This is a genomic window from Chryseobacterium indologenes (genome assembly GCF_018362995.1).
In the GTDB taxonomy this organism is placed as follows: domain Bacteria; phylum Bacteroidota; class Bacteroidia; order Flavobacteriales; family Weeksellaceae; genus Chryseobacterium; species Chryseobacterium indologenes_G.
Genome location: NZ_CP074372.1, coordinates 576,716 through 634,386 on the forward strand (window position 1 = coordinate 576,716; position 57,671 = coordinate 634,386).

Consider the following 57,671-nt stretch of genomic DNA (forward strand, 5'->3'; position numbering starts at 1 on the left):
ATTTATTGCTGAAAACGAAGAAAATATTCAGTGTGTGGTGTCTAAAGAGGAGTTGGGGTTGAATGTTATTCCGTTTGGAGAAGCACAAAATCCGGGGCTTGATACCTATGCAGATAATGTAGATACAATGAAATTTTTAGAACTGGTCTGATTTTCGTATCTTCCATAACTTATTTCACCAGATAACAAAATGAATACTATGAAAAAATTATTGCTGGGAATTGCTCTCGTGGGTGCACAGTTGATGTTTGCTCAGAAAGTAGCAGGTGTAAAGGTTGAGGGTAACCAGAAAAAAGAGCAGCTGGCTGCTATAAGTAAGGAGAAAGTAAGTCTGTATAATGATAACTTTCTTAAGTTTGTTGAGGCTTTACAGGCTTCTGACCGTAAGACAATTGACGGATTGCTTTCTGAAAAAGTAAAGGAAATTGTAACGGATAACGTTCTTAAAAAGGTTAAAGACGGCATTGATCCCAATAAAAAGCTTGAAATCTTAAAGGCAGGATATTATAAAACAATGGATGGAAACAATCATCCAAGCATTAAATATAAGTATGCAGGAGAATCTTCGTCCAAAGAAGCTATTACCGCTGTATTTGAGGATGACGGAAAAATTCTTGGCGTATTGCCTGCGAAATAAGATTAAAAATTTAATTTCGATTAAAAAAAATATTAACTATGATGACAGATGTTTTAGTCGCACATTCTTCGGACGTGGAGAAGGCGAGTTTTTACAAGAAGACGTATTTGCATGTTGCTTTATCTATTCTTGCATTTATTGGAGTTGAAACGATATTATTGAAAACTGTTCCGAAAGAAATTATTTTCATGATGTTTGCCCAGAAATATATCTGGCTGTTGATTATCGGAGTTTTCTGGTTAGCTTCTGTTTTGGCTTCTAAATGGTCACTTTCCCAAAGTAAATCTACTCAGTATCTGGGATTAGGATTTTACATTCTTTTGGAAGCGATTATCTTTATGCCTCTGCTTTTTATTGCAACCAATATGACGGGTGGTGCCAATGTAATCTTCCAGGCTGCTACTTTAACAGTGGCGATGTTTGCGGGTATTTCTGCAGTAGCGTTTACTTCTAAAAGAGATTTTTCTTTCCTGAGAAATATCATTGTAATCGGTGGGTTTATCTCCATCGGACTGATTGCAGGAGGAATGATCTTTGGCTTTAACCTTGGATTATGGTTTTCGGTAGGAATGGTAATTTTGGCTTCAGCTACTATTTTATATCAGACGAGTAAATTAAAAGACTCTTATGGAACGAACCAGTATGTAGGAGCGGCATTACAGCTTTTTGCTTCTATCATGCTTTTATTCTGGTATATTCTGAGTATTTTGATGAGCAGAAGAAACTAATGTTAAGCTGATCTTATCTTTTAAAATAATAGTCCCGGTGATATTTCATCGGGATTTCTTTTTAAACACAAATAGCACTAATGGTTTCACGAATAACACTAAATTTAATGGGTGTATTTTATCTTAGATCATTATGGTTGATTCAATAGGGGCGGGCTTTAGCCCGTTTGACTTTAAATGAATATTTTTCAATGGTTTTAGCCGAAACTTATAATGATTTTAAAGCAGTATTTTTTAACCACAGATTTCACAGATTGGCACAGATCATTGCGTATATTTTGATGAATAAATTTCTCATTCTTCTATTTGTGAAATTTGTGAAAAATATTTGTACTATTAGTGTTTTAAACCATAAACCCAAAAAATCCAGATGAAACTTCACCGGATTTTATTGGATATTCTTTAAAAGTTTTCATGCAACTAGCAGCTTCATGAGACTGGTTAAAGTCCTTGGAAGTAAGTTTTACTGTTGATGCAAAAAGATTCTTAAAGAATAGAAAAAGTATAGTAATGAGGAAAACCTCAGGTATTGTATTTTGTGTTTTTACAATCTTTTAATTAAAGATAATCAAAAAGATGTTATTTGTCGATTGATCCTAAAACCTTCTGAGCAAAAGAGTTTAAAGCATCTTTTTCGCTCATTCCGTTCTGTACGTTGGCGTGAACTTCCAGAGCTCCACAAATATTGGTGATCAATTCTCCTGCAACATTTAAGTCTTCTTCGCTTGTTCCTCTGAATTCGCAGAAACTTTCCAGTACTTCTAATGTTTTCTCAAGGTTTTCAGGAGTCTGATTCTGATAAAACTGTCTGATTACGGGTAATTTCATTATGCTAATTCGTTAAAAAGATTAATTAAACTTTCTGTCTGGTTAGATTGAACCTGATTGACCAATTCTCCGTTTTTAAAGATGGCGAAAGTAGGTAGGTTGTCCACTTTTGCTAATTTTCTGCTTTCAGGAAGCTTTTCAGCATCTACATATAAAAATGGAATAGAATCATTTTCAGATGCTAGTTTTTTGAATTTCGGCTTCATGATTCTGCAGTTTCCGCACCATGTTGCGCCGTATTGAACAACTACTTTTTCGTTGTCGTTAACTATATTTTGTAATGTATCTTCGGTTAATTCTGTGTACATGATTGTAATTTGAAAATTTATTAATTTGAAAATGTGTTAATGCTTTGTAAAGAAGAAAATGAGATAATTTTTAATTATCCTGCGATTAATTTTTAAATTATCTCATTTTCAAATTAACACATTATATTAGTTCTTAGCTAAGTATTCTGCAGTAGAAGTTCTGTCAGCTTTCATTGCATCTTTTCCTTCTTCCCAGTTTGCAGGACATACTTCACCATGTTTTTGAACGTGTGTGTAAGCGTCGATTAATCTTAAGAATTCTTTTACGTTTCTTCCCAGAGGCATATCGTTTACCGCTTCGTGGAAGATTTTTCCAGTTTCGTCGATAAGGTAAGTTGCTCTGTAAGTTACGTTAGAACCTGTGAAAACTTCGTTTCCATCTTCATCATATTCGAAATCCTGGTCAACAATACCCAAAGTGTTTGCCAATTGTCTGTGTGTATCCGCTAAAAGTGGGTAAGTTACTCCTTCAATACCTCCGTTATCTTTTGGTGTGTTCAACCATGCGAAGTGTACTTCGTTAGTATCACAAGATGCACCGATTACTTTAGTATTTCTTTTTTCGAACTCTCCTAAAGCCTCCTGGAAAGCGTGAAGCTCAGTTGGGCATACGAAAGTGAAATCTTTAGGGTACCAGAATAAAAGAACTTTTTGCTGGTTGTTTACTGCTTCATCAAGGATGTTGATTCTTAGATCGTCACCCATTTCCGACATTGCGTCAATTGTTAAATTTGGGAATTTTTTTCCTACTAAAGACATAATTTTCTGTTTTTATATTTAAATTTCTATGGCAAAGATATGAAAGATTCATCTATCGAACAAACAAATATTGATAAATAAAATCTATAATTGTTTTTGACGTGTTGTTAAATAAAAAAGCCCTGACAACAGGGCTTTTTGTTTATTTTAGTAACCAAATACTTCGGTTAAATTAAGTTTTTTTACCTCACCTAATTTCTGCATATCGGCTTCATTTACTTTATCTTGAGAAGCAACAAGGCAGTATGTGTAGTTCTTGTTCTTCATTTCCTTATCGTGGAAAGTATTGATATCTGTGAAAGACAGTTTTGGTGCTTGTTCATAGACATTCTTTCTCATGTCAAAGTTGTTTCCAAGTCTTTGAGATTTCAGATAAGAGAAGATGATTCCGTCCTGGGTGATTCTTTCAGAAGCAATTGATTTTTTCAATCCGCTTTTTGCAGTTTCAAATAACTGCTCAGATTTTGGAAGGGTAGTTAAAAGCTCATTCATTGCCGTCGTAGACTCATTGAATTTATCAGCCTGTGTTCCTACATATGCCATAATCATATCCTTGTCTGTTTTCTTGCTTGGAAGTGCAAAATAAGAATAGGTAGAATAGGCAAGAGCCTTAGATTCTCTGATCGTCTGGAAAACAATAGATCCCATTCCGCCTCCGAAATAGTTGTTGAATAAACTTACTGTTGGAGTAGTAGATGGATTGTACTGGTCAGAGTTTCTTACCCAGAAAACTTCTGCCTGCACCATATCATAATGAGCAAACAATACTTTGTTTTTGTCAGTCGGGATCTGAGCGAAAGTTTTAGACTTAGGAAGGTCTTTTAAGGTTGCAGGAAGTTTGTGAACAGGTTTAAGAGATGCTACCACCTCGTTTCCTGATTTCGGACCGTAATACAATACTTTATGCTTGAAATTAAACAAATCATGAAGTACATTAATCAGATCTTCTGCCTTTAATGCATCAAGTTCAGCATCGCTCAGTACATTATTGAAAGGATTTTGTGCGCCATATTGTGCATAACTTCTCAGTCCGGCCATGATGGTTCCTTTATTTTGTTTTGCATTCGCTCTGGCTTTTTTCAATCTTGTTTTATAAGCATCAAGAGCTGCCTGATCTGCCTGGCAGTTTTTAATCAGATCTTCAAATAAAGCAATCGTTTTATCGAAGTTTTCATTTAAACCTTCAAGAGATACATACGTTTCTTCATTTCCGGCACCTACATTGAAGCTTGAAGCAAGTTTATAGAATTCTTTGCTGATAACTTCAGAAGATTTGTCCTTAGTTCCTAAATACTGAAGATATTCTGCAGCTATAGGAAGAATTTTGTTGTTCCATTTTCCGGAATCAAAGTGATAATACATTCTGAACAGCGCATTGTCTGTATTTTTTACAGAAAGTACGTCTACGTCGGCTAATTTGTTTTTAGCGATGTCTTTATCATAATTTAACCATACCGGAGCGATAGGGTTTTCAGGCATTTCATCAATCTTCTTAAGGAAAGGAGACTGATCTTCTCTGTTAACAGAAACCGGAGTAATTGTTGGTTTGTCAACTTTCACAATGCTCTTATCTTCACCTTTTCTTTTATAAACCGCAACGTAGTTGTTGTTCTGAAGATATTTGGATACGAAATCCATGATATCTTTTTTCGTCAGTTTTGAAATCTCGTCAACATATTCAAGTGATGCTTTGTGATCAACGTCTGAAGTAAATTCATCCATAAGGATGCTTGCTCTTGATGAATATTTTTCATCCTTCTGAATAATACCTTTCTTTTCGTTGTTCACGATAGACTGAATAAGATCATCAGAAAATTCACCTTTTCTTAATTTATCAATTTCCTGAAGAAGAAGATTCTTTACTTCATCCAGAGATTGTCCTTCAGTAGGTTTGCCTTGTAAAAGTAATACGGAATAATCTTTTAAGGCATAAGAACCTGCATAGGCTCCCAGTAACTTTTGTTTTTTTACCAGATCAAGGTCAATTAATCCTGCCTGCCCGTTGGTAAGCATGTTTCCAACAAGGTTCAGCATTCTTGCATCTTTCGTGGAAGCACCGGGAAATCTGAAACCAAGCATTACATTTTCAGGATTAGGCCCTACAACTTCTTTTACAATTGGAGCTGTAATTGCTTTTTCCTGACCAACTTTATATTCAGGAATAGGTTTAGGCTTCATGTATGAGAAAGCCTTGTCGATTTTTGCAATCACTTCATCCGGGTTAAAATCTCCGGACATGATGATTCCCATATTGTTGGGAACGTAATAATTATTGTAATATTCTCTGATAGCGTGTAGAGAAGGGTTTTTTAAATGTTCAATCGTTCCGATGGTTGTCTGCTTTCCATAATTGTTGTTAGGGAAAAGGTTGGCAAACATCGTATCGAAAACTTTATCTCCGTCATCATCAAGAGATCTGTTTTTTTCTTCATATACCGCTTCAAGCTCTGTGTGGAAGAGTCTCAAAACAGGCTCTCTGAATCTTTCAGCCTGTACAGCAAGAAATTTGTCAAGAACATTGGCTGGTACATCTTCTGTGTATACCGTTTGTTCAAAGGAAGTGAAGGCATTGGTTCCGTCAGCTCCCATACCCGCCATCATTTTGTCATATTCATTCGCAATTGCATATTTTGCAGCCTCTCCGGAAACCTTGTCAATCTCTTTGTAGATTTCTTTTCTTTTAGCTTCATCCTTAGTTTGGTTGTACTTTTCATAAAGCGCATCAATCTGGTCTAAAAGAGGTTTTTCTTTCGCCCAGTCTTTAGACCCGAACTGATTGGTTCCTTTGAAAAGCATATGCTCCAGATAGTGGGCCAGACCCGTGTGATCTGCAGGGTCGGTTTTGCTTCCTGCCTTTGTGGCGATATACGTTTGAATTCTCGGGTCCTTGTTTGTTGGACTCAAAATAACTGTTAATCCGTTTTTTAAGGTATAATACCTTGCGGAAGTAGGGTCGTTGGTAACGTATTTATACTTATAGCCATTAGAATTTCCTTCTTTCCACTGGAAATCCTGGCCAAAAGCATGTCCTGCAAAACTTGCAGCGGCAATACTCGTTGCGATGGTTAGTTTTTTTAACAGATTCATTGCTGTTGTTCTTTATTTTTGGTTATTAATTTTATTAGTTGAATTGTTCCAATAAATTTTTGATTCGCTTCATAGCTTCTCTCAAATCTTCCTCAGATGCAGCATAAGAGAATCTGATGCATTCCGGGCTTCCGAAAGAGAATCCGCCGACACATCCTACATGAGCATTTTCCAGAAGGAACATGGCAAAGTCATCAGAGTTCTTAATTTCAGTTCCGTTCAGGGTTTTTCCGATATAGTGCGAAATATCCGGGAAGAAATAGAATGCTGCTTTAGGAAGCAATACTTTGAATCCTGGGATTTCTTGGATCAGTTCATACACCAGATCTCTTCTTTCTTTGAAGGCATCAATCATGTATCTGTATTCAGAAGGGTCTGTTTTCAATGCAGTGATGGATGCTCTCTGTGCCATGGTATTGGCTCCGCTGGTCATCTGCCCCTGTACTTTTTCACAAGCCTTTGCCAGCCATTCCGGACATGCAGAATACCCGATTCTCCATCCTGTCATTGCAAATGCTTTTGACATTCCGTTGATTACCGCGGTCTGTTCATATACTTCTGGAAACTGTGCAATAGAAGTTGTTTTTGTTTCGTAATTGATATACTCGTAAATCTCGTCAGAAATTATCGTTACCTGAGGATATTTAGCGATAACTTTTGCGATGGATTTTAATTCATCATATGTGTAATAGCCACCTGATGGGTTACATGGAGAACTGAAAAGTACCGCCTTGGTTTTATCTGTAATAGCTTCTTCAAGCTGTTCTGCCGTTACTTTAAAGTCTGTTAAATAAGAGGTGGGAAGCATTACGGAATTTCCACCCATCATTTTTACCATTTCATCATAGCTTACCCAATATGGAGCGGGAAGAAGAACTTCATCACCATCATTGATAATAGAGGCAAGAACATTCAGAATAGCTTGTTTAGCCCCATTTGAAACACAGATCTGGGTAGGTTTGTATTCCAGATTATTATCTCTTTTTAATTTATAGGCAATAGCCTCACGTAGCTCCAGAAATCCCGGAACAGGAGAGTAGTGGCTGTAGTTTTGGTTGATGGCATCGAAAGCGGCCTGTTTGATATTGTCCGGAACATCGAAATCCGGCTCGCCAAGAGTTAAGCTGATTACATCTATTCCGTTGGCTTTCATTTCTCTGGCTTTGTTTGACATTACAAATGTCTGGGAGTATCCTAATCTTTTTACTCTATCTGAAAGTTTATCCATTGTATTTCTTGAATTTTAACAAATATATAATAAAAACGTCTTCTGGGGGCAATAAAAGTAGGGGAGCTTAAAAGATTTTTGTCAGGTTTTGAACAGATTTTTCCTGTTTGGAATCATTATGTTACTTGGACAGGGATAAACACTTGACTCGTGTTTTGGTTAAATGACAATCAATAATATGAGGATAAGTGAAAATTTAGGTTAAATAAAAATTACTTCCGAAGTTCAGGGTTTCGTATCTTTAAACAATCAAGATCATTATTCTATGAAATATTCCGTTTTTTTATTGCTGATTTCCTGCACTGTCTTTTCTCAGAAACATTCAAAAGATGATGAAGTGAAGAAATATGTCTCGCAGGTGAGTGAAGATTCATTGAAGTCTTATATCGGTAAACTGGTGGGTTTTGAAACCAGACATACCTTAAGTACGGTAGATGATCCAAAGCACGGAATAGGGGCTGCACGGAATTGGATAATTAAAAAATTCAATGATTATGCTAAAAATTCCGGTGGCAGAATGGAAGTCTACCTTCAGCAGGAAGATGTTCAGCCGGATGGAAAACGAATTGATAAAGCAGTCAGTCTTGGAAATGCCGTTGCCTTTCTGAAAGGTACAGATCCTGATGACAAAAGAATCTTCCTGATCGGTGGACATCTTGACTCAAGGGTTACGGACGTGATGAACCGAACTTCAAAAGCACCAGGAGCCAATGACGACGGCAGTGGAGTAAGCGCTGTTATTGAATCTGCAAGAATATTAAGCAGGTCTTCATTTCCGGCTTCCATTATCTTTGTGGCTTTTTCCGGAGAAGAACAATCACTGTTGGGATCTAAACAATTGGCAGAAAAAATTAAGAGAGAAGGGTTGCAGTTGGAAGCCGTCCTGAACAATGATATGATTGGCAATCCTAAAGCAGGAGAAACAGGAGAAGTCAATACCCGTACCCTCCGTGTATTTAGTGAAGGTCTGCCGTATAAAGATCTCGATAAAAAAGCAATGGCAATCAGAAATCTGGGTTTTGAAAATGACAGCGAATCCAGACAGCTGGCAAGATATATCAAAGAAATTACAGAACAATACATCAAAGGACTTGAAATTAAGCTTATCTACAGAAATGACAGGTTTTTGCGTGGAGGAGATCATACCAGCTTTGTCAATAACGGATTTCCTTCTGTCAGATTAACCGAGTATTATGAAAATTATGATCATCAGCATCAGGATATAAGAATAGAAAACAATAAGCAATATGGTGATCTTCCGGAATTTATAGATTTTAAATACCTGAAGAAGAATGTAGCTGTCAATATCGCGGTACTTGTCAGTCTTGCAAAATCCACTTCAAAGCCTGAAAAAGTAGAAATGGACGTTAAAGAATTGACGAATTCTACCACTCTTCACTGGGAGAAGCCAAAATCAGGAACTCCGGCAGGTTATTATGTGCTGGCAAGGGAAACAGACAGCCCGGTATGGCAGAAAAAAATATTTACAACAGGACTTTCCATTAAAGTTCCGCTTTCCAAAGACAATTATATTTTTGCCGTACAGACCATCAGCCAGTCCGGAAACCTGAATGTACCTGTAATTCCGGGTATTGCGAAGTAATGGTCTCTGTTGAAAACAGGGGATCAGGGGCTGCCGGGAAAAGTAGATTTGAATACAAGAGAAATAAAACTTATTTTTGTGGTTTATAATAATTCACATGTCTGCATCGTTACTATTAAAATATTTCCCGGATCTTACTGAAAAACAGAAAGAACAGTTTTCACAATTGGAAAATCTGTATAATGAATGGAATGAAAAAATCAATGTAATTTCCAGAAAAGATATGGAGTCGCTGTATGAAAAGCATATTCTCCACTCTTTGGGAATTGCGAAAGTGATGGAATTTGCGCCGGGAACAAAAGTTTTGGATATCGGAACCGGAGGTGGTTTTCCGGGAATTCCCCTGGCGATCCTGTTTCCTGAGACACAATTTACTCTGATTGATTCTATCGGTAAGAAAATCAGTGTAGTACAGGCAGTGGCAGAAGGAGTAGGATTGACGAATGTAACAGCTATCCACGGAAGAGCAGAAAAGCTTAAAGAAAAATTCCACTTTGTGGTCAGCAGAGCAGTAACCCAGATGCCTGAATTTTTAAGATGGCTGAAAGGAAAATTTGAAAAAGAACAGTTTAACACTAAACATAACGGAATTTTATATTTAAAAGGTGGTGATCTTGCAGAAGAACTGGCCGGACTTAAATGTGAAATATTCAATCTTAAACACTATTTTGATGAAGAATTTTTTGATACTAAGAAAGTAGTTTATGTATCAAAAGGTAATTTTAATTCCTGATTTTTATGTAAATAAGGAATAATTTTTGCTAATATTTGTTAATAATCAGAAAAGTAAAGGTTATGAAAAAACTTTTAAATATTGGATTTTCAGTATTGCTGTTTGGCGGGCTTCTGGTTTCGTGTAATGATGACGATTACCATACAATCGAATCTATCGATAAGATCAAAATAGACAGTGTAAAAATTGTCAATGATACCATGGATGTTTTCGCGATACAGAGCATAAAAACTTATTCCACCTATCCGTCTCATTGTGAAGGCTTTTATGGCTATGATTATGTTTATAATAATGATCTTGATAGAACGGTTACTTCCTACAAATATATCACAAACGGACCTTGTGCGCAGGGAAATTATGTAGGGGGCAATCAAATCAACTTCAGTCCGCAGAGAAAAGGAACCTATACTTTTAAATTCTGGAATGGAGGAAATAACTGGATTACGAAAACAATTGTGGTAGAATAATGAGATTGACTTTTGTTTTGTGCTTATTGGCAGCTGAGTGGGTATTCGGACAAAAAATTACCTGGGAGGAAGGCAGAAAGCTGACCTGGGACAATTTTAAAAGCCCGGTCAACAGGAAAAAAAATCCTGATGTAGCAGCGTATACCCATTGTGGCTGGGAATTTTCTTCTATAAAATCTTCCAATCCAAAAGCACCGGTTACGATTACCATCAAAACCATATTTAACGAAGAAAAATCCTGGAAGGACGTGAAAAAGATGGATGATTACATTCTTCTTCATGAGCAGAAGCATTTTGATATTGCAGAATTATTTGTAAGAAAATTCAGAAAGGCAGTTGCTGAAAAAATCAGGACTTCCGGTGATTATAACAAGTATTTCAAAGCCATTTATGACGGAATATCCACTGATTATCAAGACTTCCAGATGGCCTATGACAGAGAAACCCGTCACGGGATCAATAAAGAAAAACAGGCAGAATATAATAATACGATTTCTGAACAACTAGACAACCTAAAAAGCTATCAAGCCCCTTGAAATTCCTCAATAAGATCATTCACGAACTGCTGGCGCAAAACCCGGATCTTTCTGCGTTTAATATCATTCTGCCCGGAAAACGTCCCATTGTGTTTATCAGACAGATTCTGGAGGAAAACAATTACTCAGGGCTTCTTCCCAATTTTTTTACCATAGAAGAACTTATCAATGAAATTTCTGATCAGCAGCCGATACAGGGAATTCCATTGTGGCTTTTCTCATTCGATGTGTACAGAAGTCTGAATCTTATTCCCAGGGATGATTTTTCGGACTTTTTGAAGTGGTTCCCTACATTGCAGAAGGACTGGGATGATATTCTCAAATTTTCAGACAGTGATCAGGCAGTTCTGCAGTATATGTTTGATGAAGAAAGGATCAAAGAATGGGCTCAAAACCTTGGAGATGATGAGGATGTCCCAAGAAAGAAATTTCTTAATTTCTGGCAGAATATGAACGTTTTTCTCCCTGTTTTAAAAGAGAGACTGCGGGAAAAGAACTGGGCGACTTCAGGAATGATTCATGAGGCGGCTAAAGCTAAGATTGCTGATTTTGCTAAAGATACCAAAGAAGAATTTGTCTTTTGTGGATTCAATGCCTTTACTCCGGTAGAGGAAAAGCTGGTAAGAAATCTTTTGAAATGGAATAAAGCCCAATGTTTTTTTCAGGCAGACCGTTATTATTTCAATGACGAAAGACAGGAAGCAGGAAAGTTTCTGAGAAATCATAAAACCTGGAAAGAATTTGATGATAACAGGACTTTTCAATGGATAGAAGACGATTTTAGTCAACCAAAAAAAATTAAGGTATACGAAGTGTCTGGAAATGTAACTCAGACAAAGGTACTGCCGGAAATTTTTAAGGAAATCAATAATAAAACCTATTCAAATACAGCAGTGGTATTGCTGGATGAAAACCTTCTTCCCGCAAGTCTGGATGTAATGCATGGTGTGGATAATCTGAATATTACAATGGGATTCCCATTGAAGAACCTATCTTTCTCCAATGCTGTGAAACGTCTGTTCTATTTGCAGAAACAACTTGAAAAAAATAAATCCTCCTATTACTACAGAGACGTTTTTCCGATTCTGGAAGAACTGCCCAAATCTGATGAAGACGAGCTTCTTATCAACGATTTTAAAGCCAAAGTAGAGGAGCGGAATATTGTTTATATTTCTAATAAACTTCTGCATGAACTTCTGAGTGGGTTGTCGTATTTTAACCTTCTTCAGAAAGCCCAGGGGACAAATGTTTATCTGGATATGCTTATTACGTTTTGTCAGCAGGTAAAATGGCTTGAAATAGACGATATCCAGTATGAGAATGTTTCTCACTTTGAAAATGCATTCAGGATCATCAAAAATCAGCTGACTCCTTACAATATTGAGATCAAAATGGAAACGCTGGAAATTCTGATCAATCAGCATATTAATTCTGAAAGTATCGATTTTCAGGGAGAACCGTTGAGAGGCCTGCAGATCATGGGATTGCTGGAAACCCGTCTCCTGAATTTTGAAAACGTTATCCTGCTTTCTGTCAACGAAGGAAAACTTCCTCTCGGAAACTCTCAGAATACTTATATTCCTTTTGATATCCGAAGGTTTTTTGATCTTCATACTTTTCTGGAAAATGACAGCATCTATGCCTATCACTTTTACAGGCTGATCCAGGATGCGAAGAATGTACACTTGTTATATAATGCTCTAAGTTCCGGAGTGAACACAGGGGAGAAGAGCCGTTTCATTACACAGATTGAAATGGAGAGCTCACATGAGATCGAACATCTGATTATTGAAAATTCTTCTGAGCCTATTACCACCAAACCTATAGAAATTTCCAAGACACAGATTGTACAGGACCGCCTTCAGAAATGGAAGGAAAAAGTATCTGCCTCCCACCTTACAAGTTACCTCTATAATCCGATTGATTTCTACCTTTCCAAGATTTTGAATACCTCGGAAACAGATGAGATTGAAGAAGAACTGTCTGTAAAGAATTACGGAAATCTGGTCCATTATTCACTTCAAGAAGTGTATGAGGTTTTGAAGGGTAAGATTTTAAAAGAAAGCGATTTAAAGGATTCAGTTAAAGCAATAGATCACTATATAAATATTGCCATTGAAAAGCTGAAACACCAACCGGAATTCTATGAGAAGGGAATGAATTATATTCATAAAGCAATTGCTAAAAAAGTGATTGAAAATGTTCTTACCCATGATCTTGAATTGATAAAACAGGGAAACAAACTGGAGATTGTTGATATAGAAAGAAGGTTTGAAAACATTGATTTTCCTTTGGATGGGAATGATAAAATTTCTTTTTTCGGATTCATTGACCGGATTGATAAACTGAACGGCACTTTAAGAATCATCGATTATAAAACAGCCAAGATCAAAAATCTCAGCGTTAAAATTGATGGAGATAACGTAGATGAATATTTCCACAACAGTGAAAGAAAACAGGCGCTTCAGCTTTGTATTTATCATTATGTGGTGCAGCATCTTCCTGAGTTTTGGGGATACCCGATTGAAACTGGAATCTGGAGCTTTGCAGATGCTAAAAAAGGAATGGTTTCCCTGCAGTTTGACAAAGGAAATATTGATGATGCCATGAAATCAGTCAAAAGTCTGATCCTTGAAATTCTGAACCCGGATGTTAATTTTGTGGAAACAATAAAAACCTATTAAAATTATTTAATATTGATGAAGTGATGTGTTTTGCTTGAAAATCAATACGTTAAATATTTAAATCGACAGGCTGAAATACATTGATTTACTTCGTAAAACAGCCATAAAGCAGGTAACTTTTTTGTGTATCTTTACTACTTATTAAAAGCTTTCAAAGTTTAAATCAGATACATTAAGTACCACCAATGAAAAAGATCCTGATATTTTTTGCCATCGTTTTCTCTCTTATTATCAAATCTCAGCAAAAGAATGATTCTCTGAATATTGCTCTTCAGAATGTGACCAAAGACACTAAATTTGGCCTTGCTCTCAGTGGCGGCGGTGCAAAGGGGTTCGCACACATTGGGATTCTTAAGATGATTGATTCATTGGGGATCAAGGTAGATTATATCACAGGAACCAGTATGGGTGGGATTCTGGGCGGTTTGTATGCGATGGGGTACAATGCAGACCAGCTGAAGCATACGATCTATAAAATGGACTGGAACAGAATCCTGAGTAATAAAATTCCTTACAGCAAAGTCAATATCAGTGAAAAAGACGAATATGACAAATATATTCTTGAATTTCCCGTAGTTAAAGGATTTCCGACTCTCCCAAGCTCGTATATTGAAGGGCAGTATATGGGAGAAGTTCTTAATACACTTACTTTCAATGCAAAACATATCAATGATTTCAGCAAATTGAGAATTCCTGTTCAGCTTACTTCTTCCGATATCGAAAACGGAGGGCTGGTGATGCAAAAGCAAGGTTCTTTACCGCTGGCTATTCGTGCTACATTGGCAATTCCTGCAGCTTTTGCGCCTGTTTATATTGATGGAAAGCTTTTGGTAGATGGTGGATTGGATCGTAATTATCCAGCCAATGAAGTTCGGGAGATGGGAGCCGATTTTGTGATCGGAGGATATACGGGCTTCAGACTTTTTACCAAAAAAGAAATTGAAAATCCGATGAAGATGATTTATCAGACTCATGCGATCCGTTCGGTAGAGGATTTTAAACATCAGAAGGAGCTGTCTAACGTATTGGTAGACTTTGTAGATCCGTTGGGTGAGATTACAACGAAGGATTTTGCCAAATTCAGGAGGATCATCAAAATTGGAGAGGTGGAAGCCAGAAAACACCTTCCTGAGTTTGTAGCCCTGGCAGAAGCTCAGCGAAAGGCCGGAATCCAATATGAACATCAGATGATTGAAGAAGTGAAACTTCCTACTACGAAATTCACGTTTAATGAAGAAGATGGAACTCCTATTAGCGATGCAGCAGAAATTGAGGTGCTTAAAAAGCAAATGGGACTGACTGAAGGGAAGTATTACGATGCAAAAACAGTAAACGAAGCAATAGACAGGGTATTCGGAATGCGCCAGTATGTAAAGGTATATTACACGTACACCAATGAAAATGATGGTCTTGTGATGAATGTTTTTGTGAAAAGAGCAAAAAAAGGGGCTTTTAAACTGGCTCTGCACTACGATACAGAACAGTCGGTTGGGATTATTGTTAATTATACCTACAGGAATATTCTCCTGAACAGGTCCAGATTTTTAGCAACCGTGGATATTTCAGAACGTTTTAAAGCTAAACTGGCTTATCAGCAGTTTCTGGACAGCGGAGAGCGTTTGTGGCTGGATCTGGAAGCCAAGATGATTAATCTTAAAAGTAATGACCTGAACTTCAGGTTGTATGATGTAAATGATGATGGCAGTGACCGTTTTCCAAACCATATGTACCGTAATATAACAGGAAAGATTGCGCTGAACTATAATATTAATCCTAATGCTTATCTGTCATTGGGAACAGAATTCAGTACGGAAAGAATGTATAGTTTACTGGATAAAGTGGATCAGTCAAAAGTGGATAATTACAGTAAAAAATTATATAACCACAGTAATTTCAACACATTCCTGAAGTTTGAACAGAACAGTCTCAACAAAAGATACTTTACCACAAAAGGGAATCATCTTCAGGTGAGTACAAGATTTTATTACGGAGATCAGTATGAACTTTACGATCTGAATACCGTGCAGCCTCTTCTGTATCTGATACTAAATCCTAAAGATTCCTATTATTACGAACCTAAAAACCTTATTTCATTTACTTTGAATGAGAATTTTTTCTATCCGATTACAAGAAGACTCACAGTTAAAGCGAATGTGTTTTTGGGCGCAAGTTTTGGATCAAAGAGGGACGATCAGGTTCCTTATCTATTCCTGAATCAGAAATATAACCTGGGAGGAAGTGAATATAATTATGACCTCTTGAGTCCTGAATTCAATGGTCTTCGTCAGAAAGAACTTCCTATGACTTCTGTTGCCAAAACAGCAATATCACTTCAGTACAGGATTATGAAAAAGCTCTATCTTACTCCTTCGTTCAGCTATGGAAAAGTGAGTGAAGAACTTTCTCCGTTTAATGAAAGTTTTGATATGTTCGGGTATGGAGTAAACCTTGGATATGAATCTCTCATCGGCCCTATAAGTATCAATGTTTCCAGAAACAGTCAACTTGATTTTTCAAGAATCTATTTCAGCGTTGGTTTTAAGTTTTAAGTATCAGCAGAATTTTATACTTGAATTATTAATGTAGATAGTATTGTTTATTGTTCATTATATCAATGATTTTACTATAAAAAAGCACCTCATTGCTGAAGTGCCAAAAATTAACTTGAAATGAGATATATAAGAGTGATTGATTCTAAAGTTTTACTTTTTTATTAATGACTTTACCATTAGAAAGCGTAACCTGTACCAGATAAATTCCAGGTTCTAAGTTTCGGGATTCAAACTGTGGTCTGTTAACTTCCTGCTGAACGATCAGAGCACCGGAAATACTGTAAATACTGATGTTTTTGATATCATTGCCGGCTTTTGCAATAATTTGCTGCTTTTGAGTGAAAATATCGGCATTGTTTTCAGAAGAAAGTGTACCTCCAATTGCTTTACTGAACTGAAGATTGTAATATGGAGTTACCACTTCAAACGTATAGTTTTTATTTTCCAGATCCTGTACATTGATTCCTCCATTTTCACGGTATTGTTTCTGAGAAATACTTTTGATCAGTGTTTTATTTTCATCAAAAACGTTTACTGCAGTAAGTTCATCCTGATTAACTTTTAATTGCAAAACCGAAGAGTTGGCAGACTGTATGATTTCGTTTTCAGGAACTTCTTTAGGTGTGTTTTTGATGTATGGAATTATTTTATTTTCATTGTTTTCCGATACTTTTAATAAATAAACTCCGTCTTTTAAAGTGGATAAATTTTGTTCACTGGCTGTTCTGCTCTGAGCTTTTTCCTTATTAAAATCTGTTATTTCAACCAACTGCATATTGCCCAGATCCGGTTTTATTTGTGAGGATAGAAGAACCGGTTTTTCAGATGTTTTTTCAGCTGACTGTTTGCCAAAAATAGATCCTGCAATTGCCCATTCATTAAGAAGACCGCCGCTTCTCAACGTATTGAATTTAGCATTTGAAGCCAAAGTGAAAGGAAGAATTCCCCCTACATGCCCAAGCGGTCCCCAGTAAAATGAATCTAATTTATACTTATTTAAATCCCACCATGCATAATAACCACGTTGAACATCAATAGTTTTAGAAGTATTTTCAGGTGGAATAGCCAAATCAACCGTAGAATGACCTAATGTCATTGGTGTTTTGTTGTACCAGTCGTACACATCCTTTGGTTTCATGCACTGTCTGAGCTTGTTATTGGGATTGTTGGTAACATCATTCACGAAGTTGGCTGTAAAGAGTTTTCTCCATATCACCGGACCCCATAAAAGTCCGCCATTATCCTGAACAACGTGATAGTTATATTTATCAAGATATTCTGCAGAAATGACTTCCGAAATGTTGTTATTATATGTTTTGTATCCCGTATTGTTGCAGGTATGAAGAACATTGGCCAGAAATGAGGTAAACGGATAAATATCTTTTTCAAGAACACCTTTATTTAAAGTCACTCCCGAGAAATCATAAGGTCCGTCGCCCATATAAGCATATTTGAATTTGATATTATTGGGATTCGATATGCTTAATCTTTTTAGAGTAGACATCGCGGCATGGGCTCCCTGGGAATATCCGGCTAAAAAGTATTCGTCATACCGTTTAATACCCTGTTGTGAGAGGACTTTATTGGCAGCAGTAATAAAATCGATGGTAGCTCCGGCTTCGGTAGCGTAATCAACATAAGGATGAACCCCGTCTCCGGTTCCCATTCCTACATAATCAGGAGCCATCAAAATATAGCCATTCAGTACGTAAGATAATTCAACAACAAATCCTGCTGTTAATGCTCCCTTGAAATTAGACGGAACGTTATTCCTGCTATCTGTTGTTCCGTGGTCAGAAACTACTGTTGAAAGCTTAAAAGGTACGTTAGGATACATGAGTAATCCGGTAGCTTTTACAAGAACGTTGTTTTCATTTTTGGTGTAATAAGTGATCTTGTAGCCTTTTAGACCCACATTAAAGCTGTTCAGGTAGTTGGCAAATTCCGGAGCATCCTGATCGCCAAGATTATTGGAGATAAAATTGATGACTCCCTGTGGCGTTAAATCCAGTTTCTGTTCTGCGCTTACGACATCTCCAGCCTGCTGTGCAAAGTAGAATGGAGCGGTAAGACCTAGTAAAAAAGTTGTGATTTTTCTCATATTGATGTATTTTATATGGTATTAAGGTAATAACTTTAATAAATCCTTGGAAATATTACGACATCAATAATTATTCATTGAATATCAATTCTCTGGAATGTGAGTAAAATAAAAGAGTCTGACCTTTTGGTCAGACTCTTTTCATCTATTTTGACTTTTTTAGAAAGCGTTGATTCCTGTAATGTCTAATCCGGTGATCAGCAAGTGAACATCATGTGTTCCTTCGTACGTGATCACAGATTCCAGGTTAGCAGCATGTCTCATCATTGGGAATTCACCCATGATTCCCATACCACCAAGGATCTGTCTGGATTCTCTGGCAATTTCAATAGCCATATTGACGTTATTACGCTTAGCCATAGAAATCTGAGCAGGAGTTGCTTTGTGAGCATTTTTAAGATTTCCTAACTGAAGACATAATAACTGAGCTTTTGTAATTTCAGTTAAGAATTCAGCCAGTTTTTTCTGCTGAAGCTGGTAAGAACCGATTGGTTTTCCAAACTGTTTTCTTTCCTTAGCATACTGAACAGCAGTACAGTGGCAGTCAATAGCAGCACCGATTACGCCCCATGAAATTCCATATCGTGCAGAGTTCAGACAAGATAAAGGTCCTTTCAGTCCTGTTACTCCCGGAAGAAGGTTTTCTTTTGGTACTTTTACGTCATTGAATACCAATTCTCCGGTTTTTGAAGCTCTTAAGCTCCATTTATTGTGAGTTTCAGGAGTAGTGAAACCTTCCATTCCTCTTTCAACGATGAGTCCCTGTACTTTTCCTTCTTCATTTTTTGCCCATACCACAGCGATATCGCATAGAGGAGAGTTGGTGATCCACATTTTAGCCCCATTCAAAAGATAATGATCTCCCATATCTTTAAAATACGTTTCCATAGAACCCGGGTCTGAACCATGATTAGGCTCTGTCAATCCAAAAGATCCGATCATTTCTCCGGCAGCAAGCTTAGGAAGATATTTCATTTTCTGTTCCTCAGAACCGAATTCATTGATAGGAAACATCACCAAAGAGCTCTGAACCGAAGCTGCAGAACGTACTGCAGAATCTCCTCTTTCCAACTCCTGCATAATCAGACCATAAGAAATCTGGTCTAATCCTGAACCGCCATACTCAACCGGGATATAAGGTCCCAATGCCCCGATTTTCCCTAATTCTCTCATAAGATTAGGTATATCAGTATGATTTTGAGCGGCCTGATCTATCTGCGGCATTACAAAACTTTCAACCCAGTCTCTTACAGATTGGCGGATTAGTTTGTGTTCTTCAGTAAGTAAAGCATCAATTCCATAATAATCAGGGATGCTTGTAAGAGGATAATATGACATGATTTTTTGATTTGGTTAAAAGTAACATTTTTCGTGGTGTCTTGAAAATTTTTTTGAAAACTTATCTTTCGGTTGGTTTTCAGACAGATAATGCTCTTTTTATTTGTTTATAAGATAAATTCAGTGTTTTAAGCCTCCTCATCATTGGATATAGGATACTGATTGGTAGAATTGTGGACCTTGCTTTTAAATTTATACAGATAAGGTGCTTTGTTAGCCGAGCCATCATATAATTTTTCCAGCCTGTCAAGAATATTTAAACTCAAAATTTTACGCTGGAAGTTATTTCTTCTGAATTTTTGTCCCAAAATGGTTTCATAAAGAGACTGAAGATCTTTCATCGTGAACTTTTCAGGAAGAAGATTGCTGGCTGCTACTTCTGTATTGATATTCATCCGCAGGTATTCCAGTCCTGTTTCTATGATTCTGTCGTGATCAAAAGCCATTTTTGGAAGATTGTTTACCTCAAACCATTCACAGCTTTCATTGAAAGCATCAGGGAAAGTGTTGGCCATTGAAAAATCAATAAGGCTGCAATATCCTACTGTAATGAATCTTTGAAAAATCCAGTGATCTTCTGGTACCTCAATTCCTTTATTGTTAAGAAGAATCTGATGAACATTATTTTCTGTACGGTCTATTCTTCCAAATGTATGAAATTGTTTCAGAAATATATCTTTAAGGTGTGTTCTTTCGAATAAAACTCTTGCTGCAGCTTCTCTTAAATCTTCATCATTGAAAACAAAACCACCCGGAAGTGACCATAAATCCAGATCGTGATACTTTAAAAGAAGAACTTTCAAAATGTTATTATGAAAGCCGAATATAGTACAGTCCACAGAGATATGGGCAACAAAATCTTTGGTATCGATAAGTTCCCGAAGTGTTTCTTTACTTTTTGTGTCTTTGATTTTCATGGCAGTAAAAATAAAACTATTTTCTTTTTGTAACGTTAAAAAATACTAAACTGGTAACAAAAAGAATAATAACGAAAAATAATATATATAATGGATAAAAGTTTAACAGTTGTTTTTCAAATAAAACAGCCATAATAATTGAGCTTACAGAGCTGCCCAGAGAAGAAAAAATAACAATAAGAGAGGTGAATAAGTTTACCTTTTCTTTATCCATCTGTGCAATCATTTTTGAATTGATGACAGGGTAGAGCGGCGACAAAAATAACCCTATCACAGGAAATAAGAAGAGAATTACCCTTGAATCTGCTGAATCAAAATACTGTACACCTACAATAATGACCAATAAAGAAATAATGAAAGCCATACATGAAAGATAGTAGTCTGGCAATGAAAATCTTCGGATAATATTGGCTGTTATTGTTCTTCCTACATAAGAAAATACTGCCAGAAAAGAGGTAGCCTGAAGAGCAAAAAATGAATTGACTTTCAGATGATTCTTATAAAAAGACGGAAGCCAGGAGTTGAATCCCTGTTCTATAAAAACGATAAAAAATATAACCCCAAGGAATAGCATTATAGAAGGAGTTACAAACCCCGAAAGCTCGGAGAATACACTTTTGTTTTCCAAAGGTTTGGCTTCAGAAATTGTAATTTTTGATAACAGGAATATCGTTAATGCAGATAAGAAAGCGATCAATAAAAAACAAAATTTCCAATATTCGGAGTATTCACTGGATACCACCCATCCAAAGCAGGTATTCACGACAAAGATTCCGATCATAAAAGAAGCTTCTACGCTGTTCATTGTCTTTGCCAGTGATTTTTCATCCGAAATATTATTTCTGATAATTCCAAAGACGCAGATTTTACCAATTGCAAAACACGCTCCAATGATGGCAAACCATAATTTGAAGAACCAAAAAACCTCAATAAATGGCAGCAGACAAGAACAGAAACCAACAATTACCAAAGCTGAAATCAATGCTTTTTTTGTTCCCGTTTTGTTGATAAAGCTTACCGCAAAAAGGGAGATAAAGGCAATAGGTAAGTCTTTAAAAGATTCTAATAAACCTAATTCTCCGTAGGTGATTTTCTCTTCAGATAACTGCAGAATGATCAATCCCATACAGTTCAAAACCATTGAAAAAATAAGAAAGGTAAGTTTTAACGGAAGAGAAATTTTAGAAAGCTTGATGATCATTTTGGGGGACTTCTTTTTTGTTTTTTTGTGAAATTTTATGAAATATTGATGCGAAGATAGGGCTTCTAACCCTGAAAAATAAAAGAAAAATTAAAATATTTATGAATAGAATGTTAATTAATTGAAAAAAAATATATTTTTATTGTCTCAATTTGAGAATTAAACAATAACTGTATATGAATGTAAGAATATCAAGAAGCGTAGGAGTGGTTGCCGTCCTCTATTTTACGGCTAACTTCAGTGCCCAGACCACCAAGTCGAAGGACACAATTGCTAAAGAAAACAAAATAGACGAAGTTGTAGTGATTGGTTATGGTACTCAGAAGAAGAGTAATGTGACAGGAGCTATAGCGAGTATTAAAGCCAGCGATATTGAAAATGCTCCCACAGCAGGAAGACCAGAGCAAGTACTTCAGGGAAGAGCAGCAGGAATATCTGTTGTATCAAATTCGGGACAACCGGGAACCGCTGCAACAGTTCGTGTTCGTGGTATTACCAGTTTTGGAGCTGGAAGTAATGATCCTTTATGGGTGGTTGATGGAATTGTAGTTGATAATATAGGTTGGCTGAATCAGTCAGATATTGAAGGAATTGAAGTCCTTAAAGATGGGGCATCTGCTGCTATTTATGGAGTGTCTGCAGCCAAAGGAGTTATTCTGATCACTACAAAGAAAGGAACCAGAGGAAAATTAGGTCTTTCCTATAATGGGTTTTTTGGTGTCGGAACTGTTTCTAAAAAGCTGGACTTATTAAACGGATCACAATATGCAACCATTATGAATGAGGCGTATCTCAATGATGGTTTGAAACCGGTGCTTGGAGATCCTTCATCTTATGGCACAGGTACAGATTGGCAAAAACAAATATTTAACAGTGCGCAACGCCAGTCTCATGAATTCAGCATTAATGGAGGAAATGATAAATCTACTTTTTATTCATCTTTTGGATATTACGATCAGCAAGGTATTGTATTAAGAGATATCTCAAACTATAAAAGAGTAAATGCCAGATTAAACTCTACCCATAAAGTATTCGATTTTCTAACCATAGGTCAGACATTTGCCTATACTCACACAAGATCTCAGGGAGTTACTGACAATGGAGAGTTTGGAGGTCCGTTAAGTTCCGCAATAAATCTTGACCCTTTAACACCGGTAGTTGTAACCAACGGAATTAATAATCAGCCGAACTTTAGTGATTATATTAATAATCCAAACTATGTGAGAGATCCTAATGGGAATCCTTACGGACTTTCACAATTCGTAAGTAAAGAAATGTCCAATCCGCTGGCTTTCAGACAAACTAAGTTAGGAGGATATAAATGGTCTGACGATATTATTGCCAATGTATTTGCAGAACTGAAGCTAAATAAACATGTCACTTTTAAGTCAAGTATGAACGGGAAACTGTCGTATTGGGGGGAGCAGGTTTTCACTCCGACTAATTACCTGAGTACCGCTAATAAAAATGATATCAATAACTTATTCAGGCAAACTGATAAAAAGTTTGAGTGGAGTACTGAAAATACACTGACCTATCAAAATAAGTTTGGATTACATAGCTTAAATGTATTATTAGGACAAGGGTATTACGAATATAACATCTCTTCAGGGCAAAATATAAGATTTACCAATCTCCCTGTAAATAACTGGGAAGATGCATCTTTCAATTTTGATATCGCTCAGGAAAATAAAACAGGTAATGCCTGGGATGGAAAACAAACACATAAAGCTTCCTATTTTGCCAGAGTCGTTTATGATTATGACAACAAATACCTTTTTACAGGAACAATTCGTAGAGATGGGTCTTCAAAATTTGGAAGTAACAACCACTGGGGAAACTTCCCGGCAATGTCCTTAGGATGGAATGTGTCTAACGAAAACTTCTGGCCGGAAAATAAAGTGATTACCACATTTAAACTTAGAGGTGGATATGGAGTGCTGGGTAATGATGCAATTGATGATTTCCAGTTTGCTAATTTCTTAGTAGCCGGAAGTAACTATACATTTGGAGACAATATTATCCGTGTAGGTTATGCTCCAAGTACTCTTGAAAACCCAAATTTAAAATGGGAAAGAACATCACAATTCAATATTGCGGCAGATCTTAAAATTTTCAGAAACTTTGATCTTAGTGTAGATGTTTACAGGAAAAAAAGTACAGACATCTTGAGAAAAGTTGAGCTCCCTGGCTATTTGGGTTTAATTAATAATCCATTTAGAAATATTGGGGATATGAACAATGATGGGGTTGAAGTAAGCTTGGGATATAAAAAGAATTGGGGTGATTTTGGCTTTTCTGCGAATGGTAATTTTGCCTATTTAAAAAATGAAATTACAAGACTTGAAGATAACAGGCCTTATGTAAACTTTGCTTCTTTCCAAACACTGGGAACAGTTTCCAGATTACAGGTTGGTGAATCATATGGCTCTTTCTACGGATATCAAAACATGGGTATTTTTCAAAATCAGGCTGAAATTGATGCCTATAAAAATGCTAATGGAGGGTTGATTCAGCCTAATGCAAAGCCTGGAGATTTCAAGAGACTTGACGCAAATGGGGATGGAGTAATAGATGAGAAAGATTATGTAAATTTGGGTAATTCTGTTCCAAAATATACATTTGGTTTAACCATCAATATGAATTATAAAAATTTCGATTTGATGGTTTTTGCTCAGGGGCAGGCCGGGAATAAAATTTTCCAGGGGCTCAGAAGACTAGATATTCAGGAAGCTAATTATCAAACCGCTATTTTGGACCGTTGGACAGGTGAAGGAACATCTAATACTATAGCAAGAGTTACAAGAAATGATGATAATCAGAACTATACCAGAATGTCTGACTATTATCTTCAAAAAGGAGATTACTTACGTCTTAAACTTGTTCAGTTAGGATATACTCTGTCTAAAGATGCTGCAAAAACTATTGGTGCTTCAAAAATCAGATTCTATGTAACTGCAGAAAATCTTGCAACTTTTACAAAATATACAGGTTATGATCCTGAAATTGCAGGTACCGATACCTATGGAATAGATAGAGCCTTCTACCCACAGGCAAGAACTTTCCTTTTCGGAGCTAATGTCCAATTTTAATGACAAAAAAATGAAAAATAAAAGATTTATATATAAAAGCGTATCTGTTTTACTATTAACAGGTATAAGTTTTGGAGCCATATCTTGTGACAGAGGAAATTTAGAAGATGTAAAAAATACAGGAACTTTTGATTCTGGCAACTATTTTAAAAATGAAGAACAGGCATTCAGCGGTCTCGTAGCTACTTATGACATGCTGAGAAAATATTCCGGTGGATTTGAAAATATGGTGACTTTCTTTAATGGAGCATCCGATGATTTCTATTCTGGAGGAGGAAATTCTTCAGATGGTGCAGGAATTCAGGGGTTTTCCAATTATTCAATTAACCCTATTATTATGCCAGCCAGCTATTGGAAAGATTATTATCAGGGAATTGCAAAGGCAAATCTACTGTTAGATAGAATTCCGGCTGCTAGTATGAATGATCAGACCAGAAAAAGATTTATTGCAGAAGCTAAAGTATTGAGGTCATTGTATTATTTTGAATTATTGAGAATGTTTAAAAATATTCCTCTCATTTTGAAACCTGTTTTGGCAACTGATGATTTCTATAATATTCCTCAGGAAGATCCTGCAAAAGTATACGCTCAAATAGAGTCCGATATTGTTTCGGCTTTGCCCGATCTTATGCTGATGCCGTCTGGTGCAAGTGAAAAAGGCAGAATTACTCAAGGAACAGCGCATGCTATTTTAGGTAAAATTTATTTATATGATAAAAAGAATGCTGAAGCAGCTGCCCAGTTTGAAATGGTAAATGGTACACCAGGACAGACCAGTCAATATGGATATAAATTAGTCAGCAATTTTGCGGATTTGTGGAAGGTAGATAATAAGTTTACAACCGAGTCTGTTCTTGAAGTAATGCATACTAACGTAAGTAATGCAGACTGGCCGTTTTGGGGTTCTGGAAAAGATGAAGGGAACTCAATCAATGTAATGCTGGGGATAAAATCTTACGGACGCGTTGCCAATGTACCAAATAATGATGCTCCGGATCTTTATGCAAGTTGGGGATTTAATCCTGTTACAGATGATCTGTTCAATTTTATGCAGGGAGACCCTCGTTTGAATGCAACGATTTTTAATGGTAAAAAATTCAAAGAAGAGGGCAAAATTACCTATTCACCAGGATATAAGGATACAGGATATTTCTTAAATAAATATTTACCAAGAAATGCAGATAAATCTAACCTTCCAGGACCTACAGAACTAAATTTCCGTCAGAATTATATTGCAATAAGATTAGCTGATACTTATCTGATGGAAGCTGAAGCTTTAGGAGGAGTAGGAGGAAGAGCTCAGGCTTTATTGGATGCGGTAAGAGCAAGAGTAGGCTTAGCATCAGTTCCGGTATCTTTACAGGCTATAAAAGATGAGAGAAGAAGAGAACTTGCCGGAGAAGGGCATAGGTGGTTTGACCTGGTTAGATGGGAAGATGCAACAGCAAAATTGGGAGCAAGAGGATTTAAGGCAGGGAAAAATGAAATACTGCCTATACCTTTTAATGAACTGGCAAATACTGCCTTAAAACAAAATCCTGGATACTAAACATGAAGTTTCACAACTTATATAGTTTCTTTAGAGGTGCCGCACTACTTAGTGGTGTGGCCCTTTTTTCTTTGTCATGTACATCAGTTGCTTCCAATAAAGGAAATGAAGTTCAGTACTGGCTTACAAAAGGTGATGGTAGTATAAAATTACAACAGCAGACTTCTGTTAAATTTGTAAATAGCACCAACAGCTTTCAGAATATTGAAATTGACGATTCTCAAAAGTTTCAATATATTGATGGTTTTGGATATACATTAACAGGAGGAAGTGTTGAGGTAATCAACAGATTGTCACCTTCCAAAAGAAAAGCACTGCTTAATGAGCTTTTTGGAAATGGCAAAAACTCAATTTCCATCAGTTATTTAAGATTGAGTATAGGTGCTTCCGATCTTGATGGTGAAATATTTTCTTACGATGATTTGCAGGAAGGACAAACTGATCCTTCTCTTTCAAAATTCAGCCTGGCAAAAGATAAAAATCTGATTGCTATGTTAAAAGAAATTTTAGCAATCAATCCTTCTGTTAAAATCATTGCAGCGCCGTGGTCTCCTCCGGTTTGGATGAAAGACAATGGAAAATCAAAAGGAGGAAGCTTGAAACCTGAATTCTATAAAACATATGCTCAATATTTTGTAAAATATATTCAGGGAATGAAAAAAGAAGGGATTCCCATTGATGCTGTAACTCCTCAGAATGAACCTCTGCATCCGGGAAATACCCCGAGCCTGTATATGCCTTCTGAGCAGCAGGGGAATTTTATTAAAAATCATTTAGGTCCGGTTTTTAAAGCCAATGGAGTTACCACTAAAATTGTGGTTTATGATCATAATTGCAACAAACCTGAATATGCCATTGATATTTTAAAAGATTCCGAAGCTAATCAATATATTGATGGATCTGCTTTTCACTTATATGAAGGAGATATTTCAGCTTTAAGCACGGTATATGATGCTTTCCCTAATAAGAATTTATACTTTACCGAACAATGGACCGGATCCAAAGGAACTTTTGCTGAAGATCTGAACTGGCATACAAAAAATGTCATCATCGGGTCTATGAGAAACTGGAGTAAAATTGCGCTGGAATGGAACCTTGCCAATGATCCGAAATATGCGCCGCATACAGATGGAGGATGTACAGAATGTAAAGGAGCGGTTACTGTGTCTGACAGTGAGAATTTCACAAGAAATGTTTCCTATTATATCATTGCACATGCTTCGAAATTTGTTCCGGCAGGTGCTCAGCGTATCGCTTCAACACAGACTGATAAACTTTCCACTGCAGCCTTTAAGACTCAATTTGGGAAAATAGTTTTAATTGTGCAGAACGATAACCCTTCAGATGAGAATTTTAATATTAAATTTGCCGGAAAAACCGCTGCTGTAACAATTTCAGGACGTTCTACAGCAACCTATATTTTTTAATTTGATACTATGAAAAGAGTTTATTTCTTACTGGCATTTTCCGCATTGGGATTGAATGCTTACGGACAGAAAACAATTGATCAGAAAGTAACAGAGTTGCTGTCTAAAATGACCCTTGAAGAAAAAGTTGGGCAGATGGTACAATATAGCGGTTTTGAATACGCTACAGGACCACAGCAATCCAATTCTGCTGCTGTTTTAGAAGAAATTAAAAAAGGTAAAGTAGGTTCTATGCTGAATGTGGCAGGATCAGAAGAAACCAGATCGTTTCAGAAACTGGCGATGCAGTCAAGACTGAAAATTCCTTTGCTGTTCGGTCAGGACGTTATCCATGGATACCGTACCACATTTCCTGTAAATCTGGGACAGGCAGCAAGCTGGGATCTTGGAATGATAGAAAAATCAGAAAGAATCGCTGCAACAGAAGCCGCTGCTTATGGTATTCACTGGACGTTTGCTCCAATGGTGGATATTGCCAGAGATCCCAGATGGGGAAGAGTGATGGAGGGTTCCGGGGAAGATACTTACCTGGGAACAAAAATAGGATTGGCAAGGATTAAAGGATTTCAAGGCAGAGGTTTGGGAAGTCTTGATGCGGTGATGGCCTGTGCAAAACATTTCGCAGCATATGGAGCAGCAGTAGGTGGAAGAGATTACAATTCTGTAGATATGAGCCTCAGACAACTCAATGAAACATACCTTCCTCCGTTCAAAGCTGCTGCTGAAGCAGGAGTAGCCACTTTTATGAACTCTTTCAATGACATCAACGGAATTCCTGCAACGGCCAACAAATATATTCAGAGAGATCTGTTAAAAGGAAAATGGAACTATAAAGGTTTTGTGGTTTCAGACTGGGGAAGCATCGGGGAAATGGTTCCTCATGGCTATGCCAAAGATGCTAATGAAGCGGCAGAAAGAGCAATACAGGGCGGAAGCGATATGGATATGGAAAGCCGTGTCTACATGGCAGAACTTCCAAAATTAGTCAAGGAAGGAAAGATAGATCCGAAACTGGTGGATGATGCAGCGGGAAGAATTTTAACCAAGAAATTCGAGATGGGTCTTTTTGATGATCCTTATAGGTTCAGTAACGAAAAGAGACAAAAAGAACAGACCGATAATCAGGAAAACAGAAAATTCGGAAGAGAGTTTGGGTCAAAAAGTATTGTCCTTCTTAAAAACCAGGGAAATATTCTTCCCCTTTCAAAAACGACAAAAACAGTTGCACTGATAGGACCTTTCGGTAAAGAAACAGTAGCCAATCACGGGTTCTGGTCCGTAGCGTTCAAAGATGACAACCAAAGAATCGTTTCACAGTTTGACGGCATTAAAAATCAATTGGATAAAAACTCCACTTTATTATATGCAAAAGGCTGCAATGTAGATGATCAGGATAAAACCCAGTTTGCAGAAGCCATAGAAACGGCTAAAAAAGCAGATGTAGTGATTATGACATTGGGAGAAGGCCATGCGATGAGCGGAGAAGCAAAAAGCCGAAGTGCTATCGGATTTACAGGAGTTCAGGAAGATTTACTGAAAGAAATTGCGAAAACGGGAAAGCCAATCATTCTGATGATTAATGCAGGAAGACCTCTTATTTTCAACTGGGCATCAGATAATATTCCAACAATTGTATACACATGGTGGTTGGGGACTGAAGCAGGAAACTCTATTGCGGATGTTCTGTTTGGCACCGTGAATCCCGGAGGAAAACTTCCGATGAGTTTCCCGAGAACAGAGGGCCAGATTCCTGTATATTACAATCACTATAATACGGGAAGACCCGCAAAAAATAATACGGACAGAAACTATGTTTCAGCTTATATAGATCTTGATAATGATCCGAAATATCCGTTTGGATATGGTTTAAGCTATACCGATTTCAAATACTCTGATATGGTATTAAGTGCAACAAGTCTTACAGGAAATCAGACTCTGAATATCAGTGTTACCGTTTCCAATACAGGGAAATACGATGGCGAAGAGGTTGTTCAGCTTTATATCAGGGATCTTTTCGGAAAAGTAGTAAGACCTGTAAAAGAGTTGAAAGGCTTCCAGAAAGTATTCATTAAAAAAGGAGAAAGTAAAAAGATCGATTTTAAACTTACTCCCGAAGATTTGAAATTCTTTGATGATGAGCTGAATTTTGACTGGGAAGGTGGAGAGTTTGATATCATGGTGGGAACCAGCTCTCAAAGTGTGCAGACCAAAAGAATTAACTGGACAAAATAAATTCAATAGGAGCGGGCTTTAGCCCGCTCATTAAAAGGTCAGAAAAATGGCTTTAGCCAAAACTTAAAACCTAATACATATGAATCTCAGAGCTAAAAATTTCATCAGAATATGTGCAGCAGGAGTTTTCTTCCTTTCTGTTATGAACTGTGCATCGCACAAAACTGATTCTCACAGAACCATGATCTGGAATGATGAATTTAATGGTAAAGGTCTTCCGGATTCATTAAAATGGAATTATGATGTAGGCGGAAGCGGTTTTGGAAATAAGGAAGCTCAGTTTTATACCAAAAACAGGCTTGAGAATGCCAGAATGGAAAAAGGAAATCTGATCATTGAGGCTAGAAAAGAAAATTGGGAAAACAATAAATATACTTCCGCAAGACTTTTAACCAAAGAGAAATTTGCTTTTCAATATGGAACAGTAGAAGTCAGAGCAAAGCTTCCCAAAGGTCGTGGAACATGGCCGGCAATCTGGATGATGAGTGAAAATATGAAGAAATGGCCGGATGATGGTGAATTGGATATCATGGAACATGTTGGGTATAACCAGGGATTTATACATGCTTCCGTTCACACAAAAAAATACAATCATATTCAGGGAACACAGAAAACAGATACACTGTTTGTAAAAGATGCCAGCGAGAAGTTTCATGTCTATAAAGCAGACTGGACACCGGAGAAGATAGATGTGTATATCGATGATCAAAAATTTTTCACCTATGTGAATAAAGAGAAAAGTAATGAAGCATGGCCATTTGACAGACCTTACTTTATCATTTTAAACCTCGCTGTAGGTGGAATGTGGGGAGGACAAAAAGGAATTGACGATTCTATTTTTCCACAGAAATATTATATAGACTACGTAAGAGTCTACCAGAATAAATAATGAATAGGGGACACAATTGTCCAAAATAAAAAAATCATGAGAAAACTAATTGTAAGTTGTTTTGTAGTAGGCGTTGTCATCAATGTCAATGCTCAGAATTATTGGAAAAAGAATGCAGGAAAAACAGCTAAGGTGATCCTTACCAATTCGAAGGCGGATGAGAAGATGGCGGATAAAGGAGCCGTTAAATTTGAACAATTTGGTCAGCCCAAGGAAACGGAAGCCTGTATTTTCGTAGCTCCCAACTTTAAATATCAGAAACTGATAGGAATTGGCGGTGCCATCACAGATGCATCAGCAGAAACTTTTTATAAAATGCCAAAGAACAAGCAGAAGGAAATTCTGGATGCTTATTTTGGAAAAAACGGATTGGGTTACACTGTTGTTCGTACCAATATGAACTCCTGTGACTTTTCCAGTGATTCTTACACGTATGTAGAGGATAATGATACCTCACTGAAAACGTTCAATGTTGCTCATGATGAGAAGTATAAAATTCCGATGATCAAAGAAGCTCAGAAAGCGATCGGGAATAATTTTACCTTCTATTTCTCTCCGTGGAGCCCGCCAGCTTGGATGAAATCAAATAAAAGTTTGTACAAAGGAGGAAGATTAGAAAATGAGTACTATCAGACGTGGGCCGATTACTATATCAAATTCATTAAAGAATACGAAAAAAGAGGAATCAATATCTGGGGACTGACCGTTCAAAACGAACCAATGGCCACTCAAAGCTGGGAATCATGCATCTACACCGCTGAAGAAGAAGGAGAATTCCTGAAAAAGAATCTTGGACCCACCCTTTGGAAAAACGGATATAAAGATAAAAAAGTAATGATCTGGGATCACAACAGAGACCTCATCTATCAAAGAGCCACTACTACATTAAGCGATCCTGAAACTTCAAAATACGCCAGCGGTATCGGGTATCACTGGTATGAAACATGGAATAATAAAACCCAGCTTTTTGACAATTTAGCAGAAACGCACAGAGCTTTTCCGGATAAATTCTTAGCGTTCACGGAAGGTTGCAAAGAACAGTTCAGTATGGATAAGATCTATAATGTAAGCCTGGGTGAGCTTTACAGTAAAAATATGCTGAACGATTTCAACAAAGGAAATGCATTATGGACTGACTGGAATATTCTATTGGATGAAACCGGAGGACCTAATCATAAAGGGAACTTCTGTTTTGCCCCGATTATTGCAGACACGAAAACAGGAGAGGTGTTCTATACCTATGAATACTATTATATAGGCCACGTTTCAAAATACATCAAACCCAATGCTCAAAGAATCGGAAGTTCTTCCAACAGAGCTGCGCTGACATCTTCCGCTTTTATGAATGAAAACGGACAATTGGTAACTGTTATCATGAACGATTCAGACAATGATATTGAAACGAATCTATGGATAGAAGGAATGGCTGCCAAACTGAATGCTCCTGCACACTCTATACAGACTGTAATTTTATAGTTTCATATTGCATATTAATATTATTTTTGACAGACCCGGCGGCCTCTTTGAGGCCGCCGGGTTTTATTTGTGAATGATGAGTTTCAGGATTATAAAAACAGAAAACCCATGAAAACTTCATGGGTTTTATTTATTTTTGAACGGAACTTTGTCCGCTATTTTTTTAATGAATGATTATTCAGTATCATACTTACTGATTACTTTCTGAGTAACCCCCGAACTGCTGAAACCACCATCATGGAAAAGGTTCTGCATTGTTACTTTCTTCGTAAGATCAGAGAAAAGGGTAACACAGTAGTCCGCACATTCAAGAGCAGTAGCATTTCCTAGTGGAGACATATCTTCTGCATATCCAAGGAATCCTCCGAAACCTTTCACACCGCTACCGGCAGTAGTCATTGTAGGAGACTGAGAAACGGTATTTACACGTACTTTTCTTTCACCCCAGTAGTTTCCGAAAGTTCTTGCAATGCTTTCAAGATAAGCTTTGTTATCAGACATATCATTATAATCCGGGAATGTTCTTTGAGCCGCAATATAAGTAAGCGCCAGGATGCTTCCCCATTCGTTCATACAATCTTTTTCCCAAGCTACACGCATTACTTTATGGAAAGAAACAGCGGAGATATCCCAACCTTTTTCCAACCAATCGTAGTTCATTTCTGTATAATGTTTTCCTTTTCTTACGTTGATAGACATTCCGATAGAGTGAAGGATAAAGTCGATTTTTCCAAATTTTGCAACAGCGGCATCAAAAAGTTTTTCAAGATCTTCTATAGAAGTAGCATCAGCGCCTATTACTTCAGAACCTGTTTTTTCTGCTAAACCATTAAGCTCTCCCATTCTTAAAGCAATAGGAGCATTGGATAAGATAAATTCAGCACCTTCCTCATGGCATCTTTCAGCAACTTTCCATGCGATAGATTGTTCATTAAGGGCTCCAAAAATAATTCCCTTTTTGCCTTTAAGTAAACCGTATGACATAATTTTTTAATGTTTATTATAATACAAATGTAGCAATAATTGTGGTTATGACATAATAAAAAATGGAGCCTTATCAATTTAAGACTCCATTTTATTGAAAATATTTATATGACTGAAATACTAATTGGTTTTCTTATTCCATTCTGCCTTTACATCCTCTGCCGCATCTTTGGTTTTTTCCCATGCCTCATCTGCTTTATCCTTGATATCCTCCCAGGCATCGGATACATTAGCTTTTACCCTGTCTAGCCAGTCTTCCTGGCTGGCTTCCTGATCATTATTCCTCTTCTCATTAATATAATCTTTAGCCTTATCTGCCAATTCATCGATTTTCCATTTGGCTTTATCCGTTGCATTCTGTAAAGAATTTTCTACATTGTTTACTGCATTTTCCGCTTTGTTGTACTCTGAATTGTTCATAATAATATAAATTTTAGTTTGGTATCAGTAATTAAACAATAACCATTCCTAAAATCGGTAGTCTCTGTTAAACTTTTCATAATCTTTTGTTATATTTTTCCAAATCAGCACTATCTTAGTAGATAAAATTTGATAATTATGGAAAAAATACGGTGTGGATGGTGCGAAAAAGATGATCTCTACAGAAAGTATCATGACGAAGAGTGGGGAAGACCTGTATATGATGATGAAACAATATTTGAATTCCTTATTCTTGAAAGCTTTCAGGCCGGACTGAGCTGGTATACTATTTTGTCTAAAAGAGAGAATTTCAGGAAAGCTTTTGATCATTTTGATTATAAAAAAGTAGCCGCTTATTCGGAAAAAAAGATCGAAGAATTAATGAATAACCCCGGGATTATCAGAAACAGGCTTAAAATTCTGTCAGTAATTACCAATGCTCAGCGATTCATGGAAATTCAGAAAGAATTCGGGAGTTTTTCTAATTATATCTGGAACTTTACAGGCGGAAAACCCATTGATAACAGTCCTCAGACTTTAGCTGATGTTCCTGCCACAACAGAAATTTCCGATCTTATATCCAAAGAACTTAAAAAAAGAGGATTTAAATTCGTAGGTTCTACAGTAATTTATGCCCATATGCAAGCTACCGGAATGGTAAATGACCACATAAAGGACTGCTTTACCAGAAAATAATTGCAGGTACTGATTCAAATTCCAGTAAAATAAATTCCAAAATAAAAAAATCTTGAAAGGCTTATGAATACTTTGTTTCATAACTTATTGATATTTTTGTATCATTAAAAAATGAAAACTTCTGTTGAAATATGAAGAAAATAGGAATTATAGGTTATGGCTGGCTGGGAGAAAAAATTGCATCTTCTTTATCCGGAAAATATACACTATCTGCAACGACAACAACAGATAATAAAGTAAATGATCTTAACGGCAAAGGAATTCATGCAGTACTAGCTTCTTTTCCGGATTATCAGCTGACAGAACCTGTTTCTCAATGGGAGGAAGTTGAAAATATTGATGTCTTGATCATTACCATTCCGGTTTCTGAAAAAAGCTGCTGCGTAAGTTCTTTATATAACAGAATCCAAAATTTATCAGCGTTTATCGGGGATTTTAAAGGGCAGATGTTTCTGATGAGTTCCACAGGAGTTTATCCGGATCTTCCGAAAGATTTTACAGAAGAAGATGTTCCATTGGAGAATGTATCGGGAGAAAGAATGTTGAGAAATAGATATCCTCAGCTCAATATTCTTAGATTAGGAGGCTTAATGGGAGACAACAGGCTTTTGAAAAATTATAATGTCGGTAATCTTGATCATGCTGTGAATCATATTCACTATGCTGATATCAGTGCCATTATCAGACAAATGATTGAAAGTAAAACAGAAGCAAAACTTTATAATGTTACGGCCCCGATTCATCCGGCAAAAAGCCAGGTGATTAATGCTCAGAAAAATATTCCTGACGAGGAAGTTTTTGAAGTAAAAGGAAAGAAGGTTTTATCTTCAAAACTGGCTTCAGAGCTGGATTATACATTTCAATATCCTGATCCTAGGACTTTCCATTTGTAATTAATTTGATTGGATTGGATTTGATCTTCCACCCATTTATACATACTCAATTCTTATGATACCCTTTGTCATTCCGTAGGAATCTAAATACAGTTTTTTAAAAATAACATAGAGATTCCTACGGAATGACAAACCGGATGGGTAGTTTTATTCATCGTGGAAAAAAATAACTATTTTCAATATAATCAAATTTAATAGGAACTGGCTAACATCCTGAGCGTCGACTAAGGGAGCCTGTTTTCAAAATAGATCAGATTCATTGGCTTTAGCCAAAACCTATAAAAAAACCTCTGGAAGTTATTTCCGGAGGTCTTTTTATTATATCAATAAAATAATTACTTAATAATTCTTTCCAATACCCAGTCAATAAGGTTTTTCTCTGAAGCATGGTGGTCTGCAGAGAACTCACCGCGTCTTCTGTTGGCAATAACGTTATTTACAGTAATGGCTTTGTGTCCTAATAATTTTGAAAGCGCATAGATGGCAGAAGTTTCCATCTCAAAATTGGTAATTCCAAGGTCGTTCAATGTTTCCAGGAATTTATCATCTACTGCCTTTAGACGAAGTTGTCTCCCCTGTGGAGCATAGAATCCTGGGAATGTTGCTGTATTTCCGTGGTATTTGGCATCTTTGTAATATTCTCCCATTTCTTCTGCCCAGTCTGAGAAATAAAGCATCGGCTTGATTCTTTCGTAAGGGAATTTTTCTAAGAAGTTTTTGGAAAACTCATTTTCAAAGTTATAGTCCTGATAGAAATGCATCAATCCGTCTAATCCTACCACATTTTGGGTAACCAGCATATTATCAACCTGTACATCCGGGTTTACACTTCCGCAGGTTCCCATACGGAATAATTCAAGAGCTTTATGTTCAGTCTTAAACTCTTTATTTTTAAGATCGATGTTCACCAAAGCATCCAGTTCGTTCATGACGATATCGATGTTTTCAGTTCCGATACCCGTAGACATTACAGTAATTCTTTCTCCCCGAAGCGTTCCTGTATGCGTGTAAAATTCTCTTTTATTTTTTTTGATTTCTACCGTATCAAAGTATTTTGAAACTTTTGCCACTCTGTCAGGATCACCCACAAGGATGATTTTGTCAGCAATATCTTCAGGTAAAAGATTCAGGTGGTATACACTTCCGTCTTCATTCAGAACAAGTTCTGAGGCAGCAAGTTTGTTTAGCATAATATGTATATTTTTGTTTTTTTAATTAATGATAATCGCGTCTTTATAAGGAGATGCCATCACTTCATAGATATCATTGTATTCTTCTACGATTCTTTTCTGGCCGTTCATCACTTCGTACACGGTAACGACAGTTTTTTCAATGTTTTTCGGATCCTTTCGCTGTGACGTGATTTCGTAGAAATGGTCATCTTTTTTAAGAATAGAAATCAGTTCTTCCTTTGTGGAATTGTTGGAAGTCATCATTCCCGGGAATTCTGCTACAATATCTTTCAGATCAGAATAATTTTTATAAGGTTTGGTAACACCGTTGGAATATACATAAACATTGGGGATGTTTTTATCCTTTTCAAGGCGCACCAGATAATAATCAGAACCTTTTTTCTCTGCATAAACAGCCATTTCCTGTGGCTTTGCGGGCTGGTTTTCCGTTTGCTTTTTCTTTTGTGAAAATGCCGTCAGAGAAAGGAAACTTGCTGCGACAGCAAACCATAGTTTTGTTTTCATAATATTATTTTAGTTTTTTTGATGTGTTGAATTCAATTAAAAAAATCCTCGCCCAATAATCTCCCGCCATTATTTTTACCGGTATTTCGAATAACCGTTTCCTTTAGAATAATGAATTTGATTTCGGGGTTTAAAATTAGTGAAAAATATTGTATCAGAAATATAAACATTATTTAATCTGCTATTAAAACTGAGATAACATCAGATCAATACTTTTGCCGCTAAAAATTCATGAGATCTTATCCACTGCTTGTAATCGTCCTTCTGATAGGATTTGCAGTAATGTCTTTTAATCCAGTTTATAAAGGAAAAGAAAGCGAAAATACATTTGTCAATAAAGGGTTGTCCAACTTTAAAACCAAGCTTGAACAGCTGAAATCAGATGTTGATAAGTTCTCAGAAGACCGCATTTCCCTGGAAGAATTACAGAAATCGTTGAGCAGTACCAGAAATTCATTCAAAGAAATAGAATTTTATGTGGCTTATCATTATCCTGAATTCACCAAAACCCATCTGAATGCAGCCCCATTGTTTCATATTGAAGCGGCCGGAACGTCTGCTTATACGCTTCCTCCTGAAGGATTGCAGGTGCTGGATGAACTGATATTTTCAGATGAAGCAGGAAATGAAAAAGAGAAGATCAAAACCATCACTACCTTTTTATACAACAGCTATTCCGGGTTTTATTTAAGTGCTTTAAAAAATGGTTTGAGCAAAGGCAATAACAAGACATTACCCTTGCGTATTGAGCTGATCAGAATCTATTCTCTAGGAGTGACAGGTTTTGATACTCCAGGCTCCTTAAATATTTCCGAGGAAGCCAGCCATGCTTTTTCAGGGATGCAGAAATACATTAATGATGATCCTTATTTTAAAAATTATAATACTCAGAAAGCCAATCAGATTTTAGCAGAAGGAATAAATTACCTTTCAAAAAATACAGATTTTGAAAATTTTGACAGGATTGAGTTTTACAAGAAATATGTACAGCCTTTGTATGAAGAGTTGGGAAAATGGGATGGAAGACCAGATGATCTTAAAGAATTCTCCGGTTGGAATGTAGGTAACAAGAACTTTTTCAGCAGTGATTTTTTAGATCCTTATTTTTATACTTTATTGAAATCCTCAGAAGATAATCCTGAGCTCCGTAATCTTGGGAAATCAATTTTCTATGACCAGAACTTAAGCGGCGACAGGAAAATGAGCTGTGCAACATGCCATCTTCAGGAAAATGCTTTTACAGATCTTAAAGAAAAATCACAAAGCAACGTAGAAGGAAAAACAGTACTTAGAAATTCGCCGTCTTTGTATAATGCTGTTTTTGCCAAGAGGTTTTTCTATGACCTTCGTGCTTTTTATCTGGAACAGCAGGCAGAACACGTTATTTATAATGAACAGGAATTCAATACAAGCTATGAAAGTATTATTCAGAAACTAAAAACAAAGCCTGAATATAAAAAGGCATTCCGTGCAGCTTTTAAGGATGGAAAGATCAGTAAAGAGAACTTTTCGAAAGCATTAAGCTCTTATGTAGCTTCATTATATTCATTTGACAGCGATTTTGACCGCTTTATGAGGAATGAAAAAAATGTTTCTGAGGACATAAAAAAAGGATTTAACCTGTTTATGGGAAAAGCTAATTGTGCAACCTGTCACTTTGCGCCTCACTTTTCAGGATTGGTACCGCCGTTTTTTAATGAAAATGAATCTGAAGTACTGGGAATACCTGCCAGACCCATCAAACAGCTTCCGGTGGAGCTTGATCAGGACTTAGGAAGAGGAAACAGCCCTGTGAAAAAAGAAAAATCATGGATTTACGATTATTCATTCAAAACGGTCACGGTGAGAAATATTGCCCTTACCAAACCTTATTTCCATAACGGAGCTTTTAATACATTAGAAGAAGTTCTTGATTTTTATAATGAGGGAGGTGGAGAAGGATTAGGATTAAAAATGAAAAACCAAACTCTTGCACCGGATAAATTAAACCTTAGCGAAACGGAAATAAAACAGATTATAGCGTTTCTGAATGCCCTTACGGATGTGAGTAAAGCGAAATAGGCGAGGTGCGGGTTTCGGGTTTCGGGATTTGGGGGTTTGAAATGCGGTTCGTGGTACGAGGTTCGGATTATAATGTGTTATAATTGAAGATACGCAAAAAAACACATCAGCTGCTCAGCTTATTTTCATCCCTGAATTTCTGTATTTGCACCCACATCCCGAAATCCCGCATCTCGAAACCCGTACCCCCGTAATCTGCATCACTTAACAAAAAATTAATCCCATTAACATTAGGTTTTTGATAAGTTAATATTCACTGATTTATATTTAAAATCCTATTAACAGAGGAGAAGCTCTAAAAAAATAGTTTTGCAAGGTCTAATAAATCAAATAAAAAATGAAGAAAAAACTACTAACAATGGGAGCCTTGGCTATACTGGCCAGTTCAGGTATCCAGGCGCAGACTCTGATATTCAATAAGAATGCATCTTGGAGCTACAAAGATAACAACCAGGCTCAGCCTGCAGGATGGAATGCCCAGACTTATGATATTTCATCATGGGCGGTAGGTAACGGTCCGTTAGGATATGGAGATCCTGTAACTACAACCATCAACTCAGGGCTTACTACAGCTTATTTTGCTAAAGATTTTACAGTAGATCTTTCAACACTTTCAGATAATATGGAGCTGGGAATAATGAGAGATGACGGTATTATAGTATACCTGAACGGAGAGGAAGTCGTAAGAGACAATATGCCTGCAGGTGCTGTAACATTCAATACTTTTTCATCTACGACTATTGATGGAGCAGCAGAAAGCGTTTATAACCTTTTTACGATTCCAAAATCAAAATTTGTAAACGGGGTCAACAGACTTTCTATAGAATTGCACAACAGAAGCACAACCAGTTCAGATTTAAGAATTGATGCTTACCTGAAAACCACAACCAATACAACTATTCCTGTAACTTGTAACGGGACACACATCAGCTGCTTTACTTCAATTGTTCCTACAGCACAGACTGATAAGTTAATCATTCCTGCTGAACACAAATACCAGCTTATTTTAAAAGAAGGAGATAATTACACTGAAGGAGGAGGATTAGTAGGAGGTCAGAATGACTTTACAGCGTATGTTCCAAAAACAGGAAGCAGCACGAACGGATATCTTTCTGTAAACCATGAAACAAACCCTGGAGGAGTTACCATGGCAGAAATCAATTATAACGCGACTTCCAAGCTTTGGCAGCTGACAAAATCAAGAGCGGTAAGTTTCTCAGATCCAAGTCTGGTACAAACCATCAGAAACTGTTCAGGAGGAATTACACCTTGGGGAACCGTAGTAACCGCTGAAGAGTCTGTTACTTCCAATGACGTGAACAATGACGGATACAAAGATTATGGTTGGCTGGTAGAGATTGATCCTGCAACAGCTCAGGTGATTTCTAAAAATACTGACGGATCTAAAGGAAAACTTTGGCAGATGGGAATCATGAACCACGAAAACGTAGTGGTGAATAACGCAGGAACAACTGCTTATTATGGGGAAGACGGTGGAACGCACATGGTATATAAATATGTAATGGACACTCCGAATAACCTTTCTTCAGGAAACCTGTATGTTTTAAAATTAGATCAGGGATTATCAACTGCGGGAGATCCGGTAGGAACTACAGCAACATGGATCCAGGTTCCGAATAAAACCAAAGCAGACCAGAACAATACAGGTCCGTTAGCTCTTTCTTTAGGAGGAACAAAATTTAATGGTATTGAAGATGTTGATATCAGCCCGCTGGATGGGAAAATTTATTTTACATCAAAAGGTTTAGACAGGGTATACCGTTTACAGGATAACGGAACTACCGCTTCTCAGGTGGAAACTTTCGTAGGTGGAGGTTCTACAGTGTATTCTTTCAATACGGCTCAGGGTGTGAAGTCTGAAGTATGGGCTGATGGAAATGACAACCTTACCTTTGATGAACTTGGAAACCTTTGGGTACTTCAGGATGGAGGTAAAAACTATATCTGGGTAATTGCTCCTGATCACACACAGGCTAACCCGAAAGTAAGATTATTTGCTTCTATGCCGGCTGGTGCAGAACCTACAGGGCTTACATTTACGCCAGATCATAAATTTGGTTTCTTCTCTATTCAGCACCCGGATTCAACAATTTCTACTGATGTGGATGCTACAGGAAATACAATCAATTATAAAGGAAAATCAGCAACCATCGTAATTGCACTTAAAAATAACCTTGGAACTGAAGGAACTTTAGGTACTATCGACAGTAAAACTGCAGAAAATACAGTAACAGTAGCACCAAACCCGACTTCAGGAATCGTAAAGATCAATTCAGTAAAAGGATTGAAAGATATTTCAGTGACCGCTTACAGCATGGACGGAAAAATCGTATTTACGAAGAAGTTCAACGGTACAAACAAAGTATTGGACCTGGATTTCACGCAACAGTTGGAAGGATCTCGTGTTTTAGTTTTAAATATTGAAGCTGAAGGAGGTTTCCAGAAAACAGTTAAACTTGTAAAGAAATAAATTATTTATAATTCTTGTCTGTCAGTGGCTTCTGTCGCTGGCAGACCTTTTTATGTTTATGAAAAAGCTTTTCTTACTTATTTCCATCCTATCACTTTCTCAGATCAAAGCACAGATTGATCCTGTGAAATATCCTACTTTTACTAATATTGAAGATGCTTTAAGCAGTAAAAAAGCAGTATATAGTATGAGTTTCAGGCAGAAGGGATTGTTTAATCTTCCCCCTCAGATCGTGAAGCTGGATTCATTGTTCTTTCTGAATATCATGGCGAATAAGCTTGAAAAAATGGATAAGGAACTCTTTGAATTGAAAGAACTGGAGATTTTAAATGTGAATGAAAACAGCATTAAATACATTCCGGATGAGGTAAGCAAGCTAAAGAAACTGACGACTTTTTCAATGAACCTGAATAGTCTGACAAGCATTAATCCCAATATTGCAAAGCTCCAGAACTTAAAAGTAGTACATTTTGATGCCAACAACCTGAATACCTTCCCCGAAGCACTTATGGAAATTGCAGCGTTGGAAGAAATTAACCTTCAGGGAAACCAGATCAGCTTTATTGCAGACAGACTGGATCAGATCAAAAATCTTAAATTTCTGAATCTTTCTGATAATCAGATTAATGATCTTGGTAATTTATCTTTTCCTAAAAACTTAAAATATCTTGAACTGCAGCAGAATGCCATCAGCAAGCTTCCGGAAAACCTTTTCAAAGCTCAGCATCTTGAATTTCTGAATGTAAGTGGAAATAATATCTCGGAAATTTCACCCAAAGTAAAAGGGTTGAAAAGCGTAGTCAGCATCAATCTGGCCAACAATAATCTGAAAGATATTCCTGTAGAAGTCAAGCAGCTGAAAAATCTGAAAACATTGATTCTTACAGGAAATCCTATAGAAAAATCTACCATTGAAAATTTAAAAACCTTACTGCCGGATACGCAGATCTACTTCTAGATCTATCCGCCAACACGTTTGGTTTTATATCCCATTTCTTTAAGGATATTCATTATTTTATCACGGTTATCCCCTTGAATGATAATCGTTCCATCCTTCTCAGAACCGCCTATACCTAAGGTGGTTTTTATTTTCTTTGAGATTTTTTTCAGGTCTTCCTCACTGCCTTCCCAGCCTTCAACAATAGTGACAGGCTTACCGTTTCTCCCTTTTTTCTCAAATTTGCATACCAAAGGCTCTTTCTGCTTGAATTGCTCTTCAGGCATCTCAAAATCCTGTTCTTCATGATCAGGAAAAAGATTCTTCAATTGATCTCGTAAATCCATACCGCAAAATTAAAAAGATTTACGGATTAATGAACTGAAATAATCAATGAAATTTCAATTTTTCAACCCGTTAAGGTTTTAAACCTTGACGGAGTTTGATTATCTGTTATATCACCCTGATGATCAGCTATCAATAAAATTCAAGACTTCAAATTCTTCTATTCATAGGAAATTAGGTAAATTTGTCTAACAAAAGTTTTACAAAATGTCAAAAAAAGCAATACTGGCAATTCTTGACGGATGGGGATTGGGAACAAACCCAGACGTTTCTGCAATAGATAAAGCAAATACACCATTCATAGACAGCTGTTATAAAAAATTCCCGCATACTACACTTGAAGCAAGTGGATTGGCGGTAGGTTTACCAGCCGGACAGATGGGGAATTCTGAAGTTGGACACATGAACCTGGGAGCCGGAAGAGTGGTTTACCAGAATTTGGTGAAACTGAACATGGCCGTTGAAAACGGAACACTGGGCCAGGAAAAAGTAATTCAGGATGCTTTTGAATACGCAAAAAAAGAAAATAAAAAAGTACACTTTATCGGGTTGGTTTCCAACGGAGGAGTACACTCACATATCAATCACTTAAAAGGATTACTGACGGCTGCAAAAGAATTCGGTTTAAATGAGAACGTATTTGTTCACGCATTTACTGATGGCAGAGACTGTGATCCACATTCAGGATTAGGATTTATTGATGAACTTCAGAAGCATATGGAATCAACTACCGGAAAGCTGGCAACAGTCGTAGGAAGATACTATGCGATGGACAGAGACAAGAGATGGGAGCGTGTAAAGCTGGCTTACGGTGCCCTTGTTGAAGGAATAGGAGAGCAGACAACGGATGCCTTGGCAGCAATTAAGAGGTATTACGATAATAATGTAACCGATGAATTCCTGAAACCCATCATTTTAATGAATACTACTGCTACAGGAAATGTAGTACCGGTAGCAAGAATCATTGAGGATGATGTGGTGATCTGCTTCAACTTCCGTACAGACAGAGGAAGAGAAATTACAGAAGTTCTTTCCCAGAAGGATTTCCCGGAATTTGGAATGAAAAAGCTCAACCTTTATTATATCACGTTGACGAATTATGATAAAACATTCCAGAATGTACAGGTGGTTTTTGATGAAAACGTTTTGACGGAAACCATGGGTGAAATTCTTGAAAAAAATGGAAGATCCCAGATCAGAATTGCAGAAACAGAGAAGTATCCTCACGTTACTTTCTTCTTTTCAGGAGGAAGAGAAGAAGAATTTGAAGGAGAGAGAAGACTGCTTTGCCCAAGCCCGAAAGATGTTCCTACTTATGATTTAAAGCCGGAAATGTCAGCCTATGATATTACCAATGCAATCGTACCGGAACTGGAACAGGGAACTGCGGACTTTGTTTGTCTGAATTTCGCCAATACAGATATGGTAGGACATACAGGCGTTTTTGAAGCGGCTGTAAAAGCTGCCGAAGTAGTAGACCAGTGTATCGAAAAAGTAGCAACTGCTGCTTATGAAAACGGATATGCTGTTTTTATTCTTGCCGATCACGGAAACTCAGATGTAATGATGAATCCGGATGGAACTCCTAATACACAGCACTCAACCAATCTTGTGCCTTTCATCGTAATGGATAAAGATCAGACCTGGAATCTGAAACCAGGAAAATTAGGGGATGTAGCGCCTACAATCCTTAAAGTAATGGGCGTTGAAATACCGGCTGTAATGACGGGAGATGTTTTAGTTGATTAAAATTCAATAATATTGTCAAAAGAATGCCGTTATACTTTGTATGACGGCATTCTTTTATGATTTATGTCAGATAAGGTATGAGTTGCATACTTTATTATGCGCTAAATAATAAATAAATCATATCTTTGTAAATTAAAACTGAATAGTAAAATGTATCAAAAGCTTGTAAGGAAAGAAGTAATGGGATTATTGGAAAAGGAAGTAGGTTCTTTTCTTGATAAATTTTTAACGCCAATTGAAAAAATATGGCAGCCTTCCGATTATTTACCAGATCCTTCAAGCGAAGAATTTAAACACGACTTAGAGGAAATCCAGACTTTTGCCCGCGAAATGCCTTACGATCTTTTCGTAACATTGATTGGGGACTGTATCACAGAAGAAGCTCTTCCTTCCTATGAGTCTTGGTTAATGGGAGTTGACGGCATCAATCAGGAAGAAAAATTAGGCTGGGCCAACTGGGTAAGAGCATGGACTGCTGAAGAAAACAGACACGGAGATTTATTAAACAAATATCTTTATCTGTGCGGAAGAGTAAACATGAGAGAAGTTGAAATTACCACTCAATACCTGATCAATGATGGTTTTGATTTGGGAACAAGCATGGACCCATACAGAAACTTTATCTATACAAGTTTCCAGGAGACAGCTACCAATATCTCTCACAGAAGAGTAGGTACATTGGCTAAACAATCCGGAAACGGAAAATTGGCAAAAATGTGTGGTGTAATTGCTGCAGACGAAGCAAGACACGCTAAAGCATACAAGCATTTCGTAGCGAAAATCCTTGAAGTAGACCCTTCAGAAATGATTCTTGCATTCGAAGATATGATGCGTAAAAAAATCGTAATGCCTGCTCACCTGATGAGACAGTCCGGACAAAAAGCAGGAGAACTTTGGGGACATTTCTCAGATGCTGCACAAAGATGCATGGTATATACAGGTCAGGATTATATCAATATTATGAAAGACCTTTTAGATGAATGGAAAATTGAGCATGTGAAAGGACTTACAGAAAAAGCAGAAAAAGCTCAGGAATACCTGATGAAGCTTCCTGCAAGGCTTCAAAAGATTACAGACAGAGTTTCTACTCCAGATCTTCAGTTCCAGTTTAGATGGGTAAAAAGCTAATGAAATTTACATTATTATTTAAAATATAAAACTATTGAGTGCCTTTCTTTTGGGCACTCTTTTTATTTCTTATCTTTGCAAAGCTAAAAAAAGAACAAAATGTTAAATAATAAAAAGATTGCTGTTGACTTTGACGGGACTATTGTTGATGATGCTTACCCGGCAATTGGAAAACCGAAAACTTTTGCATTCGAAACTTTGAAAAGACTTCAGGCTGAAGGATACAGACTTATTCTTTGGACTTACAGACACGGAAAAACATTAGATGAAGCCGTAGAATTCTGTAAAAAAAACGGAATAGAATTTTATGCCGTGAACTCAAGTTTTGAAGGGGAAGTTTTCGATCATGAAACACAATCCAGAAAATTAGATGCAGATTGGTTTATTGACGACAGAAATTTAGGAGGTTTCCCGGGATGGGGTGAGATCTACAATATTATTCAGGAAAGAATAGAATTCCGTGTAGAAGGAAAAGAAGTTCTTGCCTATTCAAAACTTAAAAAAGAAAAGAAAAAAGGACTTTTCTGGTAGGATAGAAATGAGAAGCCGGATATTAGAAATTAGTTTTTAATGTCAAATCAAAGCTTCTGTTTTCTGATCAGCGAAAGTCTATAGATTGTTATAATATAGAAATACACATCATGCTGTAATCTAGCTTCTAACATCTGATATCTAACATCTATACAACAATGATTCAATTAAAAACGATAGACGAATTACGTCTGATGAAGGAGAGTGCCCGACTGGTTTCTAAAACATTGGGAATGTTGGCAAAAGAAATTAAACCAGGCATTACGACCTTATATTTAGATAAACTGGCTCATGATTTTATTAAAGATCATGGTGCTGAGCCTGCATTTTTAGGTTACGGAGGATTCCCGAATTCTCTTTGTATCTCTCCAAATGAACAGGTAGTTCATGGTTTTCCAAACAAGGATGTAGTAAAAGAAGGAGATGTTCTTTCCGTAGACTGTGGCGTTATTCTTAACGGTTTCGTAGGAGATCATGCCTACACTTTTGAAATCGGAGAAGTGAAGCCTGAGGTTAAAAAATTGCTGCAGGTTACCAAAGAATCTCTTTACAAAGGAATTGAGCAGGTTGTCAGAGGAAAAAGAATAGGAGATATCTCCCATGCAATCCAGACACATTGTGAAAAAGAAGGATATGGAGTAGTAAGAGAACTTGTAGGACACGGTTTAGGAAGAAAAATGCACGAAGATCCACAGGTTCCTAACTACGGAAGACAGGGAAGCGGAAAAGTAATCAAAGACGGTTTGGCGATTGCTATCGAGCCTATGGTTAATATGGGAACTGAGAAAGTAAAGTTCCATAATGACGGCTGGACTGTAACGACTCTTGATAATATGCCATCTGCACACTTTGAACATGACGTAGCGGTGATCAATGGTAAGCCGGTATTGCTTTCTACATTTGATTATGTTTATGAAGCTCTGGGGATTGTAAGTGACGAAGAAAAGCAGTTCCAACTGGATTTTTAATGAAAAAGGTAACGAAACTTTTACTGAATAAAATTCCACGTCCTATGCTTATTAAAATGAGTATCTGGGCAAGACCGCTTATTTATCAGTTTTTCAAAGGAGATCAGTTTTTTGATCCTATTGATGGAAGATCTTACCGAAAATTTCTTCCGTATGGATATGGCAAACAACGGGAAAATGCTCTTTCTCCCGGAACTTTAAGTCTGGAGAGACACCGTCAGATGTGGCTGTATCTTCAGAATGAAACTGATTTTTTTATTAAGAATTATAAAGTTCTGCATATTGCTCCTGAACAGGAATTTTTAAGGAAATTCAAGAGAATGAGTAATCTGAACTATATTTCGGCAGACTTATATTCTCCGATTGTAGATGTGAAGGCTGACATTCTGGATTTACCTTTTGAAGACGAAAGTTTTGATATTATTTTCTGTAACCACGTTCTGGAACATATCGAAGACGATGCCAAAGCAATAAGTGAGTTGTACAGGGTAATGAAGCCAGGTGGATGGGGAATTCTTCAGGTTCCGATGAAAAATTCATTGGAGAAAACCTATGAAGATTTTACCATTAAAAATCCGAAAGAACGCCAGAAACACTTCGGCCAATACGATCACGTCCGCTGGTACGGAATGGATTATTTTGACCGTTTAAGAAAAGCTGGCTTTGAAACAGAACCTAACTTCTATTCACAGAAATTCTCAGAAGAAGAAATTAAAAAATATGGGTTAAGACACAATGAAATCTTGCCTGTAGTTTATAAAAAATAAAAAAAACCGTTTTCAGTTATTGAAGACGGTTTTTTTATTGCTCTATTACTCTTTTGTAAAAGGATATGATTTATAATTTTCCAAAACTAAAATATACTGTCCTTTTTGCAAACTATTTGTATCAATTGATATTTTAGTGTCATTTGTTGTGGTTTCAAATACCAGCTTCCCTGATAGATCATAGATCTTAAGCGGAAGTTTTCTCTCAATATTTTCAAGATGTAAAACCTCTTTTACAGGGTTTGGATATGCTTTAAAAGTTTTTGTCGCTGTTTCGGTTTCTTTAGTACTTAACTGTGCACTGTTGTTATAATATATCTTGTTTCCTGAAGGATCCATGATCATAAGTGTTTTAACATTCCCGTTGGTTGTGATCTCATAACTGTATATAGATCCGTAAGCACCTAAAACATATGCATCACAGTTTTTCTGATCGTAGGCACGAACAGGACCTGCATTTGTTCCATTATAAAACAAAAGAGTACAAGAGCTTGCTGTTTTGATGAGATTATTCCCCCCCGGTATAACCCCGAAACTCATCATAGAGGTGTTATAATATCTGGAGTTAATGACATAGCTTGTCCCTCCCGCAGAATTAAAAGTAGTAGCAGGAACTCCATTGTCTATTGCAGGAGTGTTGGTTGTCTGGCCGCTGCTTGTTACCATCTTGGAAATATACCAGTTGTGGACAAGAAGTTCTGAAGTTTGCTGGGCAGTCAGTAAACTACCTGCTAAAAGGAATAGTAATTTCTTCATAAGTTAAAAGTTTCCGGTAAAGATATAAAAAGAATTCATTCCTACCGGTCAGTTGATCAGGATAATAAAGATCAAAATTCAGAACAAAAAACCGCCTTCATTACGAAGACGGTTTCATTTTTAAATATAGATAAAAGTTTATGCCTCTTAGTGTGATGAAGACACCGCTTTCAGGCCTACTACAGAACCAATAAGCGTTACAATAAAGAAAACTCTCCAGAAGCTTACAGGATCCTTAAAGAAAATAATTCCCATTAAAGCAGTTCCTACCGCTCCAATTCCCGTCCATACCGCATAAGCAGTACCAATCGGTAAGGTTTGAGTTGCTTTAATCAATAAAACCATACTGATGGTCATGGTAATCAGGAAACCGGCATACCACAGGTACATCTCAGTTCCTGACGTTTCTTTTGCCTTTCCCAGACATGATGCGAAGGCAACTTCAAATAATCCCGCAATAACTAATATTAACCAATTCATTTTTTTAAATTTTTCTACGGCAAAGTTCAGAATTTGATGGGAGAAAAAATTTTACAATTGTTAAAAAATGAAATTAAAGAAAGGAAGATGAGAGCGGGGAGAATGAAGATGGAAGTGAAAAAGTTGTCATATCAATAGGAACGGACTTCAGTCCGCTTTCAATATAAAAATCATTCCGTTGGCTTTAGCCAAAACATAAATTAAGGATCATTTTATCCTTCAATTTTTTAATCTACTTGATTTCGGCCCGTATCCTGCTCAAACTTACTTGCGTAATCCCAAGATACGACGCAATATACCCCAGCTGAACCCTTTTCAGCAGTTCAGGCTGATACGCCATAATATCTTTATAACGTTCCAAAGATGTTTTGAACTGTCTGGAAATAATCAGCTCCTCGGATTTTATCATCTCGGCTTCTGCCAGTTTTCGGCCCCAGTTGGCGATATGAATATCTTCATTGAACAGTTTTTTGAGATTTTCCGTTTCCATTCTGTACAGATCACAGTCTTCCAGCAATTCGATGCTTTCATAACCGGGTTTGTCCTCCACATAGCTTTTCATAGAAAGGATGCATTGCCCTTCACTACCGAACCAGAAGGTAATATCATTATCAGCAGTTGAAGAATAGGCACGCGCAATCCCTTTACGGATAAAATAAAGATAAGGAATCACTTTATCAGCTTCCATCAGACAAAACCCTTTAGAATGTGAAACTTCGGTGATATGCTCTTTTAAACTGTTTTTTGATGCTTCAGGAAGAAGGTAAACCTTGTCAAGAATCTGGTCTATATTCATAAAAGATGAATTCTAATATTCAAAAATATCAGTTTTAGGTAATGCAATACAAAATTATCGGTAACTTTTATAAGAAATATTGTAATGAAGACAATCAAAATTACTTTGACTCAGAATACATATCATTAAATATTATAACGGAAAGTATAAAAATTCCCCTCTTCTGGAGGGGTGGCGAAAATTCAAAGAATTTTTGACGGGGTGGTTAGCCATTAATCGAGTCACTGTAAATTTTTCTTTTCATCATACCCTATTTGGGAATATAACTCTCTTTTTTCTTTTAAAAATTAAGATTAACCGTAAAGACCAATTTTGTTTTAGTAACTTTGCAGTTCGTAATATTATTTTTATGCACAAAGCTGGATTTGTAAATATAGTTGGAAAGCCCAATGCGGGAAAATCGACCTTGCTTAACCAATTAATGGGAGAGAAGTTGGCGATTGTGACGCAGAAAGCTCAGACAACCCGCCACAGAATTTTTGGTATTTATAATGAAGATGACCTTCAGATTGTATTTTCCGATACTCCGGGAGTATTGGATCCAAAATACGGATTGCAGGAAAAAATGATGGATTTTGTAAAAGACTCTTTGCAGGATGCCGATGTTTTCCTGTTTATTGTAGACGTTACCGATAAAGCGGAACCATCAGAATTTTTAATTGATAAACTGAATAAAATCCCTGTACCTGTACTTCTTTTATTAAATAAAGTAGACCAGACCGATCAGGCCGGACTTGAAAAATTAGTAGAAGACTGGCACAACAGAATTCCAAAAGCTGAAATTCTGCCTATTTCTGCTTTAAATGCCTTCAATACAGAAGTTATTTTACCTAAGATAAAATCTTTACTTCCTGAAAATCCTCCTTACTACGATAAAGATCAGTATACGGATAAACCCGAAAGATTCTTTGTAAATGAAGCGATACGTGAGAAAATCCTTTTGAACTATGATAAGGAAATTCCATACTCGGTAGAAGTAGTGACTGAGCAGTTCAAAGAAAAAGAAGGAATTATCTTTATAGACTCAATTATTTATGTAGAAAGAGATACTCAGAAAGGAATTATTATCGGCCATAAAGGTGAAGCTATCAAGAAAGTAGGAACTGAAGCAAGATTAGACCTGGAAAAGTTTTTCACCAAGAAAATTCATTTAAACTTATTTGTAAAAGTGAAAAAAGACTGGAGAAAGAATGACAGAGATCTTAAAAACTTCGGTTACAGATAAACTAAAATAGCCGGAATCCCGTTGTATTAAAAGATTTTTATTACCTTAGTATAAATTTTTTAGTAAATGAACTATAATAATTCAAATTGGAGCTCAATACCTAAAGATGTTATTTTATTAGCTGTGAGAGTATTCATTGGTTTTGCAATGCTGTCTCATGGCTTTCCAAAACTTCAGATGCTGTTGTCGGGCGGTAAAATCGAGTTCTTCGATTTTATGGGACTTGGCCCTCAGATCTCTCTGATTCTTACGGTTTTTGCTGAATTTGTTTGTTCAATACTACTCATATTAGGGCTTTTTACAAGAGTTTCTTTAGGTTTTCTGATCTTTACCATGATCATCGCTGCTTTTGCAGTACATGGAGCAGATCCTTTTGAAAAAAGAGAAATGGCACTTGTCTATCTTTCCGTTTATCTTTTACTCATGGTAATCGGAGCAGGAAAAGTTTCGGTAGATCATATGATTGAAAGAAGAAAAAGAGCTTCAGACTGGTAATTTTAATAAGAACATAAAATAAGAAAGGCACTTCAGGAGATGAAGTGCCTTTCTTGTTTTTAAGGTCTGCAATTTGGCAGGCATTCCCAGATAGGAGCACCGCTTGGAGTTTTACCTACTCTGCAAGCCATATATCCCGAATCACATAATGGTGCATTTCCTCCTTTAATTGTTTTCAGATTGCTCTTTGATAATTTTCTTAAATTTTTCATATTATTTTAATTTGTAAAATAAAAGTAATGAAAAAATAAATATGACACTAAAAAGAGTCTTATTTTTTCGTGTTAGAAATTTGTTAAAATTCACTACATTCGTAGAAAATGAATTTATATGAAGATAAAACTGACTATTTGCCTATTGGCATTTCTCAATTTTTATGATGCACAGGAAAATATTACTTATCAGAAGCCTTCTGCTGAAATTTTAAAACTTGCAGATTATCAAAGACCTCCAAGTGTTCTGATGAACAGCAAAAAAGACTGGGTAGTTTTTACCTATCGTCCAACATATAAAACACTGGAAGATCTCAGCCAGAGTGAAATGAAGCTTGGCGGACTTAGGATCAATCCGGTTACTAATATTTCGAGCAGTATGACCTACTCAAATAATCTGAAGATCAGAAAGATCAATGATAAAAATGAGATTCAGGTAAAAAACCTGCCTTCCAATCCAAAAATTGCATACGTTTCATTTTCTCCGGACGAAAAGAAACTGGCTTTTACCAATACAACAAATAAAGGAGTAGAGTTGTGGATCGTAGATAGGGAAACTGCTTCTGCAAAAAAAATTACAGCTGATAATCTGAATGCCAACTTGGGTATGCCTTATGTTTGGTATAATGACTCTCAAAGCTTCCTGATCAGAACACTTCCACAAAACAGACCCGCCCTTATAGATGCAGCCAAAGATCTTCCGACAGGCCCGATTGTTTCAACAGCAGATGGTAAAGTCTCTCAAAACAGAACTTATCAGGATCTTTTGAAAAATCCTCAGGACGAAAAAAACTTTGAAACGCTTACGGCTTCTGAAATCTACAATGTAGATTTTAATGGAAATCTTAAGAAACTGAAAGATCAGGATATGTATGCCGGCTTAAGTTTTTCTCCGGACGGAAATTACCTGATGGCTACAACGATTAAAAAACCGTTTTCTTATATCGTTCCGCTCAGCAGGTTTCCATCTACAACGGTGATATATGATATGAAAGGAAATGCTGTAAAAACAGTAAACGAAGTACCTTTGAATGAAATAATGCCGAAAGGATTCTCCTCCGTAAGAACCGGAAAAAGAGATATGGGATGGAGAAGTGATGCGCCTGCTACGCTTACCTATGCTGAAGCTCTGGATGGAGGAGATCAGTCTAAAACAGCGGATTACAGAGACGAGATATTTACCTGGGAAGCCCCATTTACAGCAGCCCCAAAATCTTTCTTCAAAACGAAGCAGAGATATGATGACGTAGTCTGGACTAATGATCATTATGCTATTGTTTCTGAAGGCTGGTATGATACAAGAAATACAAAATCTTACCTGATAGATATTAATAACGGAGAATCTAAAGTTTTCGATGACAGAAATTATCAGGATGTTTACAGTGATCCAGGAAACTTTAATACAACGAAAAATCAATATGGGAGATATGTAATCGATATGAAGGGAGGGAAAGCCTACCTGATCGGAGATGGATTTACCAAAGACGGGCAGCATCCTTTTATTGATGAAATGGATGTAAAATCACTGAAAAAGAAAAGACTTTATACCTCTAATATAAAAAACGGTAAAGAAGAGATCATTGATATCCTTAATGCTTCAAAGGGTGAAATTCTTACGACTCAACAGTCACCAAGCCTTTATCCTAATTATTTCAAAAAGAATATTAAATCTAATAAAGCAGAAGCCGTAACTAACTTTGCCAATCCTTTTGAAAGTATCAAAGACGTTTATAAAGAAGTGATTACTTATAAGAGAAATGATGGTGTTACTTTAACCGGAACTCTTTATCTTCCTGCTAATTACGACAGAAAAGCGAAAAAAGAGAAACTTCCGTTGCTAATCTGGGCTTATCCTACTGAATATAAAGATAAAAATACAGCAGGCCAGAACACCCAAAACCCGAACGACTTTACATTCCCTTATTACGGATCTTTTGTATACTGGACAACCAAAGGATATGCAGTTCTGGATGACGCAGCCTTCCCGATTATTGGTGAAGGAAAAACAGAACCTAATGATACTTTCATTCCTCAGTTGGTAGCAAATGCAGCAGCAGCTATTGATGCCGTAGATCACCTGGGATATATTGACAGAAAGAAAGTGGCTGTAGGAGGACATTCTTACGGTGCTTTTATGACAGCAAACCTTCTTACGCATTCTGATCTTTTTGCATGTGGTATTGCGAGAAGTGGAGCTTATAATAGAACTTTGACGCCATTCGGGTTCCAGAGTGAGCAGAGAAATTACTGGGATATTCCGGAGATTTACAACAAAATGTCTCCATTTATGAATGCAGATAAGATGAAAACACCGCTTCTTCTGATTCACGGGGATGCAGATAACAACCCGGGAACTTTCACTCTACAGACAGAAAGATACTTCCAGGCTTTGAAAAATCTTGGTGCTCCGGTAAAAATGGTTCTTCTTCCAAAAGAGGCCCACGGATACCAGGCTAAAGAAAACATCTTACACCTTTTATGGGAACAGGATCAGTTCCTTGAAAAGTGTTTGAAGAAATAAATTACAAAAAGAGACTGTTTATCACAAACAGTCTCTTTTTTTGTTTAAAAATATTAATTAAAATTTTATAGATACAGTTAAAGCGAAGCCTATCTCAAATAATCTTATCAACTTAATAAATCTTAATGATTTAAATATTAAAGATACTTCAGAATCTCATCAATACTCTTAAGGTCCATAAAATTCGGATGTTCAAGGTTAACGTCATGCTGCTCATGCGTCCAGGTGACATGATAAGGAATGTGGGCCGCAGAACCCCCGATTTCCAATACCGGTAAAACATCTGATTTTATGGAATTACCAAGCATTATGAAATTTTCAGGCGGGCAGTCCAGATGTTTAAGAAGCTTTTTGTAATCATTTTCCTTTTTATCACTCATGATCTCTATGTGATGGAAATATTCTTGTAATCCTGATTTTTTCAGTTTACGTTCCTGATCCAGAAGATCCCCTTTTGTAGCAACAACCAGTCTGTATTTTCCCTTTAAGCTTTCAAGAGTTTCTGTAACTCCATCCAATAATTCAATTGGCTTCTGAAGAAGGTTCTGCCCCAGGTGAATGGCTTTGTTTACCAGTTCCAGCGAAGCGGTGTTATTGGAAACCCTGCCAATGGTTTCAATCATGCAAAGCATAAATCCCTTTACTCCATAACCGTACAGATGGAGATTCTGCATTTCTGTTTTAAATAATTCCTGTGATACGGAATGTTGCGGAAGATAATCCTCAAGCAGTGTACAGAATTCCTTTTCTGCCTCCTGAAAATAAGGTTCATTGATCCAAAGTGTGTCATCTGCATCAAAGGCAATCGTAGTAATATGATTATTCATTTTTGTTTTGTAATTTTCTGTTCTCAAAATTCAGTATAAAAACTCAATAAGCAAAGGACATTTGTCCCGGATCCATATGTTACGAACAAATCAGGCATTTTTAAGTTATTTCGAAGAGCTTTACAGTCAACAGGAGAGTGAGAAAGATATCCTGTTGAAATCTTATCCCAAAGGAGAAAAAATTCTTGTACAGGGACGGTTTCTTTTAAAACCTATGATTATTAAAGAAGGAGTTACCAAATGTTATTTTACTGAAGAAAATGGAAAAGAATATATTGTAGAGTTTTCGGGAAGCGGTGAAATTGTTGGAGAAATAGAGATGATCAAAAATACACCTTGCTTATGCAGTATAGAAACATTAACTGAGGTTTCCGTTTATGAGATTGCTGTTCCATATTTCAGGTTTTTGCTTAAAAATGATATTATTTTAAATAACTTATTGCTTGATGCCTTTGCCGAACGGATTATCAATACTTCCAGCAGAGCTTCTTACCAACAGCTTTATACAACAGAACATACTTTAACACAATTACTGAAAATGCAGGCTAAAGAAGGAATTCAGATTTCAAAAGAAGATATGGCCGCTTACCTGGGAATCACAGTGAGAAGCCTCAATAGGATCTTAAAGGATCTGAAATAATTTTATCGGACAATTTAATTCTTTGCGTCTTATAACATTAAATTTTTCAATTCTATTGCGTCTTTGCGTATTCAAAAAATAAATAGTTGGATTTTTAGTTAATGATTTATTTGTGTTTTTAGGGGTGTTTGTTGTTTTATATATTAAAATTTAATAATTAAGTATGGTTTTCAAGGGGTGCTTTTAGAAATTTAGTATTTTTGTATTGAAATAAGTTGAATCCAATATTCATGGAAAAATTAAAGTTCAGAAATGCTGAATTAGCAGATTTAAATGAAATCGTAGCTATATATAATTCAACAATTGCTTCAAGAATGGTTACTGCAGATATGGAAGAAGTCTCCGTAGAAAGCAAGCTAAAGTGGTTTGAAGAACACAATCCTCAGACAAGACCTCTTTGGGTGGTTGAAGATGAACGAAACGAGATGGTCGGATGGGTAAGCTTCAGTTCATTCCATGAAAGAGCGGCATACAACGGAACGGTGGAAGTAAGCATTTATCTGGACGAAACCTGTAGAGGAAAAGGATATGGTAAAACGATTCTTCAGTATTGTATTGATAATGCAGGTAAATTTGGGGTGAAAAACCTTGTAGCTCTTATTTTCCTTCATAATGAGCCAAGTTTGAAGTTATTCAGATATTTCGGGTTTGAAGACTGGGGAAGTCTGCCTAACGTAGCAGTTTTGGATGGTGTTGAAAGAAGTCTTAAGATCTTAGGAAAGAGAATAGATTAAGCTACGAGTAGAAATTGTGTCTATTTGTGAATCTAATTTGTGCTATTTGTGTTTAAGAAATATAAAAAAGGCTGTCTCAAATATTGAAACAGCCTTACTTATTTTTATGAATTCTGCTTAATTTTTTTCGCAGACATATTCAGGAATCGTTTCACCAGGAAAACAGCAGATACCGTTAATCCTAATCCCAGTGCAATCCACATTCCGAATGCACCCATTTCCAGGGTCACACAGAAGAAATATCCCAATGGGATGGTAATCACCCAATAGGCGATGAAAGTATAAATAGAAGGAATTTTCACATCCTGCAACCCTCTCAGCATTCCTAAAGCTGTCACCTGTATTCCGTCAGAAAGCTGGAATAAAGCAGCAATGATCATTAATTTCGCAGCCAGTGTAATCACTTCAACTTCTTCTTTTTTAGTGAAGAAAGTTGGAAGTATATTTCTGCCTAAAATAAACACCAATCCACAGATGCACATGAAAATAAAAGCGATCTTCAGGTTGTTGATTCCTACTTTTCTGAGTTCCACAAAGTTCTGTTCACCCAGCTTTCTGCCGATCATGACTGTGGAGGCAACACTGAACCCAACACATAGATTGAAAGTAAATGAAGCCATACTTAAAGCAATCTGGTGGGAAGCAATATCATGAGCAGAGATCAGCCCGCAGATGAATGCAGCCCCGGCAAAAGCAGTTACTTCAAAAAACATCTGTAAAGCGGTAGGCAATCCAAGTCTCACCATTTTATCAAACATCTGTTTTGAAAAATCCTGAATTTTTAAGGAAAAATCTTTGATATAACGTCTTGTTCTTTCTTCTTTCACCAAAACAAAATAAAGGAAAACCACCATAAAGATTCTGGAAATCAAGGTTGCCAGAGCAGATCCCTGTACACCCATTGCAGGAATTCCCCAAAGTCCTTTGATAAAAACATAATTTAAAG

50 protein-coding genes (2 of these 50 running past the window's edge) are annotated in these 57,671 nt (G+C 36.7%); 30 read left to right on the plus strand and 20 right to left on the minus strand.

The window, feature by feature from the left end:
* The 3 genes in view from DYR29_RS02375 to DYR29_RS02385 are tightly spaced (at most 48 nt apart) and all read left to right on the plus strand, a layout consistent with a single transcriptional unit that may run on beyond the window.
* Nucleotides 1-151, plus strand: partial view of an acyl-CoA reductase gene (locus DYR29_RS02375; protein WP_213279138.1) — the final stretch only. 884 nt of this gene lie to the left of the window's left edge; the window shows 151 of its 1,035 coding nt (coding positions 885-1,035); the start codon falls outside the window, past its left edge; its stop codon occupies nucleotides 149-151.
* A 48-nt stretch (nucleotides 152-199) separates the two neighbouring features.
* On the plus strand, nucleotides 200-637 hold the full coding sequence (locus tag DYR29_RS02380) for a peptidylprolyl isomerase (RefSeq protein WP_249413592.1): 438 nt from the start codon (nucleotides 200-202) through the stop codon (nucleotides 635-637).
* Nucleotides 638-675: 38 nt separating this feature from the next.
* On the plus strand, nucleotides 676-1,365 hold the full coding sequence (locus DYR29_RS02385) for a Bax inhibitor-1/YccA family protein (protein WP_213279140.1): 690 nt from the start codon (nucleotides 676-678) through the stop codon (nucleotides 1,363-1,365).
* 579 nt (nucleotides 1,366-1,944) lie between these two features.
* On the opposite strand, the gene DYR29_RS02390 is transcribed toward DYR29_RS02385, so the two are convergent.
* From DYR29_RS02390 to DYR29_RS02410, 5 genes are all read right to left on the minus strand, one after another.
* Nucleotides 1,945-2,193, minus strand: a complete 249-nt coding sequence (locus DYR29_RS02390; RefSeq protein ID WP_002980002.1) for a DUF6952 family protein — start codon at nucleotides 2,191-2,193, stop codon at nucleotides 1,945-1,947.
* Nucleotides 2,193-2,501 carry a thioredoxin family protein gene (locus tag DYR29_RS02395; protein ID WP_213279141.1) on the minus strand — a complete coding sequence of 103 codons (309 nt, stop codon included), beginning with the start codon at nucleotides 2,499-2,501 and terminating at the stop codon, nucleotides 2,193-2,195. Before DYR29_RS02395 ends, DYR29_RS02390 begins: the two co-directional genes overlap by 1 nt.
* Nucleotides 2,502-2,627: 126 nt before the next feature.
* Nucleotides 2,628-3,260 (minus strand): peroxiredoxin, encoded by a 633-nt coding sequence (locus tag DYR29_RS02400; RefSeq protein ID WP_034698496.1) that lies wholly within the window; start codon nucleotides 3,258-3,260, stop codon nucleotides 2,628-2,630.
* 147 nt (nucleotides 3,261-3,407) lie between these two features.
* Nucleotides 3,408-6,347, minus strand: a complete 2,940-nt coding sequence (locus DYR29_RS02405) for a M16 family metallopeptidase (RefSeq protein WP_213279142.1) — start codon at nucleotides 6,345-6,347, stop codon at nucleotides 3,408-3,410.
* A gap of 34 nt (nucleotides 6,348-6,381) precedes the next feature.
* Nucleotides 6,382-7,575: a pyridoxal phosphate-dependent aminotransferase gene (locus DYR29_RS02410; RefSeq protein ID WP_213279143.1), complete on the minus strand. Its 1,194-nt coding sequence runs from the start codon at nucleotides 7,573-7,575 to the stop codon at nucleotides 6,382-6,384.
* Between the two features lie 265 nt (nucleotides 7,576-7,840).
* Between DYR29_RS02410 and DYR29_RS02415 the strand changes: the two genes are divergently transcribed.
* The 6 genes from DYR29_RS02415 to DYR29_RS02440 all read left to right on the plus strand — a co-directional run bounded on the left by DYR29_RS02415 (nucleotide 7,841) and on the right by DYR29_RS02440 (nucleotide 16,147).
* Nucleotides 7,841-9,178, plus strand: coding sequence for a M20/M25/M40 family metallo-hydrolase (locus DYR29_RS02415; RefSeq protein WP_213279144.1), 1,338 nt, complete (start codon nucleotides 7,841-7,843; stop codon nucleotides 9,176-9,178).
* A 97-nt stretch (nucleotides 9,179-9,275) separates the two neighbouring features.
* A complete protein-coding gene (rsmG, locus tag DYR29_RS02420) occupies nucleotides 9,276-9,911 on the plus strand; it encodes a 16S rRNA (guanine(527)-N(7))-methyltransferase RsmG (protein WP_213279145.1) in 636 nt (211 codons plus the stop codon).
* 62 nt (nucleotides 9,912-9,973) lie between these two features.
* Nucleotides 9,974-10,378 carry a hypothetical protein gene (locus tag DYR29_RS02425; RefSeq protein ID WP_047422686.1) on the plus strand — a complete coding sequence of 135 codons (405 nt, stop codon included), beginning with the start codon at nucleotides 9,974-9,976 and terminating at the stop codon, nucleotides 10,376-10,378.
* Nucleotides 10,378-10,914 (plus strand): DUF922 domain-containing protein, encoded by a 537-nt coding sequence (locus DYR29_RS02430; RefSeq protein ID WP_213279146.1) that lies wholly within the window; start codon nucleotides 10,378-10,380, stop codon nucleotides 10,912-10,914. Before DYR29_RS02425 ends, DYR29_RS02430 begins: the two co-directional genes overlap by 1 nt.
* A complete protein-coding gene (locus tag DYR29_RS02435; protein WP_213279147.1) occupies nucleotides 10,911-13,598 on the plus strand; it encodes a PD-(D/E)XK nuclease family protein in 2,688 nt (895 codons plus the stop codon). The genes DYR29_RS02430 and DYR29_RS02435 overlap by 4 nt, the downstream gene beginning before the upstream one ends.
* A 185-nt stretch (nucleotides 13,599-13,783) precedes the next feature.
* Nucleotides 13,784-16,147 carry a patatin-like phospholipase family protein gene (locus DYR29_RS02440; RefSeq protein ID WP_213279148.1) on the plus strand — a complete coding sequence of 788 codons (2,364 nt, stop codon included), beginning with the start codon at nucleotides 13,784-13,786 and terminating at the stop codon, nucleotides 16,145-16,147.
* 145 nt (nucleotides 16,148-16,292) lie between these two features.
* Here the strand turns inward: DYR29_RS02440 and DYR29_RS02445 are convergent, their stop codons facing one another.
* The 4 genes from DYR29_RS02445 to DYR29_RS02460 all read right to left on the minus strand — a co-directional run bounded on the left by DYR29_RS02445 (nucleotide 16,293) and on the right by DYR29_RS02460 (nucleotide 21,707).
* Nucleotides 16,293-18,251: a T9SS type A sorting domain-containing protein gene (locus DYR29_RS02445; protein ID WP_213279149.1), complete on the minus strand. Its 1,959-nt coding sequence runs from the start codon at nucleotides 18,249-18,251 to the stop codon at nucleotides 16,293-16,295.
* Between the two features lie 159 nt (nucleotides 18,252-18,410).
* A complete protein-coding gene (locus DYR29_RS02450) occupies nucleotides 18,411-19,589 on the minus strand; it encodes an acyl-CoA dehydrogenase family protein (protein WP_213279150.1) in 1,179 nt (392 codons plus the stop codon).
* 128 nt (nucleotides 19,590-19,717) lie between these two features.
* The gene (locus tag DYR29_RS02455; protein WP_149388710.1) at nucleotides 19,718-20,506 is read right to left on the minus strand and encodes an NUDIX hydrolase; all 789 of its coding nucleotides are present in this window, start codon (nucleotides 20,504-20,506) and stop codon (nucleotides 19,718-19,720) included.
* A gap of 16 nt (nucleotides 20,507-20,522) precedes the next feature.
* Nucleotides 20,523-21,707 (minus strand): MFS transporter, encoded by a 1,185-nt coding sequence (locus tag DYR29_RS02460; protein WP_249413593.1) that lies wholly within the window; start codon nucleotides 21,705-21,707, stop codon nucleotides 20,523-20,525.
* Nucleotides 21,708-21,883: 176 nt separating this feature from the next.
* Here DYR29_RS02460 and DYR29_RS02465 point away from each other — a divergent pair, with 176 nt between their 5' ends.
* The 6 genes from DYR29_RS02465 to DYR29_RS02490 all read left to right on the plus strand — a co-directional run bounded on the left by DYR29_RS02465 (nucleotide 21,884) and on the right by DYR29_RS02490 (nucleotide 32,372).
* Complete coding sequence (locus DYR29_RS02465) at nucleotides 21,884-24,799, plus strand: SusC/RagA family TonB-linked outer membrane protein (protein ID WP_213279151.1); 2,916 nt, start codon at nucleotides 21,884-21,886, stop codon at nucleotides 24,797-24,799.
* 10 nt (nucleotides 24,800-24,809) lie between these two features.
* Nucleotides 24,810-26,348 carry a RagB/SusD family nutrient uptake outer membrane protein gene (locus DYR29_RS02470; RefSeq protein WP_213279152.1) on the plus strand — a complete coding sequence of 513 codons (1,539 nt, stop codon included), beginning with the start codon at nucleotides 24,810-24,812 and terminating at the stop codon, nucleotides 26,346-26,348.
* 2 nt (nucleotides 26,349-26,350) lie between these two features.
* Nucleotides 26,351-27,775, plus strand: coding sequence for a glycoside hydrolase family 30 protein (locus DYR29_RS02475; RefSeq protein WP_213279153.1), 1,425 nt, complete (start codon nucleotides 26,351-26,353; stop codon nucleotides 27,773-27,775).
* Nucleotides 27,776-27,784: 9 nt separating this feature from the next.
* Nucleotides 27,785-30,007: a beta-glucosidase BglX gene (gene bglX / locus DYR29_RS02480; RefSeq protein WP_213279154.1), complete on the plus strand. Its 2,223-nt coding sequence runs from the start codon at nucleotides 27,785-27,787 to the stop codon at nucleotides 30,005-30,007.
* Nucleotides 30,008-30,086: 79 nt separating this feature from the next.
* The gene (locus DYR29_RS02485; protein ID WP_213279155.1) at nucleotides 30,087-30,896 is read left to right on the plus strand and encodes a glycoside hydrolase family 16 protein; all 810 of its coding nucleotides are present in this window, start codon (nucleotides 30,087-30,089) and stop codon (nucleotides 30,894-30,896) included.
* 36 nt (nucleotides 30,897-30,932) lie between these two features.
* On the plus strand, nucleotides 30,933-32,372 hold the full coding sequence (locus tag DYR29_RS02490; RefSeq protein WP_213279156.1) for a glycoside hydrolase family 30 protein: 1,440 nt from the start codon (nucleotides 30,933-30,935) through the stop codon (nucleotides 32,370-32,372).
* A gap of 174 nt (nucleotides 32,373-32,546) precedes the next feature.
* Here DYR29_RS02490 and DYR29_RS02495 read toward each other — a convergent pair whose 3' ends face one another.
* Both DYR29_RS02495 and DYR29_RS02500 read right to left on the minus strand, forming a co-directional pair.
* Nucleotides 32,547-33,356 (minus strand): enoyl-ACP reductase FabI, encoded by an 810-nt coding sequence (locus DYR29_RS02495; RefSeq protein ID WP_047422698.1) that lies wholly within the window; start codon nucleotides 33,354-33,356, stop codon nucleotides 32,547-32,549.
* Between the two features lie 120 nt (nucleotides 33,357-33,476).
* Nucleotides 33,477-33,776 (minus strand): hypothetical protein, encoded by a 300-nt coding sequence (locus DYR29_RS02500; RefSeq protein WP_114821904.1) that lies wholly within the window; start codon nucleotides 33,774-33,776, stop codon nucleotides 33,477-33,479.
* A 138-nt stretch (nucleotides 33,777-33,914) separates the two neighbouring features.
* Here DYR29_RS02500 and DYR29_RS02505 point away from each other — a divergent pair, with 138 nt between their 5' ends.
* Both DYR29_RS02505 and DYR29_RS02510 read left to right on the plus strand, forming a co-directional pair.
* Complete coding sequence (locus tag DYR29_RS02505) at nucleotides 33,915-34,472, plus strand: DNA-3-methyladenine glycosylase I (protein WP_213279157.1); 558 nt, start codon at nucleotides 33,915-33,917, stop codon at nucleotides 34,470-34,472.
* A 131-nt stretch (nucleotides 34,473-34,603) separates the two neighbouring features.
* A complete protein-coding gene (locus tag DYR29_RS02510) occupies nucleotides 34,604-35,365 on the plus strand; it encodes a hypothetical protein (RefSeq protein WP_213279158.1) in 762 nt (253 codons plus the stop codon).
* A gap of 335 nt (nucleotides 35,366-35,700) precedes the next feature.
* Here the strand turns inward: DYR29_RS02510 and DYR29_RS02515 are convergent, their stop codons facing one another.
* Both DYR29_RS02515 and DYR29_RS02520 read right to left on the minus strand, forming a co-directional pair.
* Nucleotides 35,701-36,555, minus strand: coding sequence for a nucleoside phosphorylase (locus tag DYR29_RS02515; RefSeq protein ID WP_047422702.1), 855 nt, complete (start codon nucleotides 36,553-36,555; stop codon nucleotides 35,701-35,703).
* Nucleotides 36,556-36,576: 21 nt separating this feature from the next.
* A complete protein-coding gene (locus tag DYR29_RS02520; protein WP_213279159.1) occupies nucleotides 36,577-37,062 on the minus strand; it encodes a hypothetical protein in 486 nt (161 codons plus the stop codon).
* 231 nt (nucleotides 37,063-37,293) lie between these two features.
* On the opposite strand from DYR29_RS02520, the gene DYR29_RS02525 reads away from it, so the two are divergent.
* The 3 genes from DYR29_RS02525 (at nucleotide 37,294) to DYR29_RS02535 (ending at nucleotide 42,572) form a co-directional block, all read left to right on the plus strand.
* A complete protein-coding gene (locus DYR29_RS02525; RefSeq protein WP_213279160.1) occupies nucleotides 37,294-39,123 on the plus strand; it encodes a cytochrome-c peroxidase in 1,830 nt (609 codons plus the stop codon).
* A gap of 337 nt (nucleotides 39,124-39,460) precedes the next feature.
* Complete coding sequence (locus DYR29_RS02530) at nucleotides 39,461-41,614, plus strand: alkaline phosphatase PhoX (RefSeq protein WP_213279161.1); 2,154 nt, start codon at nucleotides 39,461-39,463, stop codon at nucleotides 41,612-41,614.
* 58 nt (nucleotides 41,615-41,672) lie between these two features.
* Entirely contained in the window at nucleotides 41,673-42,572 is a 900-nt protein-coding gene (locus tag DYR29_RS02535) for a leucine-rich repeat domain-containing protein (RefSeq protein ID WP_213279162.1), read from the plus strand.
* 2 nt (nucleotides 42,573-42,574) lie between these two features.
* Here DYR29_RS02535 and DYR29_RS02540 read toward each other — a convergent pair whose 3' ends face one another.
* On the minus strand, nucleotides 42,575-42,898 hold the full coding sequence (locus tag DYR29_RS02540) for a translation initiation factor (protein WP_034696743.1): 324 nt from the start codon (nucleotides 42,896-42,898) through the stop codon (nucleotides 42,575-42,577).
* 205 nt (nucleotides 42,899-43,103) lie between these two features.
* Between DYR29_RS02540 and gpmI the strand changes: the two genes are divergently transcribed.
* The 5 genes from gpmI (at nucleotide 43,104) to DYR29_RS02565 (ending at nucleotide 48,039) form a co-directional block, all read left to right on the plus strand.
* A complete protein-coding gene (gene gpmI, locus DYR29_RS02545; RefSeq protein ID WP_213279163.1) occupies nucleotides 43,104-44,645 on the plus strand; it encodes a 2,3-bisphosphoglycerate-independent phosphoglycerate mutase in 1,542 nt (513 codons plus the stop codon).
* 150 nt (nucleotides 44,646-44,795) lie between these two features.
* Nucleotides 44,796-45,773, plus strand: coding sequence for an acyl-ACP desaturase (locus DYR29_RS02550; RefSeq protein WP_047375291.1), 978 nt, complete (start codon nucleotides 44,796-44,798; stop codon nucleotides 45,771-45,773).
* 99 nt (nucleotides 45,774-45,872) lie between these two features.
* Complete coding sequence (locus DYR29_RS02555; RefSeq protein ID WP_047422710.1) at nucleotides 45,873-46,304, plus strand: BT0820 family HAD-type phosphatase; 432 nt, start codon at nucleotides 45,873-45,875, stop codon at nucleotides 46,302-46,304.
* 158 nt (nucleotides 46,305-46,462) lie between these two features.
* Nucleotides 46,463-47,272, plus strand: a complete 810-nt coding sequence (gene map / locus DYR29_RS02560) for a type I methionyl aminopeptidase (RefSeq protein WP_114821895.1) — start codon at nucleotides 46,463-46,465, stop codon at nucleotides 47,270-47,272.
* Nucleotides 47,272-48,039 carry a class I SAM-dependent methyltransferase gene (locus DYR29_RS02565; RefSeq protein ID WP_213279164.1) on the plus strand — a complete coding sequence of 256 codons (768 nt, stop codon included), beginning with the start codon at nucleotides 47,272-47,274 and terminating at the stop codon, nucleotides 48,037-48,039. Before map ends, DYR29_RS02565 begins: the two co-directional genes overlap by 1 nt.
* Before the next feature lie 45 nt (nucleotides 48,040-48,084).
* Here the strand turns inward: DYR29_RS02565 and DYR29_RS02570 are convergent, their stop codons facing one another.
* From DYR29_RS02570 to DYR29_RS02580, 3 genes are all read right to left on the minus strand, one after another.
* On the minus strand, nucleotides 48,085-48,795 hold the full coding sequence (locus DYR29_RS02570; RefSeq protein WP_213279165.1) for a T9SS type A sorting domain-containing protein: 711 nt from the start codon (nucleotides 48,793-48,795) through the stop codon (nucleotides 48,085-48,087).
* A 147-nt stretch (nucleotides 48,796-48,942) separates the two neighbouring features.
* Nucleotides 48,943-49,275, minus strand: coding sequence for a DMT family transporter (locus DYR29_RS02575; RefSeq protein WP_047422714.1), 333 nt, complete (start codon nucleotides 49,273-49,275; stop codon nucleotides 48,943-48,945).
* A 232-nt stretch (nucleotides 49,276-49,507) separates the two neighbouring features.
* Nucleotides 49,508-50,071, minus strand: a complete 564-nt coding sequence (locus DYR29_RS02580; RefSeq protein ID WP_213279166.1) for a Crp/Fnr family transcriptional regulator — start codon at nucleotides 50,069-50,071, stop codon at nucleotides 49,508-49,510.
* 349 nt (nucleotides 50,072-50,420) lie between these two features.
* Here DYR29_RS02580 and era point away from each other — a divergent pair, with 349 nt between their 5' ends.
* Both era and DYR29_RS02590 read left to right on the plus strand, forming a co-directional pair.
* Nucleotides 50,421-51,296, plus strand: a complete 876-nt coding sequence (era, locus tag DYR29_RS02585) for a GTPase Era (protein ID WP_047384549.1) — start codon at nucleotides 50,421-50,423, stop codon at nucleotides 51,294-51,296.
* 66 nt (nucleotides 51,297-51,362) lie between these two features.
* On the plus strand, nucleotides 51,363-51,791 hold the full coding sequence (locus DYR29_RS02590) for a DoxX family protein (RefSeq protein ID WP_213279167.1): 429 nt from the start codon (nucleotides 51,363-51,365) through the stop codon (nucleotides 51,789-51,791).
* A 59-nt stretch (nucleotides 51,792-51,850) separates the two neighbouring features.
* Here DYR29_RS02590 and DYR29_RS02595 read toward each other — a convergent pair whose 3' ends face one another.
* Nucleotides 51,851-52,003, minus strand: a complete 153-nt coding sequence (locus DYR29_RS02595; protein ID WP_213279168.1) for a bacteriocin-like protein — start codon at nucleotides 52,001-52,003, stop codon at nucleotides 51,851-51,853.
* A 118-nt stretch (nucleotides 52,004-52,121) separates the two neighbouring features.
* Here DYR29_RS02595 and DYR29_RS02600 point away from each other — a divergent pair, with 118 nt between their 5' ends.
* Entirely contained in the window at nucleotides 52,122-54,524 is a 2,403-nt protein-coding gene (locus DYR29_RS02600; RefSeq protein WP_213279169.1) for a S9 family peptidase, read from the plus strand.
* Nucleotides 54,525-54,661: 137 nt separating this feature from the next.
* Here DYR29_RS02600 and DYR29_RS02605 read toward each other — a convergent pair whose 3' ends face one another.
* Nucleotides 54,662-55,351: an HAD family hydrolase gene (locus DYR29_RS02605; protein ID WP_213279170.1), complete on the minus strand. Its 690-nt coding sequence runs from the start codon at nucleotides 55,349-55,351 to the stop codon at nucleotides 54,662-54,664.
* A 76-nt stretch (nucleotides 55,352-55,427) separates the two neighbouring features.
* Between DYR29_RS02605 and DYR29_RS02610 the strand changes: the two genes are divergently transcribed.
* The gene (locus DYR29_RS02610; RefSeq protein WP_213279171.1) at nucleotides 55,428-55,991 is read left to right on the plus strand and encodes a Crp/Fnr family transcriptional regulator; all 564 of its coding nucleotides are present in this window, start codon (nucleotides 55,428-55,430) and stop codon (nucleotides 55,989-55,991) included.
* A 230-nt stretch (nucleotides 55,992-56,221) separates the two neighbouring features.
* Nucleotides 56,222-56,725 carry a GNAT family N-acetyltransferase gene (locus tag DYR29_RS02615; protein ID WP_213279172.1) on the plus strand — a complete coding sequence of 168 codons (504 nt, stop codon included), beginning with the start codon at nucleotides 56,222-56,224 and terminating at the stop codon, nucleotides 56,723-56,725.
* A gap of 104 nt (nucleotides 56,726-56,829) precedes the next feature.
* Here DYR29_RS02615 and DYR29_RS02620 read toward each other — a convergent pair whose 3' ends face one another.
* Nucleotides 56,830-57,671, minus strand: the 3' portion of a protein-coding gene (locus DYR29_RS02620; protein WP_213279173.1) for an MATE family efflux transporter. The gene runs 520 nt beyond the window's last position; the window shows 842 of its 1,362 coding nt (coding positions 521-1,362); its start codon lies beyond the right edge, outside the window; its stop codon occupies nucleotides 56,830-56,832.

Excerpts from the sequence above, each read along its gene's own strand:
- DYR29_RS02380 (WP_249413592.1), top strand. The coding sequence starts at position 200 with ATGAAAAAATTATTGCTGGGAATTGCTCTCGTGGGTGCACAGTTGATG.
- DYR29_RS02385 (WP_213279140.1), top strand. The coding sequence starts at position 676 with ATGATGACAGATGTTTTAGTCGCACATTCTTCGGACGTGGAGAAGGCG.
- DYR29_RS02390 (WP_002980002.1), bottom strand. The coding sequence starts at position 2,193 with ATGAAATTACCCGTAATCAGACAGTTTTATCAGAATCAGACTCCTGAA.
- DYR29_RS02395 (WP_213279141.1), bottom strand. The coding sequence starts at position 2,501 with ATGTACACAGAATTAACCGAAGATACATTACAAAATATAGTTAACGAC.
- DYR29_RS02400 (WP_034698496.1), bottom strand. The coding sequence starts at position 3,260 with ATGTCTTTAGTAGGAAAAAAATTCCCAAATTTAACAATTGACGCAATG.
- DYR29_RS02405 (WP_213279142.1), bottom strand. The coding sequence starts at position 6,347 with ATGAATCTGTTAAAAAAACTAACCATCGCAACGAGTATTGCCGCTGCA.
- DYR29_RS02410 (WP_213279143.1), bottom strand. The coding sequence starts at position 7,575 with ATGGATAAACTTTCAGATAGAGTAAAAAGATTAGGATACTCCCAGACA.
- DYR29_RS02415 (WP_213279144.1), top strand. The coding sequence starts at position 7,841 with ATGAAATATTCCGTTTTTTTATTGCTGATTTCCTGCACTGTCTTTTCT.
- rsmG (WP_213279145.1), top strand. The coding sequence starts at position 9,276 with ATGTCTGCATCGTTACTATTAAAATATTTCCCGGATCTTACTGAAAAA.
- DYR29_RS02425 (WP_047422686.1), top strand. The coding sequence starts at position 9,974 with ATGAAAAAACTTTTAAATATTGGATTTTCAGTATTGCTGTTTGGCGGG.
- DYR29_RS02430 (WP_213279146.1), top strand. The coding sequence starts at position 10,378 with ATGAGATTGACTTTTGTTTTGTGCTTATTGGCAGCTGAGTGGGTATTC.
- DYR29_RS02440 (WP_213279148.1), top strand. The coding sequence starts at position 13,784 with ATGAAAAAGATCCTGATATTTTTTGCCATCGTTTTCTCTCTTATTATC.
- DYR29_RS02445 (WP_213279149.1), bottom strand. The coding sequence starts at position 18,251 with ATGAGAAAAATCACAACTTTTTTACTAGGTCTTACCGCTCCATTCTAC.
- DYR29_RS02450 (WP_213279150.1), bottom strand. The coding sequence starts at position 19,589 with ATGTCATATTATCCTCTTACAAGCATCCCTGATTATTATGGAATTGAT.
- DYR29_RS02455 (WP_149388710.1), bottom strand. The coding sequence starts at position 20,506 with ATGAAAATCAAAGACACAAAAAGTAAAGAAACACTTCGGGAACTTATC.
- DYR29_RS02460 (WP_249413593.1), bottom strand. The coding sequence starts at position 21,707 with ATGATCATCAAGCTTTCTAAAATTTCTCTTCCGTTAAAACTTACCTTT.
- DYR29_RS02465 (WP_213279151.1), top strand. The coding sequence starts at position 21,884 with ATGAATGTAAGAATATCAAGAAGCGTAGGAGTGGTTGCCGTCCTCTAT.
- DYR29_RS02470 (WP_213279152.1), top strand. The coding sequence starts at position 24,810 with ATGAAAAATAAAAGATTTATATATAAAAGCGTATCTGTTTTACTATTA.
- DYR29_RS02475 (WP_213279153.1), top strand. The coding sequence starts at position 26,351 with ATGAAGTTTCACAACTTATATAGTTTCTTTAGAGGTGCCGCACTACTT.
- bglX (WP_213279154.1), top strand. The coding sequence starts at position 27,785 with ATGAAAAGAGTTTATTTCTTACTGGCATTTTCCGCATTGGGATTGAAT.
- DYR29_RS02485 (WP_213279155.1), top strand. The coding sequence starts at position 30,087 with ATGAATCTCAGAGCTAAAAATTTCATCAGAATATGTGCAGCAGGAGTT.
- DYR29_RS02490 (WP_213279156.1), top strand. The coding sequence starts at position 30,933 with ATGAGAAAACTAATTGTAAGTTGTTTTGTAGTAGGCGTTGTCATCAAT.
- DYR29_RS02495 (WP_047422698.1), bottom strand. The coding sequence starts at position 33,356 with ATGTCATACGGTTTACTTAAAGGCAAAAAGGGAATTATTTTTGGAGCC.
- DYR29_RS02500 (WP_114821904.1), bottom strand. The coding sequence starts at position 33,776 with ATGAACAATTCAGAGTACAACAAAGCGGAAAATGCAGTAAACAATGTA.
- DYR29_RS02505 (WP_213279157.1), top strand. The coding sequence starts at position 33,915 with ATGGAAAAAATACGGTGTGGATGGTGCGAAAAAGATGATCTCTACAGA.
- DYR29_RS02510 (WP_213279158.1), top strand. The coding sequence starts at position 34,604 with ATGAAGAAAATAGGAATTATAGGTTATGGCTGGCTGGGAGAAAAAATT.
- DYR29_RS02515 (WP_047422702.1), bottom strand. The coding sequence starts at position 36,555 with ATGCTAAACAAACTTGCTGCCTCAGAACTTGTTCTGAATGAAGACGGA.
- DYR29_RS02520 (WP_213279159.1), bottom strand. The coding sequence starts at position 37,062 with ATGAAAACAAAACTATGGTTTGCTGTCGCAGCAAGTTTCCTTTCTCTG.
- DYR29_RS02525 (WP_213279160.1), top strand. The coding sequence starts at position 37,294 with ATGAGATCTTATCCACTGCTTGTAATCGTCCTTCTGATAGGATTTGCA.
- DYR29_RS02530 (WP_213279161.1), top strand. The coding sequence starts at position 39,461 with ATGAAGAAAAAACTACTAACAATGGGAGCCTTGGCTATACTGGCCAGT.
- DYR29_RS02535 (WP_213279162.1), top strand. The coding sequence starts at position 41,673 with ATGAAAAAGCTTTTCTTACTTATTTCCATCCTATCACTTTCTCAGATC.
- DYR29_RS02540 (WP_034696743.1), bottom strand. The coding sequence starts at position 42,898 with ATGGATTTACGAGATCAATTGAAGAATCTTTTTCCTGATCATGAAGAA.
- gpmI (WP_213279163.1), top strand. The coding sequence starts at position 43,104 with ATGTCAAAAAAAGCAATACTGGCAATTCTTGACGGATGGGGATTGGGA.
- DYR29_RS02550 (WP_047375291.1), top strand. The coding sequence starts at position 44,796 with ATGTATCAAAAGCTTGTAAGGAAAGAAGTAATGGGATTATTGGAAAAG.
- DYR29_RS02555 (WP_047422710.1), top strand. The coding sequence starts at position 45,873 with ATGTTAAATAATAAAAAGATTGCTGTTGACTTTGACGGGACTATTGTT.
- map (WP_114821895.1), top strand. The coding sequence starts at position 46,463 with ATGATTCAATTAAAAACGATAGACGAATTACGTCTGATGAAGGAGAGT.
- DYR29_RS02565 (WP_213279164.1), top strand. The coding sequence starts at position 47,272 with ATGAAAAAGGTAACGAAACTTTTACTGAATAAAATTCCACGTCCTATG.
- DYR29_RS02570 (WP_213279165.1), bottom strand. The coding sequence starts at position 48,795 with ATGAAGAAATTACTATTCCTTTTAGCAGGTAGTTTACTGACTGCCCAG.
- DYR29_RS02575 (WP_047422714.1), bottom strand. The coding sequence starts at position 49,275 with ATGAATTGGTTAATATTAGTTATTGCGGGATTATTTGAAGTTGCCTTC.
- DYR29_RS02580 (WP_213279166.1), bottom strand. The coding sequence starts at position 50,071 with ATGAATATAGACCAGATTCTTGACAAGGTTTACCTTCTTCCTGAAGCA.
- era (WP_047384549.1), top strand. The coding sequence starts at position 50,421 with ATGCACAAAGCTGGATTTGTAAATATAGTTGGAAAGCCCAATGCGGGA.
- DYR29_RS02590 (WP_213279167.1), top strand. The coding sequence starts at position 51,363 with ATGAACTATAATAATTCAAATTGGAGCTCAATACCTAAAGATGTTATT.
- DYR29_RS02595 (WP_213279168.1), bottom strand. The coding sequence starts at position 52,003 with ATGAAAAATTTAAGAAAATTATCAAAGAGCAATCTGAAAACAATTAAA.
- DYR29_RS02600 (WP_213279169.1), top strand. The coding sequence starts at position 52,122 with ATGAAGATAAAACTGACTATTTGCCTATTGGCATTTCTCAATTTTTAT.
- DYR29_RS02605 (WP_213279170.1), bottom strand. The coding sequence starts at position 55,351 with ATGAATAATCATATTACTACGATTGCCTTTGATGCAGATGACACACTT.
- DYR29_RS02610 (WP_213279171.1), top strand. The coding sequence starts at position 55,428 with ATGTTACGAACAAATCAGGCATTTTTAAGTTATTTCGAAGAGCTTTAC.
- DYR29_RS02615 (WP_213279172.1), top strand. The coding sequence starts at position 56,222 with ATGGAAAAATTAAAGTTCAGAAATGCTGAATTAGCAGATTTAAATGAA.